The sequence below is a fragment of the Polaromonas sp. YR568 genome, assembly GCF_943369675.1.
Classification (GTDB): domain Bacteria; phylum Pseudomonadota; class Gammaproteobacteria; order Burkholderiales; family Burkholderiaceae_C; genus Polaromonas.
In genome coordinates this window covers 1-53,677 of the sequence record NZ_CALROB020000005.1, presented here as the reverse complement: position 1 = coordinate 53,677, position 53,677 = coordinate 1, and the positions used below count along the sequence as shown (strand labels likewise).

The window sequence follows — 53,677 nt, the reverse complement described above, 5'->3', positions numbered from 1 at the left end:
GCCGGGCTTGTTCTCGACAAAGACCGTCTGGCCCAGGCTTTTGGTGAGTTCGTTGGCGGCCGAGCGCGCGACGATTTCCGAGCTGCCGCCGGGTGCGAAGGGCACCAGCAGGCGTATCGGTTTGCTGGGCCAGCCGGCCTGCGCATGCAGCAGCCCGGGAAAGGCCGAGGCCGCGGCGAGCGCGCCGCCGGCCTTGAGGCCGAATTGCAGGGCGCCGCGGCGTGTGTTGGTGTGTTTCATGTTCATGTCTCCGTATCGTTGTCGTGGCGTCCAATATAGGACCGTATGCGTGGGGGCCGGCTACGTGGTTGCGCTAATGAGGCTAACCCTGCCGGCCCGCTGCTCATTACATAAAGGATGCGTCGAAGCGTTCGCGCGCCGTCTTCAGGTTCTGGTGGTTGCGCTCGGCCCAGTTGTCCAGCGGGATCAATGTTTCGCTGAGCGACTGGCCCAGGGCGCTGAGCTGGTATTCGACGTGCGGCGGCACGGTCTGCCTGTCAAACCTGAGCACCAGGCCGTTGCGCACCAGCTCCTTGAGGGTCTGCGTCAGCATTTTTTGCGAGATGCCTTCTATCTTGCGCATCAGCTCGTTGTTGCGCACCGCGCCTTCTGCCAGCGCCGGAATGATGAGCAGCGCCCATTTGCTGGCGACCAGCTCCAGCGCCTGGCGCGATGGGCAGGCCTGGCTAAACACAGTGGAGGAATCGGCGGGGGTGTCGGTGGGAATTGTCATGGTTACCAGAAGGTGCGTACTTGCCTGTGGGTGATCGTAAACCTAAGCTGGCGGCTCTTCAACGTGTTCCACCTTTTCCACCTCTTCTCCCAAGAAAGACTCCCGATGGCCTGGTTTTATCTACTCGCCGCAAGCATTGTCGAAATCGCGATGGCCCTGCTCCTCAAATCCTCGCAGGGCTGGACCCGGCTCTGGCCCAGCGTGCTGGGCATCGCCGCGGCGGGCGCCAGCATTTTCTTTTTGACGCATGCCGTCAAGACCTTGCCGGTGGGCACGGCCTACGCGATCTGGACCGGCATTGGCTCGGTCGGCGTGACGCTGATCGGCATCCTGTGGATGGGCGAAAGCGCCTCGCCACTGCGCCTTACTTGCGTGGCGCTGGTGGTGGCCGGCATGGTGGGCTTGCGCCTGCTGGACGGCGCTGCGTGAGGACCTAGGTCGCCAGCCGCGCGCTGGCAAACAGCACCTGGTCGATCACGGCCTGCACGTTCTTCACATGCGCTTCGTTGCCCATTTTTCCGTCGACGTCAAACGCATCGGCGGCGCGGCCCAGGGCAAAGGCCTTGGGCGCGACCCAGCACTGCGCGTTGAGCAGCAGCGGGACCAGATGGCTTTGCGAGCGCAGGCCGCCCAGCGCGCCGGGCGAGGCGCTGAGCACGCCCACGACCTTGCCGCTAAAGGACTTGAAACCCTCGTGCCAGGCCGGGTCGCTCTTGACGGGGCTGGACGCCCAGTCGATGGTGTTCTTGAGCAGCGCGGTGTAGCTGCCGTTGTATTCGGGCGAGCAGATGATCCAGGCCGGGTGCTCGTACATGATCTGCTTGAGCCTGATGACGTCGGGTGGCGTGCCCTTGGCTTCCAGGTCGGCGTTGTACATGGGGATGTCGAAGTCGGCCAGCTCGATGTGGGTGACCTCGGCGCCCGCAGCGCGCGCCAGCGCGGCCGCGACATGGGCCAGCTTGCGGTTGTAGGAGTTCTGGCGTGTGCTGCCGGCGAAGATGAGGAGTTTTTGGGGGGCGGTCATGGGGTGATTTCACCACAGGGTGTGGGGTGAAGCGCCAGCTATCACGCTTGCACGCCGGCAATCCCGCTAAAATGTACAAAACCTATCAATTTGTACAAAATGCACACCATTGCCCTAAGTGAATTTCGCGCCAATGCTTCCGCCATGATCGACCTGGTAGAGCAAGGCGAGACCGTGCGCATACTGCGGCACGGCAAGCCGGTGGCCGAGCTGGTGCCCTTGAAGGCCGAAGCGGACACCGCCAAAATCCCCAGTTGGAAAACGCCGTTTGAGCCCGTGGTCCTGCCGCCCGGCGTGTCGCTGTCACAGGCGGTGCTGGACGAGCGGAATGAATCGCCATGGTGAAAAAAGCGCAGGCGGCTTATGCGGCGCAGGCCACGGGCACGGCCACCCGGGTGGTGGCGCGCGACGGCGAGGCGCGGCTGATGTTCGACGCGTCGGCACTGACCAAGCGCTACGCCAGCGAAACCGGGCGCGACCGCGTACTGATGTTGTTTGAGGCGGCCAGCGAGTTGCTGGTCGCGGCGCATTGCAAGACCGAGGTGGCTTCCGCCCTGCTGCGGCGCCGGCGCGACGGCAGCCTGCCGGCCCCCGAGTTTGACCGGGCCTGGGCGGCGGCGCAGCGCGACGTGGCCGACATGACTTTGGTGCCGCTGGACGAGCATGTCGAGCGCTTTGCCTTTGCGGCGATGGAGCACGGCCCCTTGCGCGGCATGGACGCCCTGCATGTGGGCAGCGCGCTGGCCAGCCGGGTAGACCTGTTCGTCACGGCGGACAGGCGCCAGGCGCAGGTGGCGCGCGGCATGGGCCTGGCCACGGAATTGATAGAGAGTTAATGCTTAGTAGCCGGTCGGAAGACCTGAAGGTTGGATATGTTTTACCCCCAAGAATTTGACGTGATCGTGGTCGGCGGCGGCCATGCCGGCACCGAGGCCGCCCTGGCTTCCGCCCGCATGGGCTGCAAGACTTTGCTGTTGTCGCACAACATCGAGACGCTGGGCCAGATGAGCTGCAACCCCTCGATAGGCGGCATCGGCAAGGGCCACCTGGTCAAGGAAGTGGACGCCCTGGGCGGCGCAATGGCGCTGGCCACCGATGAAGGCGGCATCCAGTTCCGCATCCTCAACAGCTCCAAGGGCCCGGCCGTGCGCGCCACCCGGGCGCAGGCCGACCGCATTCTTTATAAGGCCGCCATCCGCCGCAAGCTGGAGAACCAGCCCAACCTGTGGCTGTTCCAGCAGGCGGTCGACGACCTGATGGTGGAAGGCGACCGCGTGGTCGGCGCCGTCACCCAGGTCGGCATCAAGTTCCGTTCGCGCACCGTGGTGCTGACGGCCGGGACTTTCCTGGACGGCAAGATCCACGTCGGGCTCAACAATTACGCGGCGGGCCGGGCGGGCGACCCGCCCGCGGTGTCGCTGTCCAGCCGGCTCAAGGAACTCAAGCTGCCGCAAGGCCGGCTCAAGACCGGCACGCCGCCGCGCATAGACGGCCGCAGCATCGACTTCAGCAAGTGCACCGAGCAACCCGGCGACGGCATGCCCGGCGGCATCGAAGGTCCGGTGCCGGTGTTCAGCTTTATGGGCGGCGGCATTGCCCACCCCAAGCAAATGTCCTGCTGGATCACCCATACCAATGAGCGCACCCACGACATCATCCGCTCGGGTTTTGACCGCAGCCCCATGTTCACCGGCAAGATAGACGGCATCGGCCCGCGCTACTGCCCCAGCGTGGAAGACAAGATCAACCGCTTCGCCGACAAGGACAGCCACCAGATTTTCCTGGAGCCCGAGGGCCTGACCACCCACGAGATCTACCCCAACGGCATCTCGACCAGCCTGCCCTTCGACATCCAGTACGAACTGGTGCGCTCCATGGCCGGCATGGAGAACGCCCACATCCTGCGGCCCGGCTACGCCATCGAGTACGACTACTTCGACCCGCGGGCGCTCAAATCGAGCTTTGAAACCCGGGCGATTGGCGGCCTGTTCTTCGCCGGGCAGATCAACGGCACCACCGGTTATGAAGAGGCGGCGGCACAGGGCCTGTTTGCCGGCGTCAATGCTGCCCTGCAATGCCAGGGCAAAGATGCCTGGCTGCCGGCACGCAACGAGGCTTACCTGGGCGTGCTGGTCGACGACCTGATCACCAAGGGCGTGACCGAGCCTTACCGAATGTTCACCAGCCGGGCCGAGTTCCGCCTGATGCTGCGCGAGGACAACGCCGACATGCGCCTGACCGAAAAAGGCCGGGAGCTGGGCCTGGTCGACGACGCCCGCTGGGATGCCTTCAACCGCAAGCGCGACACTGTTTCACGTGAAACAGCCCGGCTCCGGGCCATCTGGGTCAACCCCAACAACCTGCCGGCGGCCGAGGCCGAGCGTGTGCTGGGCAAGACCATAGAGCGCGAGTACAACCTGCTGGACCTGCTGCGCCGCCCCGACGTGAACTACGCCGGGCTGATGTCGCTGGAGGAAGGCAAGTACGCCAACCCTGAACTGGCAGCCGAAGCGGCGGCCAGCGACGACATGGCCAAAAGCGTGATCGAACAGATCGAAATCACGGCCAAGTACGCGGGCTACATCGACCTGCAAAAGACCGAGGTCGAGCGGGCCTCCCACTACGAAAACCTCAAGCTGCCGGCCGACCTGGATTACCTGCAGGTCACGGCCCTGAGTTTTGAGGCCCGCCAGACCCTGTCCAAACACCGGCCCGAAACCCTGGGATTGGCCTCACGCATCTCGGGCATCACGCCGGCGACCGTGTCCTTGTTGCTCGTGCACCTGAAAAAGAATCTGTGGAAAAACACGGTTCCGCTGCAGGCGGCCGACGCCTCCACCGAAAAAGCCCAAGCCTGATGCGGGCCGGGGAACAGGAATTGCGCGCTGGCCTGAAGGCGCTGCAACTGGATTTGGGCGATGCCCAGGTCGGCCAGCTGCTGGACTACCAGGACCTGATCGGCAAATGGACCAAGGTTTACAACCTCACCGCCGTGCGCGACCCGGCGGAAATGATGACCCACCACCTGCTGGACAGCCTGGCCGCGGTGTTGCCCTTGCGGCGGCATCTGCAAAAAGCCGGGCTGCAACAAGGTGCCCGCCTGTTGGATGTCGGGTCCGGCGCCGGCCTTCCGGGCGTGGTCATTGCCATCTGCTGCCCGGAAGTGGTCGTGACCTGCGTGGACACGGTCGCCAAAAAGGCCGCCTTCATCAAGCAGGCGTCACTGGCGCTCAAGCTGCCAAACCTCTCGGGGCTGCATGCCCGGGTCGAAACCATCACCTCGCCCTTTGAGGTGATCTGCTCCCGGGCCTTTGCCTCGCTGGTCGACTTCACCAATTGGTCGACCGACGCGCTGGCGCCCCAAGGCGCCTGGATGGCCATGAAGGGCAAGCACCCGGCCGACGAAATTGCCGCCTTGCCAGCCGGGGCGGAAGTGTTTCACGTGGAACAACTGCAGGTGCCGGGGCTCAACGCGGAGCGCTGCATTGTCTGGATGCGGGCCAAGGCCGGCGCCGCAGCCGAAAACCAGGCCTGAAATCGGGCCCGGCCCGTTGCTAGGGCGCAAAAAGAAACCGTTGCGGGTGCCGAATCGGCCTTGATTGGCCCTCTTTGGCATTCCGGCGGCATACCCCTGTCGTAAACTCAAGCCCTCTCGCTTCTCTCTACTTTCTGGAGAACCTCCATGTTGGGCTCATTCGTCGCTACCACCGGTGTGGCCGACTACGGCGCTTTTGTCGTCGCAATCATCGTGTTTCTGCTGATTCCCGGCCCGGGCAACCTGGCGCTGATCACCTCGACCAGCAAGGGCGGCATCGCGGGCGGTATGGGCGCGACCTTCGGTGTGATCGCCGGCGACCAGGTTTTGTTGTGGGCCGCGGTGGCCGGCGTGTCGGCCATCATGGCCGCCTACCCGACGGCTTTTCACATCGTCCAGTGGACGGGCGCCGTTTACCTGGCCTGGCTGGGCATCAAGATGCTGCTGGCCAAACCCGGCGACGCGCCGCTGCTGAACATCAAGCCGCGCCACTATTTCCAGCAGGCCATGATGATCACCTTGCTGAACCCCAAGGCCATCGTGTTTTACATGGCCTTCTTCCCGCTCTTCGTCGACCCAGCCCAGCACCAGGGCATCAAGACGTTTGCCGTGATGGCGGCCACGATTGCCGGGCTGACTTTTCTGTATGGCCTGTGCTCGGTGATGATCACCTACCACCTGGCCGAGCGCATACGCGCCAACCCGAAAATCACCGTCGTGCTGAACAAGCTGGCCGGTGTCTTCCTGATCGGCTTTGGCCTCAAGCTGGCGATTTCCAAGTAAGCCGCCCCCGCATTTCGCGTCCTCATCCGAACAAAAACTAAAAGCACACATGGCCAAAATTTTCTGCATTGCCAACCAAAAGGGCGGGGTCGGCAAGACCACCACCACGGTCAACCTGGCGGCGGGCCTGGCGAAAGTCGGCCAACGGGTCCTGATGATCGACCTCGATCCCCAGGGCAATGCCACCATGGGTTCGGGCGTGGACAAGCGCAAGCTGGAAATGACGGTCTACGACGTGCTGCTCGAATCCGCCTCGGTGACGGAAGCGCGCGTGCACAGCGACAAATGCGGCTATGACGTGCTGGGTGCGAATCGCGAACTGGCCGGCGCCGAGGTCGAGCTGGTCGACGTCGAGCGCCGCGAAAAGCGCCTCAAGCTGGCGCTGGCCGCGGTCGACAGCCAGTATGACTTCGTGCTGATCGACTGCCCGCCGTCCCTCAGCATGCTGACGCTCAACGGCCTGTGCTGCGCGCACGGCGTGATCGTGCCCATGCAGTGCGAATACTTCGCGCTCGAAGGCCTGACCGACCTGGTCAACACCATCAAGCAGGTGCACGCCAACCTCAACAAGGATTTGCAGATCATCGGCCTGCTGCGCGTCATGTTCGACCCGCGCATCACTTTGCAGCAGCAGGTCAGCGACCAGCTCAAGGAACACTTCGCCGACAAGGTCTTCAACACCGTGATCCCGCGCAACGTGCGCCTGGCCGAGGCGCCCAGCTACGGCCTGCCCGGCGTGGTGTTTGATCCGGCCTCCAAGGGCGCACAGGCTTTCATCACCTTTGCTGAAGAGATGGTCGACCGTATCAAGGCGATGTAAAGCCAAATGGCTGGAAACCCTAATAAACAGTGGTTTTTCAGCTATTAATACAGTAGCAGTTGATATTCCGCGAGCCATGAATCCCCGCAACGTCCTGATCCTCCCCGGCTGGCAAAACAGCGGCCCCGACCACTGGCAAAGCCGCTGGGAGCGCGCGCATGGCTACGCACGCGTGGAGCAGCATGACTGGATGCGCCCGTTGCGCGGCGACTGGAGCGCGCGGCTCGAAGACGTGCTGCTGGGCTGCGACGAGCCGGCCGTGCTGGTCGCGCACAGCCTGGGTTGCATGCTGACCGCAGCCTGGGCCTCGCATTCCAGAAACACCGGCCGCGTCAAAGCCGCCCTGCTGGTCGCCCCGCCCGACGTGGAGCGCGACGACGTGCGCCAGATGGTGCCCGGCTGGTCGCCCGTGGCGATGCACAAATTGCCCTTTCCCGCCGTGCTGCTCTACAGCAGCGACGACCCCTACTGCACGTCCGAACGCGCGCGCCAGTTCGCGGCGGCCTGGGGCGCCCAGCCGGTCGATGCCGGGCCGCGCGGCCACCTCAATGCCGAGAGCGGCCTGGGCGACTGGCCCGACGCGCACGCGCGCCTGCAGCAACTGCAAAAATTGACGCCGCCCGCCACCACCGCATGACGCCCACCGCCCTCCCCTTGCTGCTGGCCCTCGCGCTGGCCGCCGGCGCCGCGCGGGCCGAACCCGACGAGGCCGCGCTCAACCAGGCCAAGGGCTACCCCATCGGCAGCACCGCCACCTGGTACACCGAGCCCTACCGCGTCGGCTCCTGGTCGGCGCTCGACAAGGTGCCCGGCATCCAGACCCGCATCGTCGCGCGCGCGCCCGAAGCCAGCCCACTGCCGCGCGCGGCGAACCCGGCACCGATCGCCTATCGCTACAAGGGCGCCGGCTACACGCTGGCCGACTACCTGGACCGCCAGCGCACGACAGGCCTGATCGTGCTGAAAAACGGCGAGATCATCGCCGAGCACTACGGCTACGGCCGCAAGGACGACGCGCGCTTCCTCTCGTTCTCCATGGCCAAAAGCGTGACCTCGCTGCTCATCGGCAAGGCGGTCTCGCTGGGGCTGATCGCCTCGCTCGACGACCCCGCCGAAAAATACGCCAAAGACCTGGCCGGCAGCCCCTACGGCGCCACCACGGTTCGCCAGCTGCTGCGCATGAGCTCGGGCCTCACCTTCACCGAACGCTACGACGGCAAGGACGACATCTCGCGTTTCTCGCGCGCCACCTCGGGCGCGCCGGGCGGCGGCAAGCCGGTCGACGTGCTGCGCTCCATCACCGACCGCCATTCGCCCGCCGGTGAAAAATTCGTCTACGCCAGCGCCGAGTCCGACGTGCTGGGCCGCGTGCTCGCCGGCGCCACCGGCAAGAACATGGCCCAGCTCAGCACCGAATGGCTGTGGCAGCCCATGGGCGCCGAACACGACGCCTTCTGGCGCATCTCGGTCGACGGGCAGGAGCAGGCCTACGGCGCCTTCAACGCCAGCCTGCGCGACTGGGCCCGGCTCGGCCAGCTGCTCGCCAACGACGGCCGCGCCATCGACAAAAACACCGGCAAGCCCGGCGCGCAACAAGTCGTGCCGCTGGACTACCTGCTGGACGCCACCGACCCGGCGCGCCAGCCGCCCGCCTTCCGGCCGCGCACGGCCACACGCTACTTCGGCTACGGCTACCAGTTCTGGCTGGCGCCCTTCAAGGCCCGCACCTTCGCGATGCAAGGCATCTACGGCCAGACCGTCTACGCGCAGCCTTCCACCGGCATCGTGATGGCCATGACCTCCGTCTGGGAAAGCCCCAGCGGACAACAGAACGTGCAACCTTATGAAGAGCGCGACGCCCTCTGGCGCGGCGTGCTGCAGTCACTGGGCGGCGACCTCACGGCCCCCTGAACTCCCTCAAATTGAAAGAAAGAAAAGACATGGTCACCAAAAAACCCAAGGGCTTAGGCCGCGGACTCGAAGCCCTGCTGGGCCCCAAGGTCAGCGAGAGCGCCACCGACGCGGAAAACGCCAACACCAGCGCCACCAGCCCGGGCCTGCCGGCCTCGCTGCGGCTTGAAGACATGGTCGCCGGCCAGTACCAGCCGCGCACGCGCATGGACGAAGGCGCGCTCTATGAGCTCGCCGAATCCATCAAGGTGCAGGGCATCATGCAGCCCATCCTGGTGCGGCGCCTGACGTCCGGCGCCAATGACGGCAAGTACGAAATCATCGCCGGCGAACGGCGCTTCCGCGCGGCCAAAATCGCGGGCCTGGACAGCGTGCCGGTGCTGGTGCGCGACGTGCCCGACGAGGCGGCCGCCGCCATGTCGCTGATTGAAAACATCCAGCGCGAAGACCTCAACCCGCTCGAAGAAGCCCACGGCCTGCAGCGCCTGGTCAAGGAATTCGGCCTCACGCACGAGCTGGCCGCGCAGGCCGTTGGCCGCTCGCGCAGCGCCGCCTCCAACCTGTTGCGTTTGCTGAACCTGGCCGACCCCGTGCAGACCATGCTGATGGCCGGCGACCTGGACATGGGCCACGCGCGCGCCCTGCTGGGCCTGGACCGCGCCGCGCAGATCACCGCCGCCAACCAGATCACCGCCAAAAAGATGTCGGTGCGCGAAGCCGAAAGCCTGGTCAAAAAACTCAGCGCCGAGTTTTCACTGACACCGCAAAAAGCCACCAAGGAAAAATCGCGCGACACCCGCCGAGTCGAAGAAGAACTCGCCGACCTGCTGATGGCCGACGTGGAAGTGCGCATCAAGAAACAGGTCAAGCGCAACGGCAAGCGCGAAGACATGGGCGAAGTCGCGATCCAGTTCGCGTCCATGGATGAACTCAACGGCCTGATCGAGCGCCTGCGCGGCGGCAAATAGTAGCAAGCGGCAAGCAGCAAGTCACCGCCGTGGCGACCCGGCAAGCTCTCCCCGGTATCCGATCCCGATTGCCCCGTCCTGGCTGGGCCGAGGAGCGCAGAGACAAGCGGATCAGGGCCGGCGTTGTCTGAGCGAAGCGAGTTTAGCCGGACCCCGCTTGGCTCGAGCACCGCAGGTTGCCCCGGAGCGCAGCGTAGGGGACCCAGACTGCGGGTCGCCTTTTCTTTTGCTTACTTTACTTTTGGCGAAGCAAAAGAAAAGTGAGTTGCCGCCGGGCAACCCCCGGCCAGCAGGTCCATGCAAAGGGCCAGAGCGCGCAAGCCGGAGCAAGACCCGGCGAGCGCCTCAGGACAGCGAAAAAATCTTTCCCGGGTTCATGATGTTCTTCGGGTCCAGCGCGCGCTTGATGGTGCGCATCATGTCAACCGCGCCGTCGCCGGTTTCCGTCACCAGGAAGTCCATCTTGTGCAGGCCCACGCCGTGCTCGCCGGTGCAAGTGCCTTCCAGCGCCAGCGCGCGCGTCACCAGCTTGTGGTTCAGCGCCTCGGCCACTTCACGTTCCTTGGGGATGGTCGGGTCTATCAGGTAGCCGAAGTGGAAGTTGCCGTCGCCGACGTGGCCGACGAGGAAGTAAGGGATGCCGCTGGCGTCGACCTCGGCCACCGACTCGAGCAGGCAATCGGCCAGGCGCGAGATCGGCACGCAGGTGTCGGTGGAAATCGCGCGGCAGCCGGGCCGCGACTGGATGGCCGCGAAGTAGGCGTTGTGCCGAGCCGTCCACAGGCGCGTGCGCTCTTCCGGCGTGCTGGCCCATTCAAAGGCATTGCCGCCGTGGCCGCTGGCAAGCTCCTGCACCAGCTCGGCCTGTTCCTTCACGCTGTTGGGGGAGCCGTGAAACTCCATCAGCAGCATGGGCTCCTCGCGCAGCGTGAGCTTGGAATGCGCGTTCACCATGCGCACGGTGTTGTGGTCGATGAGTTCCACGCGCGCGATCGGCACGCCCAGCTGGATCACTTCAATCGTGGTGCGCACGGCTGCTTCGATGCTCGGGAAGGAACATATCGCGGCCGAGATCGCCTCGGGCAGCGGGTAGAGCCGGACGGTGACTTCGGTGATCACGCCCAGCGTGCCTTCGCTGCCCACCATGAGGCGCGTGAGGTCGTAGCCGGCCGAGGATTTTTTGGCGCGCGTGCCGGTGCGTATCACGCTGCCGTCGGCGGTGACGACTTCGAGCGCCAGCACGTTCTCGCGCATGGTGCCGTAGCGCACGGCGTTCGTGCCGCTGGCGCGCGTGGCGCTCATGCCGCCCAGGGTCGCGTCGGCGCCCGGGTCTATCGGGAAAAACAGGCCGGTGCTTTTGACTTCTTCATTGAGCTGCTTGCGCGTCACGCCCGGCTGCACGGTGACCGTCAGGTCTTCGGCATTGATGGACAGCACCTTGTTCATGCGGCTCACGTCGATGCTGATGCCGCCCTGCACGGCCAGCAAATGGCCTTCGAGCGAGGTGCCGACGCCGAAGGGGATCACGGGCACGTTGTACTGGCCGGCCAGCTTCACCGCGTCGGCGACGTCGGTGGTGCTTTCGGCGAACACCACGGCCGAAGGCGGTGGGGCGGCGAAAGAAGATTCATCACGCCCATGCTGCTCGCGCACCACCAGGGCCGTCGAGCAGCGCTCGGCAAAACGCGCCTTCAGCGCATCAATCAGCGCGGCGGGGGTCTCACGTTGCTGGATTTCGGGGAGCAGGTGCTGGGGAAGGGGGGCGTTCATGGTTGTTGTCTCCGGGTGGTGGCACAGTTTACGACGGGTGCGCCGTTTGTGCCACGTCTGCCAATGAGGCCCGGAGCCTGCGACTGTTGCGGCCGCAGGGTTGGGGGACAAGCGTTATCTCTCCCCTTCTTGCTCCCTCCCCCGCTGGGGGAGGGCGGGGGTAGGGGCCGGCGGCGGCAGAGCACGCACTGTTGCCACGGCCGCTAGCCCCCATCCCAACCTTCCCCCAGCGGGGGAAGGAGCAAGGCCCAAGCAGCCTTACCGTCAGGAACCGGTGGCGGCCTTGGTCAGCTCGGCCAGCGAGATAAAGGTGTCGTGGTTGGCGTCGATCTGCTCGAAGCGCTGGGCCACGGCCGGCAGGTGCTCGGCTTCCTGGCGGTCCAGCTTGCCGTCCTTGTTGGCGTCGGCACGGCCGAAGGCGGCTTCCACGTCCTTGGGGGTGGTGCGGTTTTGCGGAACAGCCGTTGAGGGTGCAGCCGAAGGCGCCATCTGCGACGGCGGGCTGGTGGGGCTGGCCGGTGAAGGCGGGGCCGTCTGTGCCCGCGCGGCGCCGGCGGCGCCCACGGCCAGTGCGGCCACCAGCAGCACGCTGCGCAACTCAAAGCTGGGAATAGAATGTTTTGCAGCTTGGGTTGCTGTTGTGTGCAAGGTCATGCGAGGAATCCTTCAATCAAAAGTGAACAAGCCGCCATTGCAACGCAGCCCGCGCTCCAGGGCCAGCGCTTTTGCAGGGTGTTTCCTCACTCACATGATGGGCTACGACGACACATTTTTTTGCCCCGGGTAACGCTGCCGCTTCAGTCTCTTTTAGTCCCTTTGCCTCCTTGACTTTCCTTCACTGCGCCTGACCCGCGCCTTCGCACCATGGCCAACAGACTTTCCCAGATCGCAACCCGCACCGGCGACAACGGCACCACCGGCCTGGGCGACAACACACGCGTCTCCAAAGACAGCCTGCGCGTCCACGCCATGGGCGACGTCGACGAACTCAATTCGCACATCGGCGTGCTGCTCTGCGAAGAGCTGCCGCCCGGCGTGCGCGAGCTGCTGGTCGAGGTGCAGCACCAGCTCTTCAACCTGGGCGGCGAGCTGTCGATTCCCGGCTTTGAACTGCTCAAGCCCGAGGCCGTGGCCTTGCTCGACGACGCGCTGGCCGAGCACAACGCCAGGCTGCCGCGCCTGGCCGAGTTCATCCTGCCCGCCGGTTCGCGCGCCGCTGCGCTGGCCCATGTGTGCCGCACCGTGGCACGCCGCGCCGAACGCGCCGTGGTGGCGCTGGGCGCGGCCGAGCCCGTCAAGGAATCACCGCGCCACTACCTGAACCGCCTGAGCGATTTGCTGTTCGTGCTGTCGCGCGTGCTGAATCGCATGAACGGCGGCGATGACGTGTATTGGAAAAGCGAGCGCATGGCCCGCGCGGCCACCGAATAGCACCAAACCCTGTTTACACGCGGATGCGGCCTCCCTAATATGGTCCGGTATTAACAAGCAAACAGGGAGCACACATGGACACCGCACAAGTAGGCAGCTGGATGGAACAAGCCCAACCCATCCTGGTCGCCTTCGGCCTCAAGGTCATAGGCGCCATCGTCGTCTTCATCATCGGCCGCTGGCTCATCCACCTGGTGACGCGGCTGGTCGGCGCGGCCATGACGCGCCAGGAAATCGACCCCACGGTGCAGCGCTACCTGGTGAGCTTCATCAACGTCGCGCTCAACATCGTGCTGGTCGTCGCCATCCTCGGCTACTTCGGGGTCGAGACCACCAGCTTCGCGGCATTGGTGGCCGGCGCGGGCGTGGCCATAGGCGCGGCCTGGAGCGGCCTGCTCAGCAACTTCGCCGCGGGCATCTTTTTGCTGGTGCTGCGCCCCTACAAGGTCGGTGAATACGTGAGCGCCGGCGGTGTTGAAGGCACGGTGCTGGAGATAGGCCTGTTCGGCACCGGCATCAACACGCCGGACAACGTCAAGACCGTGGTCGGCAATGCCAAGGTCATGGGCAACGACATCAAGAACTACACGGCCAACCCGTATCGCCGTGTCGAGCTCGCCGCGCAGCTGGCCGGGAGCGCCGACGTGCACAAGGCCATCGCGCTGCTCAAGGACTCCGTCGCCAAGGTCGCCAACACCATGAAGTCGCCCGCGGTGGACGTGGAGATCCTGGAGTTCAACGAGTTCGGCCCCAAGCTCGCGGTCCGCCCCTATTGCCACACCGACCATTACTGGCAGGTCTACTTCGACACCAACATGGCGATCGCCGACACCCTGGGCGGGGCGGGCTTCCCGGTGGCGACGCGGCCCGTCAAGGTCTACCCCGTCTGACCAAGCCTAAGGCAGGTTCTCCCGGAAGATCACCTGGCTGCGCACCGCGTCGACACCGCTCATCACGTCACGCCCGTCGCGCAGGTTGGTGAACATGCGCACGCAGCTCATCATGGCCGACTGCGGGCTTTGCGTGATCACCGCATCCATGCTGCCGTCTATCAGCATGGCGCGCGTGTCGGGCGTGAGGCCGTGGCCGATGAAGACGACCTTGTGCTCGCGCCCCATCTCTTTCAGCGCGCGCGCCACGCCGTCGGAGGCGCCCCCTATGTTGTAGATGCCGGCGAGGTCCGGGTATTGCTCCAGCAGCGTGCGCGTCTGCTCGTAATTTTTCTGCGCGTCGTCCTGCCCTTCGCGCAGGCCCACCACCTGCAGCGTCGGGAACATTTCCTCGATCACGTGCAGGAAACCGGCTTCGCGCTCTTCGTGCGCGCGGTAGCTCAGCGAACCGGCGATCAGCGCCACCTTGCCGCCGCGCGCGCCGGGCGCGATGAAGCGGCCCACCAGGTAGCCCGCCGTGCGCCCGGCCGCGCGGTTGTCCAGGCCCACATAACCGGCGCGCTGCGAGCCCGACAGGTCGGAGATCAGTGTGATGGCGGGCACGCCTTTTTCGGCCAGTTCGCTGACGGCCTCGCGCACCGCCGGGTGTTCCAGCGCCATGAAGGCGATGCCCTCGCTGCGCTTGCCCTGCTGCAGCAGGCTGGCGGCCAGCTGCTGCGGGTTGAAGCTTTCAAACAGCTCGGTGCGGCACTTCACGTTGAAGGGCGTCAGATGTTCCTGCGAATAACCCACCGTGTCGCCCAGCATGCGGATAAACCGGTTGCTGCCGTCGGGCAGCAAAAAGGTCAGGCGCATGGGCGGCGCCGCCAGCGCGGCATACAGCCCCGTCTCCGGCAGGTAGTCCATCTCGGCCGCGGCCTTCAGCACCTTTTGCGCGGTGGCGCCGCGCACGCCGGGGCGCTGGTTCAGCACCCGGTCTACAGTGGCGGTGGACACACCGGCGGCGCGCGCAATGTCGACCACACGTGCCCGCTGCTGCGGCTCCTGCAATCCATCAGGGATAACCCTCATACATCAAAATCCATCATTATTCTCGTTTGACGATTGAATACCCTGCGCCTATCGTTGCGCTGCTTTCACCCAATGATGCATCAAAACGCATCAAAACAAAACTGGAGACAAACCATGACCGAAGTCACCCGCCGCAGCGTGCTGCGCACCCTGTCCGCCGTTCCTGCCGCCGGCATCGCCGCCGCCCTGCCCTCCATGGCCCGCGCCGCCGAGTTCTCCTACAAGTACGGCAACAACCTGCCGGTCACCCACCCGCTCAACATCCGCGCGCAGCAAGCCGCGGACCGCATCCTGAAAGAGACCAACGGCCGCGTCGAGATCAAGATCTTCCCGAACAACCAGCTGGGCGGCGACACCGACATGCTGGCCCAGGTGCGCTCAGGCGGCATCGAGTTCTTCACGCCCTCCGCGCTGGTCATCGCCACGCTGGTGCCGGTGGCCGCCATCAACGCCGTGGGCTTTGCCTTCAGCGACTACAACCAGGTCTGGGGCGCCATGGACGGCAAGCTGGGCGCGCACGTGCGCGAAGCCATCAGCAAGAGCCGCCTCTATGCGTTTGAAAAAATGTGGGACAACGGTTTCCGCCAGACCACCAGCAGCAAGGGCGCCGTCAATACCGCCAAAGACATGGACGGCCTGAAGATCCGCGTGCCCGTGAGCCCGCTGTCCATCTCCATGTTCAAGGGCCTGGGCGCCGCGCCCGCCAGCCTGCAGTTCAGCGAGGTGTATTCCTCGCTGCAGACAAAAATCGTCGATGCGCAGGAAAACCCGCTGCCCATCATCCAGGTCGCCAAGCTCTATGAAGTGCAGAAGTTCTGCTCGCTGACCAACCACATCTGGGACGGCTACTGGTTCATCGCCAACGGCCGCGCCTGGGACAAGCTGCCCGCCGACCTCAAGACCATCGTGGCCCGCGCCATCAACGAAGCCGGCCTGCAGCAGCGCGACGACATCAAGAAGCTCAACGAAACCGTGGTCGCCGATTTGCAGTCCAAGGGCCTGGCCATCAACCGCCCGACGGCCGACAGCTTCCGCGCCAAGCTGCGCGAGGCTGGTTTCTACAACGAGTGGAAAGAGCGGTTTGGGGCGGAAGCATGGGGGCTCTTGGAGCAGTCGGTCGGCAAGTTGGCTTAAGGGACTTCTCTCCCCGCCTTACTCCCTCTCCCCCCGGGGAGAGGGCAGGGGTGAGGGCCGGCAGCGGTAACCCAGCCGCGCCCTCATCCAGGCGAAGAGACCCTCATCCCAACCTTCTCCCGAAGGGAGAAGGAGCAAGACAAACCGCCCCGGTGTTCCCGCCTCCTCTCCTAGCTCTCCCCGCTCTTTCGCCGTCCTTTGGAGATTCACCCCATGTCCCACGCCTCTCCCCAGCCACCTGCAGACGCCCCACCCGCCAACGCCCTGAGCGGCCTCGCGCACGCGGCGGACCGCGGCCTGGGCCGTGTGGTGGAGACCATCGCCGCCGTCCTGGTGCTGGCCGAAATCTTTGTGCTCTTCGCCGGCGTGGTCTCGCGTTACGTCTTCCATTCGCCGCTGGTCTGGTCGGACGAACTCGCCTCCATCATGTTCCTGTGGCTGTCCATGCTGGGTGCGGTCGTCGCGCTGCGCCGCGGCGAGCACATGCGCATGACGGCGCTGGTCAACAAGGTCCAGCCCCACACCCGCGCGCTGCTCGACACCATCGCCATCACCGCGTCCATCGCCTTCCTGGTGCTGGTGATCTACCCGGCCGCGGAATACGCCTATGAAGAAAGCTTCATCGTCACCGCGGCCATGGAAGTCAACAACGCCTGGCGCGCCTCGGCCATCCCCATCGGCATGGCGCTCATGGTCATCGTGGCCCTGTTGCGCCTCCTGCGCACCAGCAGCTTCAGGCAGACCGGCATCGCGCTGGCCGCCACCGTAGCCGTCGTGGCGCTGTTCTGGTTCGCGCAGCCCGTGCTGCAGCCGCTGGGCAAACTCAACCTGATCATCTTTTTTGTCGGCATCGTCGCCGCCACCGTGCTGTCGGGCGTGCCCATCGCCTTCTCCTTCGCGCTGGCCACCTTCGGCTACCTCGCGCTCACCACCTCCACGCCGCTGCTGGTCATGGTCGGCCGCATGGACGAGGGCATGTCGCACATGATCCTGCTGGCCGTGCCGCTCTTCATCTTCCTGGGCGCGCTGATCGAGATGACCGGCATGGCCAAGGCCATGATCCAGTTCCTCGCCAGCCTGCTGGGCCACGTGCGCGGCGGCCTCAGCTATGTGCTCATCGGCGCGATGTATTTGGTCTCCGGCATCTCGGGCTCCAAGATCGCCGACATGGCCGCCATCGCGCCCGTGCTCTTCCCGGAAATGAAAAAGCGCGGCGCCAAGCCCGGCGACCTGGTGGCCCTGCTGTCGGCCACCGGCGCGCAAACTGAAACGATTCCGCCCTCCATCGTGCTGATCACCATTGGCTCGGTCACCGGCGTGTCCATCGCCGCGCTGTTCACCGGCGGCCTGCTGCCGGCCGTGGTACTGGGCGCGGCGCTGTGCACCGTCGTGTGGTGGCGCTACCGCCATGAAGACCTGAGCGCCGTCGTGCGCCACAGCAAACGCGAGATCGGCAGGCTGCTGCTGATCGCCCTGCCCGCCATCATCCTGCCCTTCGTGATCCGCGCCGCAGTGGTCGAAGGCGTGGCCACGGCCACCGAGGTCTCCACCATCGGCATCATCTACTCGGTGCTGGCCGGCCTCTTCCTGTACCGCCAGTTCCCGTGGCGCCGGCTCATGCCCATGCTGATCGAAACCGCGTCGCTGACCGGCGCCATCATGTTCATCATCGGCTGCGCCACCGCCATGGCCTGGGGCCTCACGCAGTCGGGCTTCTCGCAGGACCTGGCCCGCGTCATGGGCAGCCTGCCCGGCGGCGCCTACGGTTTCCTCGCGGTGTCCATCCTGGCCTTCGTCATCCTGGGCAGCGTGCTCGAAGGCATTCCCGCCATCGTGCTGTTCGGCCCCTTGCTGTTCCCCATCGCGCGCATGGTCGGCGTGCATGAAGTGCACTACGCCATGGTCGTCATCTTCGCCATGGGCATAGGCCTGTTCGCGCCGCCCTTCGGCGTCGGCTACTACGGCGCCTGCGCGGTCAGCAAGGTCGACCCCGACGAAGGCATCCCCTACATCTGGGCCTATATGGGCGCGCTGCTGATCGGCCTGGCCCTGGTGGCCGCCGTGCCCTGGTTCTCCACCGGCTTCCTCAAAAACTAAACCGCCCTTTTCACTGGAGCAAAACAACATGAGCAAATTTTTCGGCGAGATCCGCCAACTGGGCTACGTCGTGCCCGACATCGAAGCCGCGATGGACTACTGGAGCAAAACGCTGGGCGTCGGCCCCTGGTTCTACAACCCCAAGGTGCCCATCAAGAACTACACCTACCGCGGTGAATCGCACGAACCGCACAACTCGGTGGCGCTGGCCAACTCGGGCTTTGTGCAGGTCGAGCTGATCCAGACGCGCAACGACGTGCCCTCCATGTACCGCGACTTCCAGCAAGCCGGCCGCACCGGCCTGCAGCACGTCGCCTACTGGACCAGCGACTACGACGCCGACCTGGCGCGCCTGCTCAAGCAGGGCTTCAAGCCCGTCATGAGCGGTGAAGTCGGCGAAAAAGGCCGCTTCATCTACTTCGACACCGAATACCACCCCGGCACCGTGATCGAGCTGTCCGAAGTCGCCGGCCCCAAGGGCAAGATGTTCGACCTGATACGCGCTTCCTCCGAACACTGGGACGGCAGCGACCCGGTGCGGCCTTTCCCCGACCTCAGCAAACTCTGAACCGGAAAGACGCACGCCATGAACGCCGACCGCTTTGAAGCCACCTACCTGATCGAAACCCCGCTGGAGCCCGCGAAGGTCGCCGAAGTCATGGCGGGCGAACAGTCCTGCGGCACCTTCGCGCGCGTCGAGGGCGAGACCGACGCGCTGCGCCTGCGCGCGCGCGCCACGGTCGAGCAGATCGACGAACTCGAATCCGTGAACGCGCCCAGCCTGCCCAACGCCCTGCTGGAACGCAAAGGCCACACCGGCCCCTGGCGCCGCGCGCGCGTGCGCATCTCCTTCCCCGTCGCCAACGTGGGCGCCAACCTGCCGACGCTGGCGGCCACGGTCTCGGGCAACCTCTACGACCTGGGCGAGGCCAGCGGCCTGCGCCTGGAAAGCCTCAAGCTGTCCGCCGGCTACCGCGCCTTCTTCGACATGCCGCAGGTCGGCATTGCCGGCACACGCAAGATCACCGGCGTGGCCACGGGAGCGCTGGTCGGCACCATCATCAAGCCCAACGTCGGCTTCTCGTCCGCGCAGACCGCCGAACTCGTGGCCCGCCTGTGCGCGGCCGGGGTGGACTTCATCAAGGACGACGAGGTCTGCGCCAACCCCACCCACGCGCCGCTGGGCGAACGCGTGCCCGCCGTGATGGCCGTGGTGCGCGAGCACCAGCAACGCACCGGCAAGCACGTCATGGTGGCCTTCAACATCACCGACGAAACCGACGCCATGAAACGCCACGCCGACCTCATCGAGCGCGAAGGCGGCAGCTGCGTCATGGCCAGCCTCAACTGGTGCGGCCACTCCGGCGTGCAGACCCTGCGCCGCCACACGGGCCTCGCCATCCACGGCCACCGCAACGGCTACGGCGCGCTGTCGCGGCACCCGCTGCTGGGCATGTCCTTCCAGGCCTACCAGACGCTGTGGCGCCTGGCCGGCGTGGACCACATGCACGTGCACGGCCTGCAAGGCAAGTTCTCGCAGTCGGACGAGGAAGTCATCGAATCCGCGCACGATTGCTACACGCCGCTGACCAACGGCATCAACGGCGTGGACGACCGCGTCATGCCGGCCTTCTCGTCGGGCCAGTGGGCCGGCACCGTGCCCGCCACCTGGGCCGCCGTCAACAGCGATGATTTGCTCTTCATGTCCGGCGGCGGCATCCTCGCCCACCCGGGCGGCCCCGCGGCCGGCGTGGCCAGCATCCGCCAGGCCTGGGAAGCCACACGCGCCGGCGTGGCGCTGGCCGAGCATGCGCGCAATGCGCCTGAGCTCGCGGCGGCGCTGGCTTTCTTCGGCAAGTGAGCAATGAACACCCAAGAGACGCTCACAAAGCCCAGCGAAGCGGTCCTGGCTAGGCGCGGCGCCGCAGACAGTGCTACAGCACGGCAAGGCGACTGCAACAACGCCAGGAGGGTTTTGTGAGCGTCTCCGGCTTGAAGATCGCCTACTACGGCGATGACTTCACCGGTGCCACCGACACCCTGGCCACGGCCGCGCGCGCCGGCCTGCGCAGCCTGCTCTTCCTCGGCCTGCCGACGGACGCGCAGCTGGAACGCGCCGGGCCGCTGGACTGCCTGGGCATCGCGGGCGCGGCCCGCGCCATGAGCCCGGACGAGATGCGCGCCGAGCTCGAACCCGTGGGCCGCCTGTTCGCGCGGCTGGGCGCGCCCGTCATGCACTACAAGACCTGCTCGACCTTCGACAGCGCGCCCCAGGTCGGCAGCATAGGCGCGGCCATCCGCATCCTGCAGCCGCACGCCGGCAATGCCTTTGTGCCCATCGTCGGCGGCCAGCCCAACCTCAGGCGCTACTGCGTGTTCGGCAACCTGTTCGCCGGCGCCGGCCCCGCCGTGCACCGACTGGACCGGCACCCCACCATGAGCCGGCATCCTGTCACGCCCATGCACGAAGCCGATCTGCGGCGCCACCTGGCCGCGCAAGGCCTGGCGCAGGTCGCCGGCATCGCCTACCCCGACTACGAGCAGGACGACGCCGCGCTGGACACCCAGCTCGACGCCCTGATGGCCGCCAAACCCGACGCCGTGCTGCTGGACGTCGCCCACGCCGGCCACCTCGCCACCGTGGGCCGGCTGGTCTGGCAGCGCGCCCAACAACAAACCCTGCTGGCCGCAGGGCCCAGCAGTGTGGTGCAGGCCTTGGCCGCGCACTGGCAGGCCGGTGACGAACCCGCGGCTCCCCATGTCGCCGCGGCCACCAGCCCGGTGCTGGTGCTGGCCGGCAGCCTCTCGCCCGTCACGGCGCGGCAAGTCCAGGCCGCAAGCGCCTACCGGCAGGTTGCGCTAGCCCCCGCACGCCTCACAGGCGACGCGGACTATGCACAGCACATGGCCGCGCAGATCGCCACGCTGCTGGCCGAAGGCCGCCACGTGCTGGCCTGCACCTCGGCCGATGGCGCAAGCGCCGCTATCACCGACGGCCGCGCACTGGCCCACGCCTGCGGCGACCTGCTGGCCCGCGTGCTCAAGGCCGTGCCCCTGCGCCGCCTCGGCATCGCCGGCGGCGACACCTCCAGCCACGCCGTGCAGGCACTCGATGCCTGGGGCCTGTCCTACGCCGCACAACTCGCACCCGGCGTCGCCCTGTGCCGCCTGCACAGTGACGACGCCGCACTCGACGGCATGGAGATCATGCTCAAAGGCGGCCAGATGGGCGGCGAGGACCTGTTCGATACCCTGCTGCACGGCACGAACTGACCAAGAGGCACGGTGTTCACCAGCAGGGGCCGCGGAACTGGCTTCGCCAGGCCGCAGGCCCCGTCCCCTGCAAGGGGAAAAGGTACTACACGAAGTGAGTGCCGATAGGGGTGAATCTTTACCATCGGGCAATGGCTCGGAAACAGAGCGCCGCCACACTTGCTTTCAACCTGAAGCCAAAAGCCGTATGTCACGGGCGATGGATTTCAGGCTTCTTCTCTTTGAAAGGAAGTTCTCCATGAAATTCGCATTCAACCGCTCCGCTTCCCTCAACAGCCTCGTACTCGCCGGCTTGCTGGCCACGGTGGGCGCCGGTGCCATGGCACAGACGCCTCCCGCAGCACCCGCAGGTTCTCCGCCCGTCGCAGGCAAACACGTGGGCCCGCACGGCGACCGCATGGCACGCCACGACCCCGCCAAGATGCAGGCCTGGATCGCCAAGCGCCAGGCCGACCTCAAGGCCAAGCTGAAAATCACGCCCGCCCAGGAAGGCGCGTGGACCAGCTACACGGCGTCCATGCAGCCGCCCGCACCCCACGCACGTCCCACGCCTGAACAGCGCGCCGAGTTCGACAAGCTGACCACACCCCAGCGCATCGACAAGATGAAGGAAATGCGCACCCAGCGCATGGCCGACATGAACGCCGCCATGGACAAGCGCGGCGAAGCCACCAAGACCTTCTATGCCGCGTTGAGCCCCGAGCAGCAAAAGACCTTTGATACCGAGCACAAAAAGCACGGCCCGCGCGGCGGCCCCCGCCACCACGGCGGCCCGGCCCCGCAAAAAGGCTAAATAAGCCGCCAGCGCTCTGAAGCGCTCTCCCCAAGCCCGCACCCCAGCCCGGTGCGGGCTTTTTTGTGCCTGGCCCATTTCGCCAGACATCACCGAAAGCCCGCGTAGGACCGCATCGAATGCACCCGTTGACACAGTGCGCGCTGACTAAACTGGGCCGATGATCAAGATCCGCAAAGGCCAGGCGCCGGCCGTCCTGTCACGCAGTGCGTTCCACGAACGCTTCATGCAATCCTTTGTGGACCCGGCTTTCCGCGATGAAGACGACGCCCTGGCGCGTGTCGAAACGCTGGCCTGGGACGCCTACAAGGAAGGCCGCAAGGCGCCCTTCACGCGCAAGGCCGGCAAGGGTTTTGCCGACCCCGACTACGAGCTCTCCACCGAATGGCTGGAAACCCGCGCGCGCCTGAAAAAAGCCGCGGCCGAATGGAAAAAACCCGGCACACCGTCCCGCGTGCTGCTCATCTGCGGCTCGGCCCGCAACGACGGCACCTGCCCCGGCGAAATCTCCAAGACCTGGCGCTTGCTCAACACGGCCAAGACCACGCTCGAAAGCGCCGGCATGCAGGCCGACGTGCTGGACCTGAGCCTGCTGACCTCGAGCTACAACCTGAACATCCACCCGTGCAAGGGCTGCGTCTCCACCGCCATGCCGCTGTGCCACTGGCCCTGCAGCTGCTACCCCAACCACTCGCTCGGCCAGACCAGCGACTGGATGGCAGAGATCTACGAACGCTGGACGGCCGCGCACGGCGTCATCATCCTCACGCCGGTCTACTGGTACCAGTCGCCCAGCCCGCTCAAGCTCATGGTCGACCGCCTGGTCTGCGCCGACGGCGGCAACCCCGACCCCACCAGCACCCACGGCAAGACGCCCTCGGAAGCCAAGTCGCTGGAGATGAAAGGCTGGGACTATCCCAAGCACCTGGCCGGCCGCGCCTACGGCGTGGTGGTGCACGGCGACGTCGCCGGCATCGAGGGCGCGCGGCGCAGCCTGACCGACTGGCTGGACTGGATGGGCCTCATAGACGCCGGCAGCCAGGCCAGGCTGGACCGCTTCATCGGCTACTACGAACCCTATGCCACCAGCCACAACACGCTGGACGCCGACAAGGCTGTGCTGGCCGAAGTGCGCAACGTGGCAAAAGCGGTGGCCGGCGCGGTGAAGGAACTGCGCGCGGGCACCTTGTCGCAACCGGACAAAAACCTGCAACGGCCACGGCCCAAATAAAAGCCGCCCAAAAAAATACCGGGCGGCAGGTCAAGCCCGCGCCCGGTCATTCGGTATTGGCAAGAACCCAGGCGCACGGGGCGCCTGGATTCAAGCCTTGCGTGTCAAACGCCTACTTGGTGCCGCCGCTCAGGTCGGCGCCACCCTTCACGCGCGCGCTGCCCTGCACACCGGCAGCGGCATTGCCCACACCGTTGCTCACGCCGTTGTAGGTGCGTTTGGCGCCGCTCTTCACGGCGCTGCCCGTGCGGGCAACGACACGGCCGGTGCTGTCCACCGCGCCGGCGGCCTGGCCGCCGATCTTGCTGGCGCCCTGGCTCACACCAGAGGCATTGACACCGGTACTGGCGCCCACGCCGACACGGCCGGCAGCAGCGCCAGAACCGCTGTCACCGCCACCACCGGCTGCCGCATTGGCGCGCACGCCGGCATCAATGTTGGTGTTCTGGCCGAGCGACACGCCCAGGCCCGCGCCCGTGTTGGCGGCAGCGCCTGTGGTGCGTGCACCTGTGCCGGCATTCACGCCGACACCGGCTCCCACGCCGACGCCCAGGCCTTGCGCAAACACGCCGGGGGATGCGAACGCGGCGGCCAGCGTCAAGGCGGCAGCGGCGGGAATGGAACGAATAAAGAACTTGGACATATCAATCTCCTTGGAAAAACGATGGGCTTGCCGGAAGGCAGCCCACCTGTGCGGGGCCGCGGCAAAAACGCCTTGGCCCCACCACGGCCTGTCAGGGCCGGGGCGCCTCAAGCGCATGGACGCGGCGTTTCACGGCCCGGCCATGCCCCTGAAGCGGGTTGGGTTGGCTTACTTGGTACCACCGGTGATGGGCGGGGCGCCTGCGCTGGACGTGGCCGCCATGTCGCGTGCGGCCTGCTTGCTGGCCTTCTTGGCGGCGCGTTTGTCACGCTTTTCAGCCTTGGCGGCGGTGCGCGCATCAGCATCCTTGGCCATGCCGCCGGTCGGGGCGGGGGTCACAGCGTCCTTGGAGCTGGTGCTGCCGGCGATCGGCGTGCTGCCGGACGGCGTGGTGGCGTTGGTCTGTGCATGAACCTGCACACCGAACAACATGGCTGCGGCGATGGCGGCAGCGGCGGGAACGGAACGCATCGAGTACTTCTTCATAGTCTTTTCCTTCTTCAGTTGGCCCCTGTGGATAAGGTAAGGCAGCGGATGTTGAGATACGCCCTGATCTGTTGACGGGGCTGATTTCAATTTAACGAGCCCCCACCGGGGGTCTTATCGGAGAGGCACGCCGAGCCTTGTAGGACACTGCGCCCGTGGCCTGTGTTTGTGTCCGCCACCCATACCGTGCGTGGTTAGTGCGTGCTTAACAAGAGCGCTGTACAACAAGGAAATAAGTTTCTGTCCTACACATGCGCGAATGCACGCGGGATCACAATGAATGCCTTGGGTGACCACCCGGCCTACCTGTCACCTGTTGCCACCTGTTTACCTTGGCGCCTCAACCGCGTCCCGCTTCCCTTATGCAGCCATTGCCTTCCGACCCATCCGATTCCATTCCCCGCGGCGCGCCCGATGCGCTGTCCGTCGCCGTGCCCGTGACGCCGCCCAAAGCCGGCACGCAGGTCGACATGGCCGCCGTGGAGGCCGACACGCAGACCGCGCTGGCCGCCGCCAGCGCCGAGTCCTCGTTCTCCTTCAAGGTGCTCACGGTCAACATCCACAAGGGCTTTACCTTCTTCAACCGCAAGTTCATCCTGCCCGAGCTGCGCGAAGCCGTGCGCAGCGTCGGCGCCGACGTGGTGTTCCTGCAGGAAGTGACGGGCAACCACGTCAAGCATGCCGACAAGTTCGACAACTTCCCCGATGCGCCGCATTACGAATTCCTGGCCGACACCATCTGGCCGCAGTTCGCCTACGGCCGCAACGCCGTCTACACAAACGGCCACCACGGCAACGCGGTGCTGTCCAAATTTCCCATCGTGCGCTTTGAAAACCGCGACGTCTCCATCAGCGGCCCCGAGCGCCGCGGCCTGCTGCATTGCGAACTGCAGATCCCCGGCCGCAACGTCAACGTGCATGCCATCTGCGTGCACCTGGGCCTGATGGAAACCCACCGCGAAAAGCAGATGGACATGCTCTGCGAACTCGTGCGCAAAGACATCCCGCCGCACGCCCCCGTGGTGGTGGCCGGCGACTTCAACGACTGGCGGCACCGCGCCCACGCGCGGCTTGAAAAAGGCGCCGAGCTGCACGAGGTCTTCGTGCAGGCCAACGGCCATGCGGCGCGCACCTTCCCCGCGCGCCTGCCCCTGCTGCGCCTGGACCGCATCTACGTGCGCAACGCCATCGGCCACGCGCCGGTGGTGCTGCCGTTGCGGCCCTGGTCGCACCTCTCAGACCATGCGCCCCTAGCGGCAGAAATCGAGCTTTAGAAATGGCCCCCACGCTTTTCGCTTCGTGTAATGCGCTGCCCCCCGAGAGGGCCGCTGCGCCTGCGGCCCGGCAAAGCCGGTTCCGCGGCCCCTGCTGGCTTGACGCTGCGGGTTCGATCCCATCCGCGACCAAGGAGGCTTCATGTCGAGGTGGGTAAGTGGCAACAAGTTTCGCCTGCTTGAAAACGGCGAGGAATTTTTCCCGCGCGTGTTCGAATGCATCGCCGCCGCCAAGCGCGAAGTCGTGGTCGAAACCTTCATCCTGTTTGAGGACAAGGTCGGCGAAGAACTGCACGCGGCCCTGCACCAGGCGGCGCGGCGCGGCGTGCAGGTCGACCTCACCATAGACGGCTACGGCTCGCCCGACCTGTCGCCCGAATTCCTCTCCACCCTCACACGCGCCGGCGTGCGTGTGCATGTGTTCGACCCGGGCCCCAAGCTCTGGGGCTGGCGCACCAACCTGTTTCGCCGCATGCACCGCAAGATCGTGGTGGTCGACGGCGAGCGCGCCTTCGTCGGCGGCATCAATTATTCGGCCGACCACCTGGCCGACTTCGGCCCCCAGGCCAAGCAGGACTACGCCGTTGAAATCGAAGGCCCGCTGGTCGCCGACATCCACAGCTTTGTGCACCGGGCCCTGGCCGCCGGCTGGCGCAATGCCGGCGCCGAACCGCCCGAAGGCCTGCGCGAGCGCCTGGCCGGCCACGCGCGTTCGCTGGCAGGCGCCTTGCGCCGCGACAACATTCCCGCGCCCGCGGGCGACGCCTCGGCGCTCTTCGTCACCCGCGACAACCGCAAGCACACCAACGACATCGAGCGCCACTACCGCGCCGCCATACGCACCGCGCGCAGCCGCGTCATCATCGCCAATGCCTATTTCTTCCCCGGCTACCGGCTGCTCAAGGAAATGCGCCGGGCCGCCAGGCGCGGCGTCGACGTGCGCCTCATCCTGCAGGGCGAGCCCGACATGCCCATCGTCAAGACCGCCGCCAGCATGCTGTACCACCACCTGCTGGACGCCGGCGTGCGCATCTACGAATACTGCGAGCGCCCGCTGCACGGCAAGGTCGCCGTCGTCGACGACGAATGGGCCACCGTGGGCTCCAGCAACCTCGACCCTCTCAGCCTGTCGCTGAACCTGGAGGCCAACGTCGTCATCCGCGACCGCGCCTTCAACCAGGAGCTCGGCAACCGGCTCGACGCGCTGATGCAGCACAGCTGCAAACAAATCGACCGCAAAGACCTGATGGAGCCCAGCTGGTGGCGCACCGTGCGCAGCTACTTCGTCTTCCACCTGCTGCGCCGCTACCCGGCCTGGGCCGGCTGGCTGCCGGCGCACGCGCCGCGCCTCACACCCGCCGGGCTAGACCTTCCCCCGGCCGGCGGCTCCGATCCCGAGCCGGTGGGCCAGGCCAAACCCGTGTGAGCGCCTGATGGCCGACAGCCTGCCTCTTGCGCATCCCTCGCGCCCCGCGCGTGTCCCCCTGCGCGGTCGTCCCTGGTGGCCCTGGTTGCGGCGCGCCCTCACCACCGTGTTCTTCCTGCTGGTCGCCGGCCTGCTGGTGTCGCAGGCGCGCAGCATTGAATGGGCCGAAGTGCTCACTTCACTGGAGCAATACCCGCTCACCGCCGCCTGGGGCGCGGTGGCGCTCGCCGTGGCCAGCTTCACGCTCTACAGCTGCTTTGACCTGCTGGGCCGGCGCTACACCGGCCACACGCTCAGCACCCCCACCGTCATGCTGGTCACCTTCACCAGCTACGCCTTCAACCTCAACCTGGGCTCGCTGGTGGGCGGTGTGGCCTTCCGATTTCGCCTGTATTCGCGCCTGGGCCTGGCGCCCGGCGCCATCACCCGCATCATGTCCATCAGCATGCTGGCCAACTGGATGGGCTATGTGCTGCTGGCCGGCCTGGTCTTCAGCCTGCACCCGCCCACCTTGCCGCCCGACTGGCCCGTCAGCGCCGGCCACCTGCGCCTGGCCGGCCTCGCGCTGCTGGCGGTCGCTGCGGCCTACCTGGCCATCTGCGCCTTCACCCGCCAGCGCCATTTCGAGCTGCGCGGCCACACCATCGAACTGCCCGCGCCGCGCCTGGCCTGCCTGCAGCTGCTGATGGGCGCCGGCAACTGGCTCGTCATGTCCGGCGTCCTGTTCATCCTGCTGCAGCACCGCATCGAGTTCTCCGCCGTCGTCGCCGTGCTGCTGCTGGCCGCCGTGGCCGGCGTCATCACCCACATACCGGCCGGCCTTGGCGTGCTCGAGGCCGTGTTCGTCGCCCTGCTCTCGCACCTGATGCCGCAGGCCGAACTGCTGGCCGCCCTGGTCGCCTACCGCGTCATCTATTACCTGGCGCCGCTGGGCATTGCCAGCGCCGTCTACCTCGCCATGGAGGCCCGCGCCAAAAAACTCAAGCGGGCGGGCCGCGCAAGCCAGTCCCCGCGAAACGCCCGCCCCGCGCCGCGCTGAGCCTCCCCCTCCCACCCGCAGGCTCTTTGCGGGAGCTTTAGGCGCCAAAGCCACATCCCGCCAGGGTTTTCACGCTCATCCTTGTGTCCATGACCACAAACTACTGTATATTGATACAGTGTTTTGTGATGTTCTCTTTCCCGGCGATGCGACGCCCGCACCCGGGAAGTCGGCTTCTTTGCCTACAGCCGCGCTTGAACCCGTAGCGGCACCATGAAGTCAGACCGTAAAGAAGAAAGGATGTACCGCATGGGCGTGATGAATGACCTGCTGACGACCGACCTCTTTCCCCAAGCCTTGCTGCCCGTGCGGCTGCAGGGCCAGACGGACTTTGAAGGCTTTCGCCGTGCCGCGCGCGGCCTGCTGGCGCAGAACATCCTGCCCGAGCAGGTCAGCTGGCAGTGCGGCGATGCGCCCCTCGAAAGCCCCCCGGCCGCCGGCACCGCCCACAGCCCGACGCTCAGCGACGCCCCAGCCGTCCATGTGCCGCCCGAATTTTTCGCCATGTGCCAGGCCGCCGTGATGCACCACAACCCGCAACGCTTCAAGCTGCTCTACCGCCTGCTGTGGCGCCTGGTGCACGAGCCCCAACTGCGCCACAACCCGCTGGACGCCGACATGGAACAAGCCCGCCAGATGGCCGAAGACGTGCGCCAGGACATGCAGGCCATGAAGGCCCAGCTGCGCTTTCGCTCGGTGCAGGACGACACCTTCCGCGCCCGTCCCCTGGCCGGCCCGCTGCACGTGGCCTGGTACCAGCCCGAGCACCACATCGTCGACGCAGTCGCCCCCTTCTTCGCCAAACGCTTTTCCCAGATGCGCTGGGCCATCCTCACGCCCGAAAGCAGCGTCGAATCCGACTACCTGGGCCCGCAGGATGCTGGCGCCAGCGGCGACGGGCTGACCGCCCTGCGCTTCGGCCCCGGTGCGGACCCGCAGGACGCGCCCGACCTGGACGCCGCCGAACAGCAATGGCTCACGCAGTACGAGCAGGTGTTCCACCCCGCGCGCCTCAGGAGGCGGCGCATGATGCAAAAAGCCACGGCCTCGCCGCAGCGCTACCGCAAGGGCCGCGGCGCGGCAGGCCGCAAGACCCACGCACCCAGGGCGCAAAGCCCAGGCCAGGCCGCCATCAGCCCGTCTTTGTCATAAGCGCCTGGCGCCCGCAAGGCGCGGGCAAGGTACGGACACTCAGGGCCTGCTGGGGCCCGATGCCGGCACCCCAGGCCGCAACACCGTATCCCGTTCGTCAAAACTGCCCGGCGGCTGCACCGGCCGCGTGCTCGAGTCGCGCGGGTCCGGCGGCGGGGGCGGCGTGTTGTCAGGCGGCAATTGCGCGCGGCGCGCCGGGTTGCGGTTCAGCGGGTTCGTCTGCGGCACGCTTGTCCCAGGCGCAGCGGTGGGCGGCGGCACCGCTGATACAGGGGGCGTTTGCATGGTTTGCGCCGCCGCCCATGGCCCGGCCAGCAGGGCCAGCGTGGCGCCCAGCGCATAAGTGAAAACCTGTTTGTTCCGCATGGCTTGATCTCCTTGAATCCGTACGCTGGTCCCGCGCAGGGTTGACCAATTCACTCTACGCCGATTCGCCGCCACGTGTCATCGCCCGGAATGCCAGCGCCGCTGTCAGGGCCGGCCTACAGAACCGGCCTGGCCACCAGTTCCATAAACCCGGTCTGCGCATCATGCTCACGCGTGAACACCCAGCCCGGCAAGGGCGCCAGCACAATCTCCGCCGTGGTCCGCACAATGCAGCCCGCCATCACATGCCCGCCCCGCATCTCCCCGCGCGCCGTCGCCACACTGGCATGCAGGTGCGCGCCGTCGGGGCTCAGCGTGCCCGACAGCGTGATCAGCTCCAGCGGCTCCGCCAGCACCGTGCCGCCGGGCTCGGCTGCGTAGCGCAGGACGGCGTGGGACAGGCTGCCCACGGCGGAGATGATGCAGGCCGCTGTAGTGTTCTGTTCCGCCCGCAACTGGACAAAAGCGGTGTTCAGCGCGGCGCGGAGGTCTTGGCCCGGGCTCAGGCGGAGGACATGGGTTTGGGGCATGGAGTGAGGTTAACGTTGTGATGGGGGTTGTTCAAGAGGTGGGGACAGGAATACCTTCGCGCTCTTCCTTCTTGTCCCCTCTCCCTCTGGAAGAGGGTTAGGGTGAGGGCCCGCAGCCTTCGCACCCGCAGCAACACATCAACCGCCGACCCGGCCAGCAACCCTACGCAGAGGGCACAGGCGCGCAAGCCGGCGCAAGACCCGGCAAAGAAACCTACGCAGCAACCAATCTCAGCGCCGTGATTTCAGACGGCGCCCCAAACCGTTTGGGCGGCCCCCAATACCCCGTCCCGCGACTCGTATAAACCCACAGGTTCTGCAGCTTGTGCAGGCCCGCCGTGAAGGGCTGCTGGAAGCGCACAAACAGATTCCATGGGTAGAACTGCCCGCCATGCGTATGGCCCGACAGCTGCAAATCAAAGCCCGCCTTGGCGGCCGCAGCCGCGCTGCGCGGCTGGTGGGCCAGCAGCACGCGCACTGCCTCCAGCGGTGCGCCGCGCAGGGCCGCTTCCGGGTCGCTGCGGTGGGCCGGGTCGAAGTGGCCGGCGCTGTAATCGGTCACGCCGGCCAGCACCAGCGGCTTGCCGTCGTCGCCCGGTGAGCGAATCACCACGTGTTCGTTCAGCAGCACCGTCAGGCCCAGGCGGCGCAGCTCGTCGACCCAGGCGTGGGCGCCTGAGTAGTACTCATGATTGCCGGTGACAAAAAAAGTACCGTGGCGCGACTTCAAATCGGCCAGCGGCGCGGTGTGGGCGGCCAACTCTGCCACCTTGCCGTCGACCAGGTCGCCGGTGATGGCCACCACGTCGGCGTCCAGCGCGTTGACCTTGTCGACGATGCGGCGCAGGTATTCGTGCTTGATGGTGGGGCCGACGTGGATGTCGCTGATCTGCGCCAGGGTAAAGCCCTGCAGCGCGGGCGGCAGGCCCTTGATGGGCACGTCGACCTTCACCACGGCGGCGGTGCGCCGCGCATTCAAAAAGCCCAGCACCGTGACCAGCACGCCCAGCAGCGGCACGGCTTCGGCCGAGGCGATGCGCAGCCAGGCCAGCGACAGGCGGCCGGGCGCCAGCATGTCGGCCAGCCACAGCAGCAGCAGGCCGGCGTCGCGCGCGACCGTCAGCACAAACATGGACGAGAACAGGCCCATGAAGAGCAGGCCCACCCAGGTCAGCACCTCGGCCAGCGGTTGTTTGGCCACGCGCCCGGCCATCAGGCCCAGCGGCATCAGCAAGGCGGACAGCACCAGGCCGACGATCAGCAGCCATTGGCCGGCAGGATGGGCGTCAAGCCCCGGCACAAGGCGTGCGCCGATGTAAACATGGAGCAGCGCGGTTACAAGCGCCAGCGGCAGGAAGTTCATGAAAAGTCCAGAGTGATGAGCCCCGCATATGGGTGCATGCCGCATGCATTCAATGCCGGCGCGGCTATTTGCGACGGGCGGCGGCGGTGCACCAAGGCCGTGCGCGCGGCTAGCGGGCGTTTCATGCGCTCACAAGTGCGACAAAGCGTGCGCGGGAATACGCGGCTTTGCGGGCTACCCTCGGCCCTTCTTTTCATTTGCCGCTTTTTGCCGCATATCAGCCGGCCTCCTCCGCCCATGCGCCTATGACCCTATGACCGTCGCCCTCCAGGCCACCACTCCCGCCACCTTTGAAATCAAGAGCGCCAACCTGCCGCTGGTAGCCTTGCTGCTGAAGTCCACCGACCTTGTCGCCCTGGCGCGCGAGCTGGAAGCGCGCTTCGGCGACATCCCCGACTTCTTCGACCAGGACGCGCTGATGATCGACCTGTCGCCACTGCCCGATGCGGCGGGCGAGGTCGACTTCCCCGCGTTGATCAGCCTGCTGGGCAGCTACCAGCTGGTGCCTCTCTGCGCCAAAGGCGGCAGCCCCGCGCAGATGGCGGCGGCGCTGCAGGCCGGTTTGCTGCCCGTGCCTGATGCGCACCTGGTGGCCGCGCGGCCCGCGGTAGCGGCGCCGCCCGCACCCGCCATGCCAACGCCTGTGGCTCCCGTGCATCTGGAGCCCCAGGGCGCGCTGGTCATCGACAAGCCCTTGCGCTCGGGCCAGCAGGTCTATGCGCGCGGCCGCGACCTGGTGGTGCTGGCCATGGTCAATGCCGGCGCCGAAGTCATTGCCGACGGCCACATCCACGTCTATGCGCCGCTGCGCGGCAAGGCCATGGCCGGCGCGCGCGGCAACACCGAGGCGCGCATCTTCTCGCTCACGCTCGAGGCCGAACTGCTGTCGATCGCCGGCGTCTACCGCACCAGCGAACACCCGCTGCCGCCCGGCATGGCCGGCAAGCCCACGCAGGTGCGGCTGGTGCCGGGTGACGAGGGTGACAAGCTGGTCATGAGCGTCATGACCGCGTAGAACATGGCCCCCACGCTTTTCACTTCGCCTTCGGCTCCGTGTAATGCGCTGCCCCCCGAGGGGGCGCTGCGCCTGCAGCCCGGCAAAGCCGGTTCCGCGGCCCCGACTGAACCATGCGGGGCACGCACCGGAAAACCGTGACTGATCTCTCTTTCGCTCTCAAAAGGACATTTATCTAATGGCAAAAATCATTGTGGTCACCTCCGGCAAGGGCGGCGTGGGCAAAACCACCACCAGCGCCAGCTTTGCCACCGGCCTGGCGTTGCGCGGCCACAAAACCGCCGTCATCGACTTCGACGTGGGCCTGCGCAACCTGGACCTCATCATGGGCTGCGAGCGCCGCGTGGTGTATGACCTCATCAACGTGATCCAGGGCGAAGCCACGCTGAACCAGGCGCTCATCAAGGACAAGCAGTGCCACAACCTGTTTGTGCTGGCCGCCTCGCAGACCCGCGACAAGGACGCGCTGAGCAAAGCCGGCGTCGAGAAGGTGCTGAAAGACCTGGCCGGCATGGACTTCGAATACATCGTCTGCGATTCGCCCGCCGGCATTGAGACCGGCGCGCTGATGGCCATGCACTTCGCCGACGAGGCGCTGGTGGTGACGAATCCCGAGGTGTCCTCGGTGCGCGACTCCGACCGCATCCTCGGCATGCTGTCGAGCAAGACCCAGCGCGCGATCGCCGGTGGCGACCCGATCAAGGAGCACCTGCTGATCACCCGCTACAACCCCGGCCGCGTCGACCAGGGCCAGATGCTGTCGCTGGACGACATCCAGGACATCCTGCGCATCAAGCTCATAGGCGTGATCCCCGAATCCGAATCGGTGCTGCAGGCCTCCAACCAGGGCGTGCCGGCCGTGCACATGCAGGGCAGCGACGTCTCCGAAGCCTACAAGGACGTGGTCGACCGCTTCCTGGGCGACAAGGACAAGCCCATGCGTTTCATCGACGCACAAAAGCCCGGGCTCTTCAAGCGCTGGTTCGGGGGGAAATAAAGCATGGCGTCCTTCCTGTCCTTCCTGCTCGGCGAAAAGAAAAAAACCGCCAGCGTCGCCAAGGAGCGGCTGCAGATCATCCTGGCCCACGAGCGGACGGGGCGCGGGCATGAGCCCGACTACCTGCCCGCACTGCAGCGGGATTTGATTGCGGTGATTGCCAAATACGTCCGGATCAATCCCAATGACATCAAGCTGCACCTCGAGCGGCAAGACAACCTGGATGTGCTGGAAGTCAAGATTGAGTTGCCCGACAAGAAGTGACCCGAAACCTGGATGACGTCTTTGGCTGTTCGGTATTTGGCGTTCGGTATTCCTGCTCCCACCCCTTGTGGATGCGCCGAGGAGCGCAGGGCCAGACGGATCAGGGCTGGCGTTGTCTGAGCGAAGCGCAGCGTAGCGAGTTTAGCCAGACCCCGGCTGGACCGAGCACCACAGGTTGCCCGCAGCGAAGCGGAGGGACGCAGCAACCAGGGTCGCCTTTTCTTTGCTTACGTTCTTTTGGCGAAGCAAAAGAAAGTGAGTTGCCGCCGGGCAACCCCCGGCCAGCAAGCCTCAGCAAAAAGCGCAGAAACCGAACTCACAGCTTAAGCTGTGAAGGCAAGTATCTAGCCATGAGCTCGTCGTAATAAGCCCTCAACTCCGCCAGAACCGGCGGCCGCTCATTCTTCGAATAAAGGTCGTAGGCGTTGAACTTCTGCACCCACGGGAGATGCGCCGCATCCTGGGCATCGGTCAAGTGCCCATACGCCCCTTCCCTGTGCCACGCATAAAACGAGTGATACCGGATCATGTACAGCGCCGGCAGCGGCAAATGCGTCTTCATCAGCTGGTACAGGTACTCGTCATGACCCCATGACATGTGCACCGCATCCAGCCCACAGCCCGGCGTGTAGATGCCGTTCTCGCTGCTGTAGCGCGCGTCGCCGCTGTCCGGGTTCAAGCCGAAGTACTCGGGGTAGACGATGCGGTCTGAAAACCGGCAGCCCACCGGAAAGGTGTCGCCCACCACCGCCCACTGCGGCTCGCCGAACAGGCACAGCACCTTGCCCAGGTCGTGGATAAAACCCGTCAGCACAAACCAGTCCGGGTGGCCGTCGGCGCGTATCGCTTCGGCGGTTTGTAATAAGTGGCTGATCTGGGGCAGCTCGATGTCGGGGTCCGACTCGTCGACCAGCGTGTTGAGGAACTCCAGCGCCGCCCAGGGCGTCATTTCGCGCTGACCGAACTTCAGCCACTGGGCTTTTTTGGCCAGCACAAAGTCCAGCGTCTGGTGCTGGTGGTTGTTGCGGTAGAAGCTGCGCACACGGTCTATGCCCGGCTGCGCATAGTCGCGGTAGGCCGCGCGTTCGGGCTCGCTGGCCAGCAGGGCGATGGGTGGGGATGAGGGGCTGGCGGCGGTGTGGGGCATGGCGGCGTTCATCTGCGATTGTAGAAAAGCCGGGCTCGCAAGGCTACCGGCTCAGCCCTGGTCCAGTTCCTGAAGCAGCCCGCTCACTGCCGCCTTTAGCTGGGGCAGGGAATGCTGAATGACCTCCCCAGACTGTGTCGTGGTCTACCCGGGCATAGCCGTGGATCAACTGGTTCCTGAAAGCCACGATCTGCGGCAGGTAGGGGACACGAGCGGCCAGGTCAGGCCGTATCTTGGCCAACTGGTTCAGCGCCTCGCCGATGATTTCAAACTTGCGCTCCACCGCCGAGTACACCAGCGGTGTGCCGGCATAACCCCCGGCATCGAGCCCGGCCGTGAATTGCCCAATGGTGGAGGCGGCCTCCTGTACATCCCACAACCAGGCCCGCGGATCACGCTGCATAGACGAGCTCACGCGAACTGTTGATACCGGCCAGCACGTAGGGGTTGCGCACGCTGCGCGGCTCCACCAGATCCACACCGCGCCCGAGCAACTGCTCCAGTTCGGACTTCAAGGCAAAGTAGCCGTCCAGGCCGCGCTTGGCGCCCGGTGCGAACTCCACCAGGAAATCCGCATCGCTTTGTTGCGGGTCAAAGTCCGTGCCGCGCGCAGCCGAGCCAAACACTTCCAGCTTCTGGATGTGCAGGCGCCGGCAGATGCGCGAAATGTCCGCGCGTTTTTGGTCGATCAGGGAGTGCATCCTGGCGCAATAGTACCAGCGAGGCCTCGCATCCTGATGGCGATTTTTGCGGCTCACGGGAAAAGCCTACCCTGCGCGCAAACCCGGCTGGCGGGCCGCCCCGCCGCAGGTATATTGGGGCGGGCATTCCCGCCCTGCCAGAACTGCCAGAAAGCCTTCCATGCGTCTCAGAGCTTTTTTACGCGTCCTCACCACCGGCCTGCTGCTGGCCTCGGCCCTGGCCGGCGCGTCCATCGCCCAGGCCCAACCCAAAATCGGCGTGCTCATGCTGCACGGCAAAAACCCCGGCAGCAACAACGACCCCAACATGAGCCGCCTCAAGCCCGTGCTCGAAGGCGCCGGCATGCTGGTTCTGTACCCCGACATGCCCTGGTCGCGCGGCCGCTACCTCGACGGCAACTGGGACAAGGCCATGGCCGAAATGGCCGTGCACGTGCAGACCCTGCGCAGCCAGGGCGCCACCACCATCGTGCTGGCCGGCCACAGCATGGGCGTGCCCGCCGCCATGGGCTTTGCCGCGCGCGGCGGCGACGTGCAGGCCCTGGTGCTGCTGGCGCCCGGCCATGTGCCCGCGCGCTACTACACCTCCCAGCAAAACACGGCAGTGCGCGAAAGCGTCGACGAAGCCCGCAAGCTCGTCGCTGCCGGCAAGGGCGATTCGCGTGAACGTTTTTCCGACATCAACCAGGGCAAGCAGCAGCCCGTCGTCGCCACCGCCAAAGACTATTTGAGCTACTTCGACCCCGCGTCCGACGCCGACATGGGCGTCAGCGCGCCCCGCATCCCGGCCGGCACACCCGTGCTCACCGTCGTCGGCGACGCCGACAACATCAGCGGCTATGCCCGCGCCTACTTCGTCGACAAGCTGCCCGCCAACCCCAAAAGCCAGTACCTCGAAGTCAAGGCTACCCACCTGACAACCCCCGTGGTGGCCAGCGAGGCCGTCGTGCAGTGGATCAAGGCCGCCGTTAACTAGGGAGCGGGGACGGCCCGCGGGCGCGGCTCAAGCCTGCTCGGGCTTGCCCTCAAGGGATTTGTCCTTGGGGCTGCTGCCCACGGCCGCATGGTTCAGCGACAGGCTCACGCTGGCCCGCTTCTGCACCTTCTGCGCCGTGTCCACCGCATCCGGGTCCGGCGCCACACCCCAGGCCATGGCCGTGGTCAGCACCACCAGCGAGGGAATGGCGCGCAGATAACGCGGGCGAAACAAAAAGTCGGCAATCTTCTTCATGGTTTACCTCGGCGATGACAACGTCAACAAACAACCAGCGTTGATGCTGCACCGCGAAGCTTGGAACCATGCGTCTGCCGCGTTGCGCTATGTATCAAATTGCGCCAACGCCCAGCCGGCGCGGCCCGGCGGACCGCGTCTTTACTTTGAATCCACCGGTCGGCTGAGGCCGAAGCCACTTCTTCCATCACCCGTTCGGGCTGAGCCTGTCGAAGCCGCTCAACCACCTGAACCGTTCGGGCTGAAGTATCGAAGCCAGTTCCCGCACCACCCCGTTCTGGCTGAGCCACCCCGTTCGGGCTGAGCTTGTCGAAGCCTTGCGCCTCACAAACCCTTCGACAGGCTCAGGGCGAACGGGGAATCAGCCTGGCCCGTTCAATGCCCGCCATTCCCCCCACTGCCCCGGCGCGACTGCAGCTGGTTACTCCCACCCACATGCGACTCCCGATCGTTGCGGCTATTCGCCGTGCGCTGGCCCTCATTGCGCTGCGTGGGCTTTTGTTCGCCCACCTGGTTGACGTCGTTCTCCACCTTGCCGCCGTGGCCCGAGGCCTTGCGGTTGTTGCTGGTGTCGTCCTGCTGGCCGGCGTCGGCGGCAGGGGTGGTCGGTTTGCGTGCCTTGTTGTCGCTGCTGGATTTGTTGCTGGGCATAAAAGTCTCCTGGTCAGGGGGTTGAAACATGGGTGAAGCTGTCGGCCAGGCCGCTTGCGCAACCAGCCACCCCACCCGCATATTCACCATTCTGGAAACCCTGAAAGCCCGCCCATGTCGGACAGCACCCTGTACCCCCGCACGACAAGGCGAAGGCGCCTCAGCCCGCCGAGGTGTCCGAGAACTGCGCCTCGATCTTGTGCCCATCCAGGTCCCGCACATAACAACCGTAATACTCAGGCCCATACAGGGGCCGCGGGCCCGGAGCGCCATCCCCCGTGCCGCCCATCTCCAGCGCCTTGGCATAAAACGCATCGACCTGCGCCTTCGACGCAGCCAAAAAGCCAAAGTGCGAGCCATTGCCCACAGCGGCCTTGCCCCCGTCATGCGGCACGCCCACCCAGAACTCCGGAAACTCCCGCCCAAAGGCCACGGCACCCGGGTGCTCCATCATCACCTTGACCTCCAGTGTGCCCAGCACGGCGGTGTAGAAGGCTTTGGCGCGCTCGAAGTCGTTGGTGCCGACGGAGACGTGGGAGATGATGCTGGGGGGGAGACTAGAGACCGTCATGATTTCTCCTAAGTAATTACTATGGGGTGTAAAACCTGTCAGGCTACCCGCATCGTCAATATCAAGCCAAAACTGTCCGTCAGCCCTGCGAACGAAGCGGGAAATTCATTTTTGTAATGGCTTTCTTTTATGGAGTCGGACCAGATCATTTAAAAGATAGTTGACACGCCGCTCATTAGCCCAAGCGGCGGTGGACTTATTCATCCGCCAAAATAGAAATCCGTCGGTTAAGGCGGTTGCACCAACTTTTAGCGATATCCATGCGACACAGAGAAATACGCCGAGCCCAAACAAAAAAGACATCAATGTGGCGAAGTCACTGCTGGTCAATATTTCAACAAAAGAATCCATGGAGTCCGGGCGAGTTGCGGCAAGGGTAACGCCAATAGACGCCACAACTAATGCAAGTTGTATCAGCTTCTCCCGAGTCTTTGCATCGAGCAGAAAATCTCGAAATTCCGAGGCGAAACCGATCTGGGCGCCCACAACCGTAGTTCTTTCTAGCTGTTGCAATTCTCGAATACGAAACGCCGTGTCAGCGAACTCACAATAACGACAACCAAATAATTTGGATAGCTGATGCCGGCGAGATGCATCCAAACTCTTAAAGCTGGAGTTGTCTAAGGTGTTGAGTCGATCAAATAAGCGTTGCCGTTTGCGCTCTCGGAAGTGCTTAAGACCAAACATCAACAGCACGTCGCCAGTCATTGCAAGTGTGATGTACCAACTTATCGGATCTGCAGATTTCGCACCTAAAACATACGCAAGATTACCCGAGAGAAACGACAGCCATCCAAGAATAAGAAACCACATCGCGCCCGAATATGCCGGTGGATTATTTTGAGAACCTTCGAAAAAACGAAAGTACTCAAGTGCTGTTTTCCTAAGCTCATCCATTTTAAAAATCTCTGATTAATGCGAGTATTCGAAAAATATCAGATCAACCGCCGAATATTATTCAAGGGCAGATATTAAAGGTGAACTCATGGTCCTCCTAGATCAAATTAAGCACGGCCCCTCCGATCGACCATTAACCATACTCAAGTCGATTGCCTTTGCTAACCTGCATTCTTGATGCACTAACGCATTACCGATTCGCCTATGGTTGACTCCGTGACCAAGGTTCGCCGCTCAGAGATCATGCGGCTGATACCTGTCAAAAATACCAAACCCGAACGCTTGGTCAAATCCGCAGTTTGGGGCGCAGGATTTCGTTATGGTCGTAGCGCCAAACGCAAACTGCCCGGATCACCAGACCTAGTATTCCCTAGCCTCCGGGCGGTCATTTTTGTGCACGGTTGCTTCTGGCACGGTCACACCTGCCACCTGGCACGGACGCCCAAAAGCAATGTAGAGTTTTGGACAAACAAGATTGATTCGAACAAAAAGCGAGACCTCCGCGTGATAAAGGCGCTACGGTCGGACAACTGGCTTGTCATTACTGTGTGGGAATGCTCGCTAGAGACTAGTATTAGGAGAGCAATCTCCGTGCTTCGGAAAAGGCGCGAATTGACCCGTGGACACAGCTTAAAGCCTCGCTCAGGTACTATTCGCACCAGAACTAGATGAGGAGCGGCAGTGTCAAAAGAAGAAAACCATCATCCAGCCGTCAATGGCCAACAATCCGCACAGAACGAAGCGCCGACAACTCAACGCTTGGACGTGGTGTCGTTCTTCGCTGGATGTGGTGGGCTCGACCTTGGTTTTAAGGGTGATTTTTCCTATAAAGACACTAGTTATCCAGCACTTCCGTTCAACATTCGCGCGGCATACGAACTCGACAAGCACTGCAAGACGACGTACGAAAAAAACCTCAGTAGTCCATTTCATCTGTGCGACCTTAAATCTGCAGACGTCGGTCAGATGCCGGCCGCAGATATCTTAATAGGCGGGTTCCCATGCCAGGAGTTTTCCATCTGTGGACCCAAAGGAGGATTCACGAGCAAGAGGGGCGGACTCTACAAAGCAATGTCACGCTATGCGAAGAAATGGCAACCCGCATTGGTAATAGCGGAAAATGTTTCGCACCTTCCACGATTGAACGGTGGGCTCGACTTAGCAGCGATTAAGCGCTCTTTCAAAAATGCTGGGTACCGATGTGCGCTGTGGAAGTTATTTGCTCCAGACTATGGAATTCCCCAGGCCAGAGACCGCGTCATTTTGATATTTGTTCGCAATGACTTGACCGTCGATCCAATGCCCCCACCAAAGCTGTTTAAAGATAGCCACCGCTCGGTCAAGTGGGCTATTCAGGACTTGCAAAAAATTAAGGATGAAACAGTTCCTAACCAGAGCCAGTATTTCAAGGCGAATCTCGCCAAAAACGGCCATGGACAGGGTGACGAGCGGAGTCCAGCAAATGCGCCGGGGTACACCGTTCGAGCAAATGCCAAATCCAGAATTCAGTTTCACTATTCTCTGAAGCGCCGCCTCACTGTACGTGAGTGCGCAAGACTACAGACATTCCCAGATTCTTTTGCGTTTCCCCACGCAGCAACTGAAAACATTAAACAAATCGGAAATGCCGTCCCACCTCTACTTGGTTATGTTGTCGCAGCGGCAATAGCTAGATATGTCTCGCTGCCAGAAGTGCGGCAGAAACTTCAAAAACGAGACGGAGGCTGACTATGGCGACCAAATTAAAGGTGATCACGATAAAGACTCTGGCAGCCTTTGCTAGCCAGGTCGAGGATCTTTTAAATAATGCCACGGAAAAAAGTTCCGAGAACCCTTTCGAAGGTCACTGGTATCGCGGCGTTGGCAATGCCACATATTCACTGACCCCAAGTTTATTTAGGCATCCAACGTTCACGGCTGTCGAAGACTTTATTAAGCTCGAAGCAAAAATGCTGGAAGACTTTCAACGGCATAAAGTCCTCCACACCGAGGATATGTCGGGAAGTTCTCAAGAACAGGACTTGCGGACGCTGTTCTACATGCAGCACTACGGCATTCCTACTCGACTACTTGACTGGACAACCAATCCGTTCATCGCGCTCTATTTCGCTCTGAGTACCGCCGCTACAAACAACCTTGGCCAGGCAGTTGAAGATGCGGCCGTTTGGGTCCTGAACCCCGTTGGTTGGAACAAGGTCTCACTCTCACAAATTTCACACGGCAATTCTGGGCCCTTGAGATATTCGGATGCCGTCGAAAATTATGCGCCTCGAAAGCTTTACGCCGGTAGCCTTGAGCCGACGGCGATAAAAACACTTTATGACCTTCCCGCTTGCATATTGGGAATATCCAACAACGCCAGGATGTTCGCGCAAAGAGGTGTATTTACTGTTTTTGGTCGGTCGCTACACCCGATGGAAAAACAATTCGGTACCGGTTCATTTGCCCAAGAAAGTTTGACAAAACTTGTTTTCCCAAAAACAGTAATTGGACCGCTACTCAACTTACTACTTCGATTGGGCTACACGGATTCGGTTTCGTATCCAGATCTTCATGGGCTCTCCATGGAGATCAAGCGCGCTCGCGGCTTTAAGGTTTAACCATGCTAAAAGTTACTTCTCACGAAGCCAAGAATCTCAGGTGGTGGTACGAACAACACTTGCTGAAAAGACTAAATATGGACCCGGCTTATCAACGCCGCTCGGAAATATGGAGCAAGTGGAAGCGCTCCCACCTCATTGATTCAATCATCAATGATTTCGATGTGCCAAAGTTTTATGTCGCCAACTTTAAAACCGCGATCTCTCAGCAACTGAATGAGGATAACGACACCTATGCAATCATTGATGGAAAACAACGCTTCGGAGCACTGTTTTCCTTTCTAAGCGACGAAGTGCCGTTAAATCCATCGTGCGTTTTAGATGACGACCCTTCCATCAAGCTTGGAAAACTGAAATACAGCGATCTTCGGGCGCTCTACCCTACGCTGGCGCGCAAGATTGATGAGTTCGTTCCGACAGTAATGAACGTTGTGACCGACAACGAGCACAAGATCGAAGAATTATTTGTTCGCCTAAACATGGGCGAGGCGGCCACCGGGGCAGAACGACGAAATGCAATGGGTGGGCCGGTTCCCATAATGGCGCGCGAACTAGCGCAACACCCATTCTTTTTAAATAAGATCAAGTTCAGCACCAAGCGGATGCAAGAACATAACCTGGTCGTAAAGCTGCTTCTCTTTGAGTTCAAGGATGGATTTGTCGATACCAAGGCAAAAAATTTAGACGACTTTGCCAAAGGCGCAATTGACTGGATGCACGAACGTGAGTCCTCGGAAAATGAGCCGTTGGTTGGCCCATACTCAGAAGCGCGAGATCGAGTCCACCACACTTTAGAAGCCCTAACCACAGAGTTCAATGAACAGGATCCCTTGTTGTCTAAACAGGGTGAAATTCCAATTTACTATTGGATTGCTCGACAGCATCCAGCATGGACGAACGAACTCCGTGATTTCATACTGCATTTTTCAGACGAACTCCTGAAAAACCTTCGCGCCCAGCGAGTAGATCCGAATGCCGGTGACCCAGAGTTGAACTCGTACTACACGATGAGTCGTACGACAAACGATCAGGGAAGCTTGGACGGTCGATACAAGATCTTCTATAAAAGATTTTCTGACTTCCGAAAGCCTGTGGGCAAACGCAAGTAATCCTATTGCCACACGTAGATATTCGTAGTCTGGATCGCATTCTGCTCAACGAACTCCCGACTCAGTTCAGCTTCCATTTGCAATGATTGCCACGGAGTCGACTTAAACAGCGCCAAAGGTAGACGATATGCAGCCATTTGCAGTGGGCAAAGAGTACGCTCGTCAGCGATTGCTTGATTTCGTTGGTAGCCGTCAAGCACAGTCAGGCGTGCTTTGGGGCGCTAAAGAGCCCGGATGCATCATTTGCACGTCAGGTGGAAAGCATGGCAAAAACGCGGGCTATTCCGATGAAGCCTTACCCGACGGAAGCTGGTGGTACTTTGGCCAGGGCATGAATGGTGACCAGCAGCTGACGAATTCGGCCAACTCCAAGTTGGCCTCGCGGCAGCTGTCTGTCTTGCTGTTTACCACTCGTGAGCCGACCTCCAAGGAGGTTGCAGCACAAGGCGGATACGGAAAGCTGTTTGGATATCGTGGCCTTTTCAACGTCGCGGATCACCAACCCTATATCCCTGCGACTGGAATAAGGGCCGGTAACCACCTTATTCGTTTCCGTCTGGTGCCTGCCGAGGAAGGCGAAGAAGCACAAGATAACGAGAACACCCTTCCGCAAGGGCTGGGCCCAAACGGACTGCAGGAGTGGTTAAGGGTGGCGACAAGTCAACCCGTACCTGTCGGGTTGGCCCTTGTTCAGTACTACCAGCGTTGCGCGCAGATCAGGCGCTATGCCAAACTGCGTGCGCATGGAATCTGTGAGGGTTGCGGAACACAGGCCCCATTTTTCAGCCAAGACGGGACGCCGTTTTTAGAGGTCCATCACCTAGTTCGACTTGCCGACGACGGGCCCGATACGCCAGAAAATGTTGCGGCCCTCTGCCCAAACTGCCATCGCCGCGTACACCACGGTTCAGACCGCCTCGAGTTCAATGCCGGAATAGTCAAGTCAATCTTGGCAAAAGAGGACGGCCTACGCTGAAGCTTGCTCGAGCCCTGCGTACTTAGACATCAGCGCCACCACCCCCGGCTTCGCACACCGCTGCAACGCCAGCAGCACCCCATGGTCAGGCCGCGCCACCCGGTGCCGGCTGCGCAGGTCGTCCTGGATCTGGCCTAGCAGCGAGGCGGCCATCTCCGCATCGGCCATGGCCCTGTGGGCGCGGCCGGCTTTGGGCAGGCGGTGGTAGTCGATCAGCACGCCTAACTTGTGGCTGGGGGCCTGGGGGTACAGCCTTCTGGCGACCAGCATGGTGCAGGCAAAGGCCTGGCTTGCCGCTTCCCCCGCCAGGCTGAGTTCGGCTTCCCAGAAACGGCGGTCAAAGGAGGCGTTGTGGGCCACCATGGGGGCGTTGCCGACGAAACGGCTGGCTTCCCGCATCACCGTGTCGGCCGCGGGCGCGGCGGCGACCATGGCATTGCTGATGCCGGTCAGGCTTTCAATAAAAGACGGGATGTAGCGGCCGGCGTTCATGAGGCTTTGGTACCGGTCTACGACCTGGCCGTGCTCGACCAGCACGATGGCGACTTCGGTGGCGCGGTCGCCCATGGCGGGTGACAGGCCCGTGGTTTCGAAGTCGATGACGGCGATGCGGCTGCTCATGGCTTGATGGTGTTGTTGCTGTTGTTCTTGTCGTTGTCGTTGTCGTTGTAGTCGTTCATGCAAAGAAAAACACCATGAAGTTCGCCTGCGTGATGAGGCTTCCCTTTCATGGTGTTGATCGTGGCCTGGTCAGTCATGCGTGCATGGGCCAGGCATTGGCGCGTGGCCTGTTTACTTGTAAAACGACTCGACCTTGCCTTTGAGCTTGATCATCAGCGGGTTGCCCTTGCGGTCGACCTTGTTGCCGACCGGCACCTTGATCCAGCCTTCGCTGATGCAGTACTCGGCGACGTCGAAGCGTTCCTTGTCGTTAAAACGTATGCCGACGTCGTGCTCGAAGATGGCGGCGACATGGTGCGGGCTGCGCACGTCGGTCGAGAGGTGGTCGGGCAGCGCTGGGCGCTCCTGGGTGGTGGTCGTGGTGGTTTGTTCGGTCATGGATCAGAAACTTGGGTCTATCAAACGTCGATGTTGGCGGCGCGCAGGGCGTTCTGTTCAATGAACTCCCGGCGCGGCTCGACTTCATCGCCCATCAGCATGGTGAAGACGCGGTCGGCTTCGATGGTGTCGTCGATCTGGACCTTGAGCAGGCGGCGCACGGTCGGGTCCATCGTCGTTTCCCACAGCTGGGCGGGGTTCATCTCGCCCAGGCCTTTGTAGCGCTGGCGGGCGGTGGCGTTCTCGGCCTGGGCTATGAGCCATGCCATGGCCTGGCGGAAGTCGCCGATCTTTTCTTCCTTCTGGCGCTCGCCTTCGCCGCGCATGACTTTGGCGCCTTCGCTGATCAGGCCGCGGAAGGTGGCGGCCGCTTCGGCGAGGGTGGCGTAGTCGGCGCCGTGCACAAAGTCTTGTGTCAGCACGCTGCTCTTGACGTTGCCGTGGTGGCGGCGGCTGATGCGCAGGATGGGCTTGTCGGTGCGGGTGTCGAACTCGCCGGCCACTTCAGCGGGGGCGCCGGTGGTGTTGAGTTCGCGCAGCTTGGCCTGCAGCGTGACGGCTGACACTTCAGCGTCGGCCACGGTGTCGAGGTTCAGGCTCACGCCGTCGGCAATCGCGCGCAGGGCTTCGGCGTCCATAAAGCCGCGCAGGCGGGCAATGACGGATTCGGCGAGCTGGTGTTTGCGCGCCAGCTCGGCCAGGGTGTCGCCGGTGAGGACGGATTTTTCGTCGGCGCTGGTTTGCACGCTGGCATCCTTCAGAGCGATGCGCAGCAGGAAGCCGTCCAGGGCGGCCGTGTCTTTGAGGTACTGCTCTTCCTTGCCGGCCTTGACCTTGTAGAGCGGCGGCTGGGCGATGTAGATGTGGCCGCGCTCGACGAGCTCGGGCATCTGGCGGTAGAAGAAGGTCAGCAGCAGCGTGCGGATGTGGGCGCCGTCAACGTCGGCGTCGGTCATGATGATGATGCGGTGGTAGCGCAGCTTGGCGACGTTGAAGTCGTCGGTGCCGGGCGTGCCGCCTATACCGCCGGCCTTGCCGATGCCGGTGCCCAGGGCCGTGATCAGGGTCAGGATTTCATTGCTGGTCAGCAGTTTTTCGTAGCGGGCTTTTTCGACGTTGAGGATCTTGCCGCGCAGGGGCAGGATGGCCTGGAATTTACGGTCGCGGCCCTGTTTGGCGGAGCCGCCGGCGGAGTCACCCTCGACCAGGTAGATCTCGCACATGGCGGGGTCTTTTTCCTGGCAGTCGGCAAGCTTGCCGGGCAGGCCCATGCCGTCGAGCACGCCTTTGCGGCGAGTCATGTCGCGGGCCTTGCGGGCGGCTTCGCGGGCGCGGGCGGCTTCAATGATCTTGCCGACGATGATCTTGGCGTCGTTGGGGCGTTCCTGCAGGTAGTCGTGCAGCAGGCGGCTGACGATGTCTTCGACCGGGCCGCGCACTTCACTGGAGACCAGCTTGTCCTTGGTCTGGCTGGAGAACTTGGGCTCGGGCACCTTGACGCTGAGCACGCAGCACAGGCCTTCGCGCATGTCGTCGCCGGTGACTTCAACCTTGGCTTTTTTGGCCAGCTCGCTGTCGTCGATGTATTTGTTGATGACGCGGGTCATGGCGGCGCGCAGGCCGGTCAGGTGGGTGCCGCCGTCGCGCTGGGGAATGTTGTTGGTGAAGCACAGCACCTGCTCGCTGTAGCCGCTGTTCCACTGCATGGCGACTTCGACGCCGATGTTGGTGCCCTGGTCGCTCTGGCGGTCGCCCATCGCCGCGAAAACGTTGGGGTGCAGCACCGTCTTGCCCTTGTTGATGAACTCGACAAAACCCTTGACGCCGCCGGCGCCGGCGAAGTCGTCTTCCTTGCCGGTGCGCTCGTCTTTCAGGCGAATGCGCACGCCGTTGTTCAGGAAGCTCAGTTCGCGCAGGCGCTTGCTGAGGATTTCGTAGTGGAAATCGTTGTTCTCTTTGAAGATTTCGGTGTCGGGCAGGAAGTGGACTTCAGTGCCGCGCTTGTCGGTGTCGTCCATGACCTTCATGGGCGAGACGTCGACGCCGTTGACCTGCTCGATGATGCGGTTCTGCACAAAGCCGCGCGAGAACTCCATCACGTGGACCTTGCCGTCGCGGCGGATGGTCAGGCGCAGCATCTTGCTGAGCGCGTTGACGCAGCTGACGCCCACGCCGTGCAGGCCGCCCGAGACCTTGTAGCTGTTCTGGTTGAACTTGCCGCCGGCGTGCAGCTCGGTCAGGGCGATTTCAGCGGCCGAGCGCTTGGGCTCGTGCTTGTCGTCCATCTTGATGCCGGTGGGGATGCCGCGGCCGTTGTCGGTGACGCTGACGGAGTTGTCGGTGTGGATGGTGACGACGATGTCGTCGCAGTGGCCGGCCAGCGCTTCGTCGATGGAGTTGTCGACGACTTCGAAAACCAGGTGGTGCAGGCCGGTGCCGTCGGAGGTGTCGCCGATGTACATGCCGGGCCGCTTGCGCACGGCTTCCAGGCCTTCCAGGATCTGGATGGAGCCTTCACCATAGGCTTCGGACGCGCCGGCCTGGTTGGTGTCGATCTTGGGCTGGAAATTGGAGCTTTCCTCGGTGGCTGCGCCTTCGGACACATGCACCTGTTCGGCTTCGTTGGCTTTGTTTTCTTCAGTCATATCCGGCTTCTTTTCCGATCTTTTTATCGATCTATCACGATCTGTTTCGCGAAATTTTTTCGAATCGCTTCGATTTCTTCAATCTCTTGAATGACCAAACCCGCGTTGGGCCGCGGGTCTGGTGGGTGTTGGCGTACGTCCTGTGCGCTAGATGCGCATCGGCATCACCACGTATTTGAAGGCCGCGTCGTCGGGGATGGTGAGCAGCGCGGAGCTGTTGGAATCGGCCAGCTCGATCTTCACCATGTCCTGGTCCATGTTGGCCAGCGCGTCGATCAGGTAGGTCACGTTGAAGCCGATTTCGATGGCGTCGCCGCTGTAGTCGATGTCGAGCTCGTCGACGGCTTCTTCCTGCTCGGCATTGTTGGAGGCCACGCGCAGGGTGCCGGGTTCGATGTTCAGGCGCACGCCCTTGAACTTCTCGCTGGTCAGGATGGCGGTGCGCTGCAGGCTGGCCAGCAGGGGCACGCGGCCCAGTGTGATGATGTTTTTGTGGTTCTTGGGGATCACGCGGTTGTAGTCGGGGAATTTGCCCTCGACCAGCTTGGTGACGAATTCCATGCCCTCAAAGCTGAACTTGGCCTGGTTGCCGGCGAACTGCATCTCGATGGCGCCCTCTTTGTCGCTGAGCAGGCGCTGCATCTCGAGCACGGTCTTGCGCGGCAGGATGACTTCCTGCTTGGGCACTTCGACGTCCAGCAGGGCCGAGGAGAAGGCCAGGCGGTGGCCGTCGGTGGCGACCAGGCTCAGCTGCTTGCCTTCGGCGACGAACAGGATGCCGTTGAGGTAGTAGCGGATGTCATGCACGGCCATCGCGAAGGAGACCTGGTTGAGCAGCTCCTTGAGGACTTTTTGCGGCACCGAGAAGCCGGGGCCGAAGTTGGCGGCTTCCTGGACCAGGGGGAAGTCTTCGGCCGGCAGGGTTTGCAGCGTGAAGCGGCTTTTGCCGCCCTTGAGGATCAGCTTGTTCTGCGAGGACTCGAGGGAGACGGTCTGGTCGCTGGGCATGGAACGCAGGATGTCGATGAGCTTGCGGGCGCCCACGGTGGTCGTGAAGTTGCCGGCGTCGCCGTCGAGTTCGGCCGTGGTGCGGATCTGGATTTCAAGATCGCTGGTGGTGAGCTGCACCTGTGCGCCGGTTTTGCGGATCAGGACGTTGGCCAGAATCGGCAAGGTGTGCCTGCGCTCCACGATGCCGGCGACCGATTGCAGAACCGACAAAACTTTATCCTGGGATGCTTTCAGAACGATCATGACTTCCTCTGTATATATCTTTAATTCTTTAATTCAAATTAGTAGTAGTAGATAAGGGCGGCGCAAATCTGTGGACAGTGCCATTTTCCCCTTTTTGATCAACCACTTGGCGTTTGTTTAACCATGTGTTCAGATGCCATGGAAACATGCTGCCGGATATGAACAACTTTCGATTGTCATCTGCTTCTGTGGATAAGCCATGGGTTGTTCAAAAGTTGTCCCCAAAGTTATTGCGAAGGCATTTACCCGGGGGATTTCGCCCAAAAAACTGAGCGCTAAAGGATTCATTTCACGCATGGGCAGTGCTTTCAGCCTTTCAGGGTCTGTTCCAGCACGTGCAATTGCTGGTTGAGTTCGGTCATCTGCTGGCGCTCCGCGGACATCTTGCGGACCGCGTGCAGCACCGTGGTGTGGTCGCGGCCGCCGAAGAGCTCGCCGATCTCAGGGAGGCTCTTCTGGGTCAGTTCCTTGGCCAGGTACATGGCAATCTGCCGCGGCCGGGCAATGCTGGCCGGCCGCTTCTTGGAATACATGTCGGCGACCTTGATCTTGTAATAGTCGGCGACGGTCTTCTGGATGTTCTCGACGCTGATCTGCCGGTTCTGTATGGACAGCAGGTCGCGCAGGGCCTCCCGGGCCAGCTGGATGGAGATTTCCTTGAGGTTGAAGCGGGAGTAGGCCAGGATCTTGCGCAGCGCGCCTTCAAGCTCGCGCACGTTGGAGCGCACGTTCTTGGCGACGAAGAAGGCGACTTCCTCGGGCATGGAGGCGCCTTCGGCCTCGGCCTTGCGGATCAGGATGGCGACGCGCATTTCAAGCTCGGGCGGCTCAATGGCGACCGTCAGGCCGGAATCAAAACGCGAGACCAGGCGCTCGTGGATGTCCGTCAGGCCCTTGGGATAGGTGTCGCTGGTCATCACGATGTGCGACTTTTTGGTCAACAAGGCCTCGAAAGCGTTGAAAAACTCTTCCTGGGTGCGGTCCTTGTTGGCGAAGAACTGGACGTCGTCGATCAGCAGCAAATCCAGGGAGTGGTAACGCTCCTTGAACTCGTCAAAAGTCTTGCGCTGGTAGGCTTTAACCACATCTGAAACAAATTGTTCAGCGTGGATGTAGAGAACTTTGGCGGCCGGGTTGTCGGCCAGCAGCTTGTTGCCGATGGCGTGCATTAAATGGGTCTTGCCCAGGCCGACGCCGCCGTAGATAAAAAGCGGGTTGTAAAGCTGGCCCAGGCTGCTGGAAACATGCAGCGCGGCGGCCCGGCCCATGCGGTTGGCCGTGCCTTCAATCAGGGTGTCGAAGGTCAGCGCGCTGTTGAGCCGGTTTTTGAACGGGGCGCCGGCGGCTTCTTCGGGAACGCCCAGGCCGGCGGGCTCGGGAATATTCGAGCCTTCGAAGGCCCGGACCATGGATGGCGATTTTACGGGCGCTTCGCGAGGAGCAAGCGCTAACTCAAGCGGTATGCTCTGGCCGGAAATCTTCTCGAGCAGGGCCGAAATACGGCCGGCGTACTGGGCGCGCACCCAGTCGAGCTTGAAGCGGTTGCCGACCAGAACGGTGACTTTGGAGAGGTCGGGCGCGACGTCAACCACCAGCGGACGGATCCAGGTGTTGAACTGCTGCTCGGGTAATTCCTGCGCCAGGTGGTCGACGCAGCTTTGCCACAAGTCCTGGCTCAGGTGTTGGACGGATGCCTCACTCATGCTGGTTTTTGCCGGGTTGCCGGCCTGGCAAAAGAGGCCAGGCGGCGTGTCGCTGCTTGTGGATATTGTTAATTTTGAGCACCGGCAATTGTAGTCCGGGCGGGGAGTTATCCACAAAATAATTGCTCCGGGTTTCACCTATTTTCGGGTCCGCCCGGGATGGTTCTCGCGCGGCCCTGGCGGCATTCCAGCGCCGCCCCCCGGCCCAGTCAGGCGCTTCTCAGCCTTTACCCCCAATGAAGGAGCTAACTTGTTGCCAGCGTTGGGAAATCTGCGATAATCATGGGTTTCCCTGATTCGCAGCGGGTTTCATACCCTGTTTGCACGGACTTGCAGAGATGGTTGTGTTGTACGGCCACCAAGATCATTCGAATCGCCAAGGGGAAGCTTCGTAGCTGACCGGCTAACAGGACTCATCATGAAACGCACATACCAACCTTCCAAAGTCAAACGCGCCCGTACGCACGGCTTCCTGACGCGCATGAAAACGCGCGGCGGCCGCGCAGTGATCGCCGCGCGTCGCGCCAAAGGCCGCAAACGCCTGGCTGTCTAAGCCTGTCGTTTTTGCTGGCCATCCGCAGTTTTCCGAACTGACGCCTGGCGCTCGTGCAGCGGCTTCAAACCCGTCCCCAGTTCCAGGCAGTCCTTGCCGGCGCCATTGTTGCAAAAACAACGCATTTCGCATTGCACCGCAATGCGCTGGACGCCAAGCCCGTGCAAGCCGAATCCGGCAGCCCTGTTGATTTCCCCGCGGCAAGGTCGCTGTTCCCCGTCCAGGACGTCTGGCTCGGGGCGATGGTTCCCAAACGCTGGGCCAAACGGGCTGTCACGCGCAATGCCATCAAACGCCAGATCTACACCGTGAGCGCTGATTATTCGCATCAGTACCCCCAGGCCGCTTATGTGGTCCGCTTGCGGCGTGATTTTTCGCGCAAAGAATTCATCAGCGCCACGTCCGAGCTGCTCAAGCAGGCCGTGCGCGCCGAAGTCCAGGCCCTGATGCAGGCGGGAGCCAAAGCGCCATGATTTCCGTGCGCCCTGTGCTGGCTGCCGTCGTCCGCTTGCCGCAAACGCTGTTGATCGGCCTGGTCAAAGGCTATCGCCTGTTGCTCAGCCCCTGGCTGGGCTCGGCCTGCCGCTTCGAGCCCACCTGTTCGGCCTATTCCCTTGAGGCGCTGCAGCAGCACGGCGCTGCCGTCGGCAGCTACCTCACGCTGTACCGCCTGGCCCGCTGCCAACCCTGGTGCGAAGGCGGGCACGATCCGGTGCCGCCGGCTTCACCTTCCGCGCGCCGCTTCCCTCTTTTCTCCCGCCTGGTCACGCCTGTGGCCCCTACCCCTTCTAAAAAGACGCCGTCATGAACGACATCCGCCGCACCATCTTGTGGGTGATATTTGGTTTCTCCATGGTCCTTTTGTGGGACCAGTGGCAGGTTTATAACGGCCACAAGGCGACCTTCTTCCCGTCCAGCACGCAGTCCGCCAAGGCGCCCGCAACGGCCGCTTCCGCGCCGGCAGCCGGCACTGCGGCATCCTCGGTGCCCGCACCCCAGTCCGCGAATGCGGCGCCCGGCACGCCCGGTGCGGTGCCCGCCGGCGCCCCGGCCCTCGCCGCGGCTGCCACCAAGGAGCGCGTGGTGGTGAACACCGACGTGCTTTCGCTGACCTTTGACAGCGAAGGTGGCACCCTGGTGCACTCGGCCTTCACCAAATACAAAGACCAGGTGCACAAGGAAGACGGCTTTGTGCTGCTCGACGAGAGCGCCAACCGCGTTTACGTGGCGCAGACCGGCCTGATCGGCAGCGGCAGCTTCCCCACGCACAAGACGCTGATGACGGTCGTTCCCGGCGAGCGTGCGCTGAAGGAAGGCCTCAATGAACTTGAAGTCAAGTTCGAGTCGGCCGACGTCGGCGGCGTGAAGCTGGTCAAGACCTATACGCTCAAGCGCGGCGCCTACGACATCGCGGTGCGCCACGACATCGTCAACACCGGCACGGCCGCCATTTCGCCGCAGCTGTACATGCAGCTGGTGCGCGACGGCAACAAGCCGCCCGGAGAGTCCTCCTTCTATTCGACCTTCACCGGCCCGGCGATTTACACCGAAGCCAAGAAGTACCAGAAGGTCGAGTTCAAGGACATCGAAAACAACAAGGTCGACGTCGAGAAGCAATCGAGCAACGGCTACGTTGCCATGGTGCAGCATTACTTTGCCGCTGCCTGGATCCTGGGCGACGGCGTCAAGCGCGACCTGTTCTTCCGCAAGGTCGACACCAACCTGTACGCCGTCGGCATGATCACGCCGCTGGACAGCATCGCGCCCGGCGCGACCAAGACCCTGGACTCGAAATTCTTTGTCGGCCCGCAGGAAGAAAAAACCCTGGAAGCGATTTCCCCCGGCCTGGAGCTGGTGAAGGACTACGGCTGGCTCACCATCCTGGCCAAGCCGCTGTACTGGCTGCTCGACAAGCTGCACGGCTTCATCCACAACTGGGGCTGGTCCATCGTGGCGCTGGTGTTGCTGCTGAAGATCGCGTTCTACTGGCTCAATGCCAAGGCCTACGCCAGCATGGCCAAGATGAAGGCCATCAACCCCAAGATCATGGAAATGCGTGAACGCCTGAAAGACAAGCCGCAGGAAATGCAGCAGGCGATGATGAGGATCTACAAGGAGGAAAAGGTCAACCCCATGGGCGGCTGCTTCCCCATCATGATCCAGATTCCGGTGTTCATCGCGTTGTACTGGGTGCTGCTGTCCAGCGTCGAGATGCGCAACGCGCCCTGGATTCTGTGGATCCATGATCTGTCGGCGCCGGACCCGTTCTTCATCCTGCCCATCGTGATGACCTTGACCACCATGCTGCAGACGGCGCTCAACCCCGCGCCGCCGGACCCGATGCAGGCCAAGCTGATGTGGTTCATGCCGCTGATCTTCAGCGTGATGTTCTTCTTCTTCCCGGCCGGCCTGGTGCTGTACTGGATCACCAACAACATCCTGTCCATCACCCAGCAGTGGGTCATCAACACCCGCATGGGCGTGCCGCCGCAGTTCAACCTGCCGAAATTCAAATAAGGCGGACACTGGATAAAAAAATGGGGCCGCTTCGCGGCCCTTTT

60 protein-coding genes (1 of these 60 cut by a window edge) are annotated in these 53,677 nt (G+C 63.4%); 36 read left to right on the top strand and 24 right to left on the bottom strand.

Translation table 11 applies throughout. The annotated features are described in order from the left end of the window. Together ACLV8F_RS03855 and ACLV8F_RS03850 are read right to left on the bottom strand one after the other, a co-directional pair. On the bottom strand, positions 1-240 hold the 5' end (the start) of the coding sequence (locus ACLV8F_RS03855) for a Bug family tripartite tricarboxylate transporter substrate binding protein (RefSeq protein ID WP_411882925.1). It extends 762 nt beyond the left edge of the window; 240 of the gene's 1,002 nt are visible here — the first part of the coding sequence; it begins with the start codon at positions 238-240; its stop codon lies off the left edge, out of view. 106 nt (positions 241-346) lie between these two features. Beyond that, a complete protein-coding gene (locus ACLV8F_RS03850) occupies positions 347-733 on the bottom strand; it encodes a winged helix-turn-helix transcriptional regulator (protein WP_411882924.1) in 387 nt (128 codons plus the stop codon). Between the two features lie 105 nt (positions 734-838). Here ACLV8F_RS03850 and ACLV8F_RS03845 point away from each other — a divergent pair, with 105 nt between their 5' ends. After that, positions 839-1,162, top strand: a complete 324-nt coding sequence (locus ACLV8F_RS03845) for a DMT family transporter (RefSeq protein ID WP_411882923.1) — start codon at positions 839-841, stop codon at positions 1,160-1,162. Positions 1,163-1,166: 4 nt separating this feature from the next. Here the strand turns inward: ACLV8F_RS03845 and ACLV8F_RS03840 are convergent, their stop codons facing one another. Further along, positions 1,167-1,757 (bottom strand): NADPH-dependent FMN reductase, encoded by a 591-nt coding sequence (locus tag ACLV8F_RS03840; protein WP_411882922.1) that lies wholly within the window; start codon positions 1,755-1,757, stop codon positions 1,167-1,169. A 99-nt stretch (positions 1,758-1,856) separates the two neighbouring features. On the opposite strand from ACLV8F_RS03840, the gene ACLV8F_RS03835 reads away from it, so the two are divergent. From ACLV8F_RS03835 to ACLV8F_RS03795, 9 genes are all read left to right on the top strand, one after another. Continuing rightward, positions 1,857-2,102: a type II toxin-antitoxin system Phd/YefM family antitoxin gene (locus ACLV8F_RS03835; protein ID WP_411882921.1), complete on the top strand. Its 246-nt coding sequence runs from the start codon at positions 1,857-1,859 to the stop codon at positions 2,100-2,102. Beyond that, on the top strand, positions 2,096-2,593 hold the full coding sequence (locus tag ACLV8F_RS03830) for a type II toxin-antitoxin system VapC family toxin (protein ID WP_411882920.1): 498 nt from the start codon (positions 2,096-2,098) through the stop codon (positions 2,591-2,593). Before ACLV8F_RS03835 ends, ACLV8F_RS03830 begins: the two co-directional genes overlap by 7 nt. A gap of 36 nt (positions 2,594-2,629) precedes the next feature. After that, a complete protein-coding gene (mnmG, locus tag ACLV8F_RS03825; RefSeq protein ID WP_411882919.1) occupies positions 2,630-4,615 on the top strand; it encodes a tRNA uridine-5-carboxymethylaminomethyl(34) synthesis enzyme MnmG in 1,986 nt (661 codons plus the stop codon). Next, on the top strand, positions 4,615-5,292 hold the full coding sequence (rsmG, locus tag ACLV8F_RS03820) for a 16S rRNA (guanine(527)-N(7))-methyltransferase RsmG (protein ID WP_411882918.1): 678 nt from the start codon (positions 4,615-4,617) through the stop codon (positions 5,290-5,292). The genes mnmG and rsmG overlap by 1 nt, the downstream gene beginning before the upstream one ends. 147 nt (positions 5,293-5,439) lie before the next feature. Continuing rightward, positions 5,440-6,075: a LysE family translocator gene (locus ACLV8F_RS03815; protein WP_411882917.1), complete on the top strand. Its 636-nt coding sequence runs from the start codon at positions 5,440-5,442 to the stop codon at positions 6,073-6,075. Positions 6,076-6,124: 49 nt separating this feature from the next. Continuing rightward, positions 6,125-6,895 (top strand): ParA family protein, encoded by a 771-nt coding sequence (locus tag ACLV8F_RS03810; RefSeq protein ID WP_411882916.1) that lies wholly within the window; start codon positions 6,125-6,127, stop codon positions 6,893-6,895. 76 nt (positions 6,896-6,971) lie between these two features. Continuing rightward, positions 6,972-7,532, top strand: a complete 561-nt coding sequence (locus tag ACLV8F_RS03805) for an RBBP9/YdeN family alpha/beta hydrolase (RefSeq protein ID WP_411882915.1) — start codon at positions 6,972-6,974, stop codon at positions 7,530-7,532. Continuing rightward, positions 7,529-8,806 (top strand): serine hydrolase domain-containing protein, encoded by a 1,278-nt coding sequence (locus ACLV8F_RS03800; RefSeq protein WP_411882914.1) that lies wholly within the window; start codon positions 7,529-7,531, stop codon positions 8,804-8,806. The genes ACLV8F_RS03805 and ACLV8F_RS03800 overlap by 4 nt, the downstream gene beginning before the upstream one ends. Before the next feature lie 29 nt (positions 8,807-8,835). Beyond that, complete coding sequence (locus ACLV8F_RS03795; protein WP_411882913.1) at positions 8,836-9,774, top strand: ParB/RepB/Spo0J family partition protein; 939 nt, start codon at positions 8,836-8,838, stop codon at positions 9,772-9,774. 345 nt (positions 9,775-10,119) lie between these two features. Here the strand turns inward: ACLV8F_RS03795 and ACLV8F_RS03790 are convergent, their stop codons facing one another. Together ACLV8F_RS03790 and ACLV8F_RS03785 are read right to left on the bottom strand one after the other, a co-directional pair. Then, positions 10,120-11,544 carry an FAD-binding oxidoreductase gene (locus ACLV8F_RS03790; protein WP_411882912.1) on the bottom strand — a complete coding sequence of 475 codons (1,425 nt, stop codon included), beginning with the start codon at positions 11,542-11,544 and terminating at the stop codon, positions 10,120-10,122. A gap of 264 nt (positions 11,545-11,808) precedes the next feature. Beyond that, entirely contained in the window at positions 11,809-12,198 is a 390-nt protein-coding gene (locus tag ACLV8F_RS03785; protein WP_411882911.1) for an EF-hand domain-containing protein, read from the bottom strand. A 210-nt stretch (positions 12,199-12,408) separates the two neighbouring features. On the opposite strand from ACLV8F_RS03785, the gene ACLV8F_RS03780 reads away from it, so the two are divergent. After that, positions 12,409-12,975, top strand: a complete 567-nt coding sequence (locus tag ACLV8F_RS03780; RefSeq protein ID WP_411882910.1) for a cob(I)yrinic acid a,c-diamide adenosyltransferase — start codon at positions 12,409-12,411, stop codon at positions 12,973-12,975. A gap of 74 nt (positions 12,976-13,049) precedes the next feature. Further along, positions 13,050-13,865 carry a mechanosensitive ion channel family protein gene (locus ACLV8F_RS03775; RefSeq protein ID WP_411882909.1) on the top strand — a complete coding sequence of 272 codons (816 nt, stop codon included), beginning with the start codon at positions 13,050-13,052 and terminating at the stop codon, positions 13,863-13,865. A gap of 6 nt (positions 13,866-13,871) precedes the next feature. Here ACLV8F_RS03775 and ACLV8F_RS03770 read toward each other — a convergent pair whose 3' ends face one another. After that, on the bottom strand, positions 13,872-14,936 hold the full coding sequence (locus tag ACLV8F_RS03770) for a LacI family DNA-binding transcriptional regulator (RefSeq protein WP_411882908.1): 1,065 nt from the start codon (positions 14,934-14,936) through the stop codon (positions 13,872-13,874). 114 nt (positions 14,937-15,050) lie between these two features. Here ACLV8F_RS03770 and ACLV8F_RS03765 point away from each other — a divergent pair, with 114 nt between their 5' ends. The 7 genes from ACLV8F_RS03765 (at position 15,051) to ACLV8F_RS03735 (ending at position 23,464) form a co-directional block, all read left to right on the top strand. Next, positions 15,051-16,070 carry a TRAP transporter substrate-binding protein gene (locus ACLV8F_RS03765; protein ID WP_411882907.1) on the top strand — a complete coding sequence of 340 codons (1,020 nt, stop codon included), beginning with the start codon at positions 15,051-15,053 and terminating at the stop codon, positions 16,068-16,070. A 213-nt stretch (positions 16,071-16,283) separates the two neighbouring features. Continuing rightward, complete coding sequence (locus ACLV8F_RS03760; protein ID WP_411882906.1) at positions 16,284-18,167, top strand: TRAP transporter large permease subunit; 1,884 nt, start codon at positions 16,284-16,286, stop codon at positions 18,165-18,167. 28 nt (positions 18,168-18,195) lie between these two features. Beyond that, positions 18,196-18,735 (top strand): VOC family protein, encoded by a 540-nt coding sequence (locus ACLV8F_RS03755; protein WP_411882905.1) that lies wholly within the window; start codon positions 18,196-18,198, stop codon positions 18,733-18,735. An 18-nt stretch (positions 18,736-18,753) separates the two neighbouring features. After that, entirely contained in the window at positions 18,754-20,028 is a 1,275-nt protein-coding gene (locus tag ACLV8F_RS03750) for a ribulose-bisphosphate carboxylase large subunit family protein (RefSeq protein ID WP_411882904.1), read from the top strand. A 116-nt stretch (positions 20,029-20,144) separates the two neighbouring features. Beyond that, positions 20,145-21,440 (top strand): four-carbon acid sugar kinase family protein, encoded by a 1,296-nt coding sequence (locus tag ACLV8F_RS03745; RefSeq protein WP_411882903.1) that lies wholly within the window; start codon positions 20,145-20,147, stop codon positions 21,438-21,440. 238 nt (positions 21,441-21,678) lie between these two features. Further along, complete coding sequence (locus ACLV8F_RS03740) at positions 21,679-22,233, top strand: Spy/CpxP family protein refolding chaperone (protein WP_411882902.1); 555 nt, start codon at positions 21,679-21,681, stop codon at positions 22,231-22,233. Between the two features lie 160 nt (positions 22,234-22,393). Further along, the gene (locus tag ACLV8F_RS03735) at positions 22,394-23,464 is read left to right on the top strand and encodes a flavodoxin family protein (RefSeq protein ID WP_411882901.1); all 1,071 of its coding nucleotides are present in this window, start codon (positions 22,394-22,396) and stop codon (positions 23,462-23,464) included. Between the two features lie 112 nt (positions 23,465-23,576). Here the strand turns inward: ACLV8F_RS03735 and ACLV8F_RS03730 are convergent, their stop codons facing one another. Both ACLV8F_RS03730 and ACLV8F_RS03725 read right to left on the bottom strand, forming a co-directional pair. Next, positions 23,577-24,107 (bottom strand): hypothetical protein, encoded by a 531-nt coding sequence (locus ACLV8F_RS03730; protein WP_411882900.1) that lies wholly within the window; start codon positions 24,105-24,107, stop codon positions 23,577-23,579. A 168-nt stretch (positions 24,108-24,275) separates the two neighbouring features. Then, positions 24,276-24,593 carry a hypothetical protein gene (locus ACLV8F_RS03725; protein WP_411882899.1) on the bottom strand — a complete coding sequence of 106 codons (318 nt, stop codon included), beginning with the start codon at positions 24,591-24,593 and terminating at the stop codon, positions 24,276-24,278. Between the two features lie 470 nt (positions 24,594-25,063). Here ACLV8F_RS03725 and ACLV8F_RS03720 point away from each other — a divergent pair, with 470 nt between their 5' ends. The 4 genes from ACLV8F_RS03720 to ACLV8F_RS03705 all read left to right on the top strand — a co-directional run bounded on the left by ACLV8F_RS03720 (position 25,064) and on the right by ACLV8F_RS03705 (position 29,484). Next, positions 25,064-25,867 carry an endonuclease/exonuclease/phosphatase family protein gene (locus ACLV8F_RS03720; RefSeq protein WP_411883017.1) on the top strand — a complete coding sequence of 268 codons (804 nt, stop codon included), beginning with the start codon at positions 25,064-25,066 and terminating at the stop codon, positions 25,865-25,867. A gap of 142 nt (positions 25,868-26,009) precedes the next feature. After that, positions 26,010-27,293 carry a cardiolipin synthase ClsB gene (gene clsB, locus ACLV8F_RS03715; protein WP_411882898.1) on the top strand — a complete coding sequence of 428 codons (1,284 nt, stop codon included), beginning with the start codon at positions 26,010-26,012 and terminating at the stop codon, positions 27,291-27,293. A 7-nt stretch (positions 27,294-27,300) separates the two neighbouring features. Then, a complete protein-coding gene (locus ACLV8F_RS03710) occupies positions 27,301-28,332 on the top strand; it encodes a lysylphosphatidylglycerol synthase domain-containing protein (RefSeq protein WP_411882897.1) in 1,032 nt (343 codons plus the stop codon). Positions 28,333-28,545: 213 nt separating this feature from the next. After that, a complete protein-coding gene (locus tag ACLV8F_RS03705) occupies positions 28,546-29,484 on the top strand; it encodes a TIGR03915 family putative DNA repair protein (protein WP_411882896.1) in 939 nt (312 codons plus the stop codon). 39 nt (positions 29,485-29,523) lie between these two features. Here ACLV8F_RS03705 and ACLV8F_RS03700 read toward each other — a convergent pair whose 3' ends face one another. The 3 genes from ACLV8F_RS03700 to ACLV8F_RS03690 all read right to left on the bottom strand — a co-directional run bounded on the left by ACLV8F_RS03700 (position 29,524) and on the right by ACLV8F_RS03690 (position 31,743). Next, positions 29,524-29,850, bottom strand: a complete 327-nt coding sequence (locus ACLV8F_RS03700; RefSeq protein ID WP_411882895.1) for a hypothetical protein — start codon at positions 29,848-29,850, stop codon at positions 29,524-29,526. Positions 29,851-29,966: 116 nt separating this feature from the next. Next, positions 29,967-30,380, bottom strand: a complete 414-nt coding sequence (locus ACLV8F_RS03695) for a PPC domain-containing DNA-binding protein (RefSeq protein ID WP_411882894.1) — start codon at positions 30,378-30,380, stop codon at positions 29,967-29,969. A gap of 214 nt (positions 30,381-30,594) precedes the next feature. Beyond that, positions 30,595-31,743 (bottom strand): metallophosphoesterase, encoded by a 1,149-nt coding sequence (locus tag ACLV8F_RS03690; RefSeq protein ID WP_411882893.1) that lies wholly within the window; start codon positions 31,741-31,743, stop codon positions 30,595-30,597. Positions 31,744-31,996: 253 nt separating this feature from the next. Here ACLV8F_RS03690 and minC point away from each other — a divergent pair, with 253 nt between their 5' ends. The 3 genes from minC (at position 31,997) to minE (ending at position 34,019) form a co-directional block, all read left to right on the top strand. Next, positions 31,997-32,758: a septum site-determining protein MinC gene (minC, locus tag ACLV8F_RS03685; protein WP_411882892.1), complete on the top strand. Its 762-nt coding sequence runs from the start codon at positions 31,997-31,999 to the stop codon at positions 32,756-32,758. Between the two features lie 178 nt (positions 32,759-32,936). After that, positions 32,937-33,755 carry a septum site-determining protein MinD gene (gene minD / locus ACLV8F_RS03680; RefSeq protein WP_411882891.1) on the top strand — a complete coding sequence of 273 codons (819 nt, stop codon included), beginning with the start codon at positions 32,937-32,939 and terminating at the stop codon, positions 33,753-33,755. A gap of 3 nt (positions 33,756-33,758) precedes the next feature. Continuing rightward, on the top strand, positions 33,759-34,019 hold the full coding sequence (gene minE, locus ACLV8F_RS03675; RefSeq protein ID WP_411882890.1) for a cell division topological specificity factor MinE: 261 nt from the start codon (positions 33,759-33,761) through the stop codon (positions 34,017-34,019). A gap of 316 nt (positions 34,020-34,335) precedes the next feature. Here the strand turns inward: minE and ACLV8F_RS03670 are convergent, their stop codons facing one another. Genes ACLV8F_RS03670 through ACLV8F_RS03660 form a run of 3 tightly spaced genes read right to left on the bottom strand, consistent with a single transcriptional unit; the run spans position 34,336 to position 35,867 of the window. Then, a complete protein-coding gene (locus ACLV8F_RS03670) occupies positions 34,336-35,166 on the bottom strand; it encodes an inositol oxygenase family protein (protein ID WP_411882889.1) in 831 nt (276 codons plus the stop codon). A gap of 43 nt (positions 35,167-35,209) precedes the next feature. Further along, positions 35,210-35,569 carry a DUF86 domain-containing protein gene (locus ACLV8F_RS03665; RefSeq protein WP_411882888.1) on the bottom strand — a complete coding sequence of 120 codons (360 nt, stop codon included), beginning with the start codon at positions 35,567-35,569 and terminating at the stop codon, positions 35,210-35,212. After that, positions 35,559-35,867, bottom strand: a complete 309-nt coding sequence (locus tag ACLV8F_RS03660) for a nucleotidyltransferase family protein (protein WP_411882887.1) — start codon at positions 35,865-35,867, stop codon at positions 35,559-35,561. The genes ACLV8F_RS03665 and ACLV8F_RS03660 overlap by 11 nt, the downstream gene beginning before the upstream one ends. Before the next feature lie 160 nt (positions 35,868-36,027). On the opposite strand from ACLV8F_RS03660, the gene ACLV8F_RS03655 reads away from it, so the two are divergent. After that, on the top strand, positions 36,028-36,843 hold the full coding sequence (locus tag ACLV8F_RS03655) for an alpha/beta fold hydrolase (protein WP_411882886.1): 816 nt from the start codon (positions 36,028-36,030) through the stop codon (positions 36,841-36,843). A gap of 27 nt (positions 36,844-36,870) precedes the next feature. On the opposite strand, the gene ACLV8F_RS03650 is transcribed toward ACLV8F_RS03655, so the two are convergent. The 4 genes from ACLV8F_RS03650 to ACLV8F_RS03635 all read right to left on the bottom strand — a co-directional run bounded on the left by ACLV8F_RS03650 (position 36,871) and on the right by ACLV8F_RS03635 (position 39,217). Beyond that, positions 36,871-37,098 (bottom strand): hypothetical protein, encoded by a 228-nt coding sequence (locus tag ACLV8F_RS03650; RefSeq protein WP_411882885.1) that lies wholly within the window; start codon positions 37,096-37,098, stop codon positions 36,871-36,873. A gap of 375 nt (positions 37,099-37,473) precedes the next feature. Beyond that, positions 37,474-37,749 (bottom strand): hypothetical protein, encoded by a 276-nt coding sequence (locus tag ACLV8F_RS03645; RefSeq protein WP_411882884.1) that lies wholly within the window; start codon positions 37,747-37,749, stop codon positions 37,474-37,476. 160 nt (positions 37,750-37,909) lie between these two features. Continuing rightward, positions 37,910-38,320: a VOC family protein gene (locus tag ACLV8F_RS03640; RefSeq protein ID WP_411882883.1), complete on the bottom strand. Its 411-nt coding sequence runs from the start codon at positions 38,318-38,320 to the stop codon at positions 37,910-37,912. Positions 38,321-38,425: 105 nt separating this feature from the next. After that, entirely contained in the window at positions 38,426-39,217 is a 792-nt protein-coding gene (locus ACLV8F_RS03635; RefSeq protein WP_411882882.1) for a hypothetical protein, read from the bottom strand. Between the two features lie 204 nt (positions 39,218-39,421). Between ACLV8F_RS03635 and ACLV8F_RS03630 the strand changes: the two genes are divergently transcribed. The 5 genes from ACLV8F_RS03630 to ACLV8F_RS03610 all read left to right on the top strand — a co-directional run bounded on the left by ACLV8F_RS03630 (position 39,422) and on the right by ACLV8F_RS03610 (position 43,902). After that, positions 39,422-39,889 carry a very short patch repair endonuclease gene (locus ACLV8F_RS03630; RefSeq protein WP_411882881.1) on the top strand — a complete coding sequence of 156 codons (468 nt, stop codon included), beginning with the start codon at positions 39,422-39,424 and terminating at the stop codon, positions 39,887-39,889. 9 nt (positions 39,890-39,898) lie between these two features. After that, positions 39,899-40,945 (top strand): DNA cytosine methyltransferase, encoded by a 1,047-nt coding sequence (locus tag ACLV8F_RS03625; RefSeq protein ID WP_411882880.1) that lies wholly within the window; start codon positions 39,899-39,901, stop codon positions 40,943-40,945. Positions 40,946-40,947: 2 nt separating this feature from the next. After that, positions 40,948-41,817, top strand: coding sequence for an FRG domain-containing protein (locus ACLV8F_RS03620; RefSeq protein WP_411882879.1), 870 nt, complete (start codon positions 40,948-40,950; stop codon positions 41,815-41,817). Between the two features lie 2 nt (positions 41,818-41,819). Continuing rightward, on the top strand, positions 41,820-42,926 hold the full coding sequence (locus ACLV8F_RS03615) for a DUF262 domain-containing protein (RefSeq protein ID WP_411882878.1): 1,107 nt from the start codon (positions 41,820-41,822) through the stop codon (positions 42,924-42,926). 127 nt (positions 42,927-43,053) lie between these two features. Continuing rightward, complete coding sequence (locus tag ACLV8F_RS03610; protein ID WP_411882877.1) at positions 43,054-43,902, top strand: HNH endonuclease; 849 nt, start codon at positions 43,054-43,056, stop codon at positions 43,900-43,902. Here the strand turns inward: ACLV8F_RS03610 and ACLV8F_RS03605 are convergent. The 6 genes from ACLV8F_RS03605 to dnaA form a co-directional block, all read right to left on the bottom strand. Next, complete coding sequence (locus ACLV8F_RS03605) at positions 43,894-44,523, bottom strand: PolC-type DNA polymerase III (protein ID WP_411882876.1); 630 nt, start codon at positions 44,521-44,523, stop codon at positions 43,894-43,896. The two genes, ACLV8F_RS03610 and ACLV8F_RS03605, sit on opposite strands and share 9 nt — an antisense overlap. Beyond that, a complete protein-coding gene (locus ACLV8F_RS03600) occupies positions 44,520-44,660 on the bottom strand; it encodes a hypothetical protein (protein WP_411882875.1) in 141 nt (46 codons plus the stop codon). The genes ACLV8F_RS03605 and ACLV8F_RS03600 overlap by 4 nt, the downstream gene beginning before the upstream one ends. A gap of 34 nt (positions 44,661-44,694) precedes the next feature. Next, positions 44,695-44,961, bottom strand: coding sequence for a DUF3297 family protein (locus tag ACLV8F_RS03595; RefSeq protein WP_411882874.1), 267 nt, complete (start codon positions 44,959-44,961; stop codon positions 44,695-44,697). 20 nt (positions 44,962-44,981) lie between these two features. Beyond that, positions 44,982-47,606: a DNA topoisomerase (ATP-hydrolyzing) subunit B gene (gene gyrB / locus ACLV8F_RS03590; RefSeq protein ID WP_411882873.1), complete on the bottom strand. Its 2,625-nt coding sequence runs from the start codon at positions 47,604-47,606 to the stop codon at positions 44,982-44,984. A 147-nt stretch (positions 47,607-47,753) separates the two neighbouring features. Beyond that, positions 47,754-48,860 (bottom strand): DNA polymerase III subunit beta, encoded by a 1,107-nt coding sequence (gene dnaN, locus ACLV8F_RS03585; RefSeq protein WP_411880204.1) that lies wholly within the window; start codon positions 48,858-48,860, stop codon positions 47,754-47,756. A 308-nt stretch (positions 48,861-49,168) separates the two neighbouring features. Next, positions 49,169-50,563, bottom strand: a complete 1,395-nt coding sequence (gene dnaA / locus ACLV8F_RS03580) for a chromosomal replication initiator protein DnaA (RefSeq protein ID WP_411882872.1) — start codon at positions 50,561-50,563, stop codon at positions 49,169-49,171. A 418-nt stretch (positions 50,564-50,981) separates the two neighbouring features. On the opposite strand from dnaA, the gene rpmH reads away from it, so the two are divergent. From rpmH to yidC, 4 genes are read left to right on the top strand one after another with little or no spacing between them, the layout of a single operon-like run. Continuing rightward, positions 50,982-51,116 carry a 50S ribosomal protein L34 gene (gene rpmH / locus ACLV8F_RS03575; protein ID WP_007862708.1) on the top strand — a complete coding sequence of 45 codons (135 nt, stop codon included), beginning with the start codon at positions 50,982-50,984 and terminating at the stop codon, positions 51,114-51,116. Between the two features lie 53 nt (positions 51,117-51,169). Further along, complete coding sequence (locus ACLV8F_RS03570) at positions 51,170-51,589, top strand: ribonuclease P protein component (protein WP_411882871.1); 420 nt, start codon at positions 51,170-51,172, stop codon at positions 51,587-51,589. After that, positions 51,586-51,924 (top strand): membrane protein insertion efficiency factor YidD, encoded by a 339-nt coding sequence (gene yidD / locus ACLV8F_RS03565; protein ID WP_411882870.1) that lies wholly within the window; start codon positions 51,586-51,588, stop codon positions 51,922-51,924. Before ACLV8F_RS03570 ends, yidD begins: the two co-directional genes overlap by 4 nt. Beyond that, on the top strand, positions 51,921-53,633 hold the full coding sequence (gene yidC / locus ACLV8F_RS03560) for a membrane protein insertase YidC (protein WP_411882869.1): 1,713 nt from the start codon (positions 51,921-51,923) through the stop codon (positions 53,631-53,633). Before yidD ends, yidC begins: the two co-directional genes overlap by 4 nt. The last annotated feature ends 44 nt before the right edge of the window (positions 53,634-53,677 follow it).

Coding starts and splice junctions, on each gene's coding strand:
- ACLV8F_RS03850 (WP_411882924.1), bottom strand. CDS start 733: ATGACAATTCCCACCGACACCCCCGCCGATTCCTCCACTGTGTTTAGC.
- ACLV8F_RS03845 (WP_411882923.1), top strand. CDS start 839: ATGGCCTGGTTTTATCTACTCGCCGCAAGCATTGTCGAAATCGCGATG.
- ACLV8F_RS03840 (WP_411882922.1), bottom strand. CDS start 1,757: ATGACCGCCCCCCAAAAACTCCTCATCTTCGCCGGCAGCACACGCCAG.
- ACLV8F_RS03835 (WP_411882921.1), top strand. CDS start 1,857: ATGCACACCATTGCCCTAAGTGAATTTCGCGCCAATGCTTCCGCCATG.
- ACLV8F_RS03830 (WP_411882920.1), top strand. CDS start 2,096: ATGGTGAAAAAAGCGCAGGCGGCTTATGCGGCGCAGGCCACGGGCACG.
- mnmG (WP_411882919.1), top strand. CDS start 2,630: ATGTTTTACCCCCAAGAATTTGACGTGATCGTGGTCGGCGGCGGCCAT.
- rsmG (WP_411882918.1), top strand. CDS start 4,615: ATGCGGGCCGGGGAACAGGAATTGCGCGCTGGCCTGAAGGCGCTGCAA.
- ACLV8F_RS03815 (WP_411882917.1), top strand. CDS start 5,440: ATGTTGGGCTCATTCGTCGCTACCACCGGTGTGGCCGACTACGGCGCT.
- ACLV8F_RS03810 (WP_411882916.1), top strand. CDS start 6,125: ATGGCCAAAATTTTCTGCATTGCCAACCAAAAGGGCGGGGTCGGCAAG.
- ACLV8F_RS03805 (WP_411882915.1), top strand. CDS start 6,972: ATGAATCCCCGCAACGTCCTGATCCTCCCCGGCTGGCAAAACAGCGGC.
- ACLV8F_RS03800 (WP_411882914.1), top strand. CDS start 7,529: ATGACGCCCACCGCCCTCCCCTTGCTGCTGGCCCTCGCGCTGGCCGCC.
- ACLV8F_RS03795 (WP_411882913.1), top strand. CDS start 8,836: ATGGTCACCAAAAAACCCAAGGGCTTAGGCCGCGGACTCGAAGCCCTG.
- ACLV8F_RS03790 (WP_411882912.1), bottom strand. CDS start 11,544: ATGAACGCCCCCCTTCCCCAGCACCTGCTCCCCGAAATCCAGCAACGT.
- ACLV8F_RS03785 (WP_411882911.1), bottom strand. CDS start 12,198: ATGACCTTGCACACAACAGCAACCCAAGCTGCAAAACATTCTATTCCC.
- ACLV8F_RS03780 (WP_411882910.1), top strand. CDS start 12,409: ATGGCCAACAGACTTTCCCAGATCGCAACCCGCACCGGCGACAACGGC.
- ACLV8F_RS03775 (WP_411882909.1), top strand. CDS start 13,050: ATGGACACCGCACAAGTAGGCAGCTGGATGGAACAAGCCCAACCCATC.
- ACLV8F_RS03770 (WP_411882908.1), bottom strand. CDS start 14,936: ATGAGGGTTATCCCTGATGGATTGCAGGAGCCGCAGCAGCGGGCACGT.
- ACLV8F_RS03765 (WP_411882907.1), top strand. CDS start 15,051: ATGACCGAAGTCACCCGCCGCAGCGTGCTGCGCACCCTGTCCGCCGTT.
- ACLV8F_RS03760 (WP_411882906.1), top strand. CDS start 16,284: ATGTCCCACGCCTCTCCCCAGCCACCTGCAGACGCCCCACCCGCCAAC.
- ACLV8F_RS03755 (WP_411882905.1), top strand. CDS start 18,196: ATGAGCAAATTTTTCGGCGAGATCCGCCAACTGGGCTACGTCGTGCCC.
- ACLV8F_RS03750 (WP_411882904.1), top strand. CDS start 18,754: ATGAACGCCGACCGCTTTGAAGCCACCTACCTGATCGAAACCCCGCTG.
- ACLV8F_RS03740 (WP_411882902.1), top strand. CDS start 21,679: ATGAAATTCGCATTCAACCGCTCCGCTTCCCTCAACAGCCTCGTACTC.
- ACLV8F_RS03735 (WP_411882901.1), top strand. CDS start 22,394: ATGATCAAGATCCGCAAAGGCCAGGCGCCGGCCGTCCTGTCACGCAGT.
- ACLV8F_RS03730 (WP_411882900.1), bottom strand. CDS start 24,107: ATGTCCAAGTTCTTTATTCGTTCCATTCCCGCCGCTGCCGCCTTGACG.
- ACLV8F_RS03725 (WP_411882899.1), bottom strand. CDS start 24,593: ATGAAGAAGTACTCGATGCGTTCCGTTCCCGCCGCTGCCGCCATCGCC.
- ACLV8F_RS03720 (WP_411883017.1), top strand. CDS start 25,064: ATGGCCGCCGTGGAGGCCGACACGCAGACCGCGCTGGCCGCCGCCAGC.
- clsB (WP_411882898.1), top strand. CDS start 26,010: ATGTCGAGGTGGGTAAGTGGCAACAAGTTTCGCCTGCTTGAAAACGGC.
- ACLV8F_RS03710 (WP_411882897.1), top strand. CDS start 27,301: ATGGCCGACAGCCTGCCTCTTGCGCATCCCTCGCGCCCCGCGCGTGTC.
- ACLV8F_RS03705 (WP_411882896.1), top strand. CDS start 28,546: ATGAAGTCAGACCGTAAAGAAGAAAGGATGTACCGCATGGGCGTGATG.
- ACLV8F_RS03700 (WP_411882895.1), bottom strand. CDS start 29,850: ATGCGGAACAAACAGGTTTTCACTTATGCGCTGGGCGCCACGCTGGCC.
- ACLV8F_RS03695 (WP_411882894.1), bottom strand. CDS start 30,380: ATGCCCCAAACCCATGTCCTCCGCCTGAGCCCGGGCCAAGACCTCCGC.
- ACLV8F_RS03690 (WP_411882893.1), bottom strand. CDS start 31,743: ATGAACTTCCTGCCGCTGGCGCTTGTAACCGCGCTGCTCCATGTTTAC.
- minC (WP_411882892.1), top strand. CDS start 31,997: ATGACCGTCGCCCTCCAGGCCACCACTCCCGCCACCTTTGAAATCAAG.
- minD (WP_411882891.1), top strand. CDS start 32,937: ATGGCAAAAATCATTGTGGTCACCTCCGGCAAGGGCGGCGTGGGCAAA.
- minE (WP_411882890.1), top strand. CDS start 33,759: ATGGCGTCCTTCCTGTCCTTCCTGCTCGGCGAAAAGAAAAAAACCGCC.
- ACLV8F_RS03670 (WP_411882889.1), bottom strand. CDS start 35,166: ATGCCCCACACCGCCGCCAGCCCCTCATCCCCACCCATCGCCCTGCTG.
- ACLV8F_RS03665 (WP_411882888.1), bottom strand. CDS start 35,569: ATGCAGCGTGATCCGCGGGCCTGGTTGTGGGATGTACAGGAGGCCGCC.
- ACLV8F_RS03660 (WP_411882887.1), bottom strand. CDS start 35,867: ATGCACTCCCTGATCGACCAAAAACGCGCGGACATTTCGCGCATCTGC.
- ACLV8F_RS03655 (WP_411882886.1), top strand. CDS start 36,028: ATGCGTCTCAGAGCTTTTTTACGCGTCCTCACCACCGGCCTGCTGCTG.
- ACLV8F_RS03650 (WP_411882885.1), bottom strand. CDS start 37,098: ATGAAGAAGATTGCCGACTTTTTGTTTCGCCCGCGTTATCTGCGCGCC.
- ACLV8F_RS03645 (WP_411882884.1), bottom strand. CDS start 37,749: ATGCCCAGCAACAAATCCAGCAGCGACAACAAGGCACGCAAACCGACC.
- ACLV8F_RS03640 (WP_411882883.1), bottom strand. CDS start 38,320: ATGACGGTCTCTAGTCTCCCCCCCAGCATCATCTCCCACGTCTCCGTC.
- ACLV8F_RS03635 (WP_411882882.1), bottom strand. CDS start 39,217: ATGGATGAGCTTAGGAAAACAGCACTTGAGTACTTTCGTTTTTTCGAA.
- ACLV8F_RS03630 (WP_411882881.1), top strand. CDS start 39,422: ATGGTTGACTCCGTGACCAAGGTTCGCCGCTCAGAGATCATGCGGCTG.
- ACLV8F_RS03620 (WP_411882879.1), top strand. CDS start 40,948: ATGGCGACCAAATTAAAGGTGATCACGATAAAGACTCTGGCAGCCTTT.
- ACLV8F_RS03615 (WP_411882878.1), top strand. CDS start 41,820: ATGCTAAAAGTTACTTCTCACGAAGCCAAGAATCTCAGGTGGTGGTAC.
- ACLV8F_RS03610 (WP_411882877.1), top strand. CDS start 43,054: ATGCAGCCATTTGCAGTGGGCAAAGAGTACGCTCGTCAGCGATTGCTT.
- ACLV8F_RS03605 (WP_411882876.1), bottom strand. CDS start 44,523: ATGAGCAGCCGCATCGCCGTCATCGACTTCGAAACCACGGGCCTGTCA.
- ACLV8F_RS03600 (WP_411882875.1), bottom strand. CDS start 44,660: ATGACTGACCAGGCCACGATCAACACCATGAAAGGGAAGCCTCATCAC.
- ACLV8F_RS03595 (WP_411882874.1), bottom strand. CDS start 44,961: ATGACCGAACAAACCACCACGACCACCACCCAGGAGCGCCCAGCGCTG.
- gyrB (WP_411882873.1), bottom strand. CDS start 47,606: ATGACTGAAGAAAACAAAGCCAACGAAGCCGAACAGGTGCATGTGTCC.
- dnaN (WP_411880204.1), bottom strand. CDS start 48,860: ATGATCGTTCTGAAAGCATCCCAGGATAAAGTTTTGTCGGTTCTGCAA.
- dnaA (WP_411882872.1), bottom strand. CDS start 50,563: ATGAGTGAGGCATCCGTCCAACACCTGAGCCAGGACTTGTGGCAAAGC.
- rpmH (WP_007862708.1), top strand. CDS start 50,982: ATGAAACGCACATACCAACCTTCCAAAGTCAAACGCGCCCGTACGCAC.
- yidD (WP_411882870.1), top strand. CDS start 51,586: ATGATTTCCGTGCGCCCTGTGCTGGCTGCCGTCGTCCGCTTGCCGCAA.
- yidC (WP_411882869.1), top strand. CDS start 51,921: ATGAACGACATCCGCCGCACCATCTTGTGGGTGATATTTGGTTTCTCC.